The sequence below is a fragment of the Pseudomonas sp. UBA5568 genome, assembly GCF_002425525.1.
In the GTDB taxonomy this organism is placed as follows: domain Bacteria; phylum Pseudomonadota; class Gammaproteobacteria; order Pseudomonadales; family Pseudomonadaceae; genus Aquipseudomonas; species Aquipseudomonas fulva.
Genome location: NZ_DIMK01000025.1, coordinates 1 through 57,046, shown reverse-complemented (window position 1 = coordinate 57,046; position 57,046 = coordinate 1). Strand labels below are relative to the sequence as shown.

Genomic DNA, 57,046 nt, shown 5'->3' with positions numbered 1-57,046 from the left:
CTGGCTGGCCTTGTCGAAGTCTTTTTGCTTGATCAGGTCGAAGGCAGCATCGTAGTAGAGCTTTTCCTTGGCCGGATCACCGGGCTCGCTACTGGCGGCCGGTTGTTGGGCAGCAGCACCGGCTGCAGCCCCCGCGGCGGCGCCAGAGGCACCACCGGCGGAAGAATTGTCAGGGGTCGCGGCAGGCGCGGCGCCACTGTTGATGCGACGGTCCAGGTCCTGGTATCGCTCCAGGTTTTCCTGCTTCATGCGAGACACATCGTTTTGCAACTCTTCGATGATGCCTTGCTGGCGGGAAAGCTGATCCTGCATCTGTTGCAGCTGCATGAACAGCTGGCCCTGTGCAGAGGCAGGGGCCGAAGCCCCTGACCCGGCATAGGCGCCGCTCGTGCCATAACCCGCAGGCGGATAGCTGCCTGTGTTGTCATCTACTACAGGGACTGCAGCCCACGCCGAAAGGGGCAGGCTGAGTGCGAGGACGGTTACTGCACGGCGGCACTTACGCATAGGAACTTACTTACGCAGTTCTACGCGACGGTTTTGAGCCCAGGACTGCTCGTCGTTGCCGGTAGCAACTGGACGCTCTTCGCCGTAGGAAACCACTTCCAGCTGAGCAGGGGAAACGCCCTGCAGAACCAGGTAGCGCTGAACGGCCTTGGCACGACGCTCACCCAGAGCCATGTTGTACTCGCGGGTGCCGCGCTCGTCGGTGTTGCCTTCCAGGACAACGCGGTTGCCGTTGGCTTTCAGGTCCTTGGCGTGAACGTCCAGAGCGCGCATGGCTTCTGGCTTCAGGTCCGAGCTGTCGTATTCGAAGTAGAAGGTGGTGATTGCGCGCAGAGCGGCTTCTTCGCTCAGGGAACCGTCGACTGCGCCGGTGTTGGCACCGTAGCCAGCGTTCGGATCAACGGCGCCAGCGCCTTCACCTGCGTTGTCACCGCCCTTGGAGGAGCAACCTACAGCCACAGCCATGGCCAGAGCCAGCGCAGCGAATTTACCAAACTTCAGCATTTCCATCGTGAAACTCCTAATGAAACCCCAGTGTGTTAAGCAAAACGTATTACGCCGCAATCAGTTCAGGTAAGGGGACCAGGACGGTTCTCTGACTTCGCCTTGAGCGGTAGGAAGTGGGAGCCTCACGCGGCCATTAAGCGACACGAGCATCAAGACTCCCCGGCCCTGCTGGCGGGTGGCGTAGATTAGCATGGTGCCGTTGGGCGCAACAGTGGGAGACTCATCAAGACTTGTTTCCGAGAGAATCTTTACACTTCCGCGTTGCAAGTCCTGAGCGGCAACTTTGAAGTTGGTGAAACCCTGTTGGCGGTGAATCATCACCAGGGTCTTTTCGTCTGCCGAGAGTTTCGGGTTGGCGTTGTAGTTACCCACGAACGTTACGCGCTCGGCGCTGCCGCCACTGACCGACTGTTTGTAGATCTGCGGTTTGCCGCCACGGTCGGACGTGAAGTACAGGGTGTTGCCGTCCTTACCCCAGAATGGCTCGGTATTGATGCCAGGGCCGGCAGTCACGCGGCTGATCTGACGCGAGGCCACGTTCATCACATAGATGTCCGGGTTCCCATCCTTGGACAGCACGAAGGCCAGGCGCGAACCATCGGGCGACCAGGCAGGTGCGCCATTGAGGCCCTCGAAGTTGGTGACCTGTTCACGGCGACCGGTGTCGATGTGTTGAACGAAGATACGCGGGCGCTTCTGCTCGAACGATACATAGGCGATGCGTTTGCCATCGGGCGCGAAGCGCGGCGACAGGATCGGCTCGCGGGACTGCAGCAGGGTCACGGCGCGGGCACCGTCATAGTCCGAACGCTGCAGGGTGTAGCGCGTGTTGTTCGTAGAGAAGCGCTCGGCCGTCACGTACAGCATGCGCGTGGAGAAGGCACCCTTGATACCGGTGAGCTTCTCGAACGACTGGTCGGCGATGTAGTGCGACATGTCGCGCAGCTGGTCGGTGGTGCCGGCAACGCTGCCGGTCAGGACCTGCTGCTCGGTGGCGACGTTGAACAGGGCGTATTGCACCTGCAGGCGACCACCGGAGGGCACGATGCTGCCCACCATCACGTACTGGGCACCCAGCGCCTTCCAGTCGCGGAAGATGACTTCGCTGGCCTGGGAGGGCTGGCTGATCATGTTCTGGCGCGGGATGGGCGAGTAGTAGCCGGAGTTGCGCAGGTCGTTGCCGATGATGTCGGCCATGTCTTCAGGCAGCACACTGCCACCCTGAACAGCGAACGGCACCACTGCAATTGGCGTTGCCCGGTCACTGCCACTGGTGACCAGGATGTTCTTTTCCTCTGCTACGGCCATGCCTGCCACGCAGCACAGCATGACCAGCAGTCCTCTCAGACGTTTAATCACAACGCTAGATCCTCAGGTGTAAATGTCATCTTGAACGAGCGATATTGGTTGAAATCGCTCGGCTTCATGCCCTGCATTTCAGTCAGGCGACCGATGTTCTTCACCGCTGCCACCGCCGAGCTGTCATAGGGGCCGTCACCGCTTGACCGGGCCACGCTGACGCTGGTGATGGTGCCATCGGGCAACATGTTGATCTGCAGTACCACCGTCATGCCTTTACGCGCCGATGGCGGGCGAGCCCAGCCTTCTGCCGCGCGCATACGGATCAGGTCGTCGAAGTCGCCGGCCACCTGGTCACCCTGCTCGTCGGCCAGCGCCTGCTGCCGCTCGGTGGTGTCGGACAAGAGCTCGGCCAGGGCCTGTGCCTTCTTGTCTTCAGCCGCCTTGCGAGCTGCTTCCTGTGCCTTTTTCTTCTGGGCATCCGCTGCGGCCTTTTTCTTGGCGTCCTCGGCTGCCTTCTTCTTCGCTTCTTCGGCCGCTGCCGCCTTCTTCTTGGCGTCTTCGGCCGCTTTTTTCTTCGCATCCTCGGCGGCTTTCTTCTTGGCCTCCTCGGCAGCTTGCTTCTTCGCCTCTTCAGCGGCCTGCTTCTTGGCCTCTTCTTCGGCTTTTTTCTTCGCTTCTTCTTCAGCCTTTTTCTTGGCGATGTCAGCTTGCTGTTTCTCGGCAGCCTTCTTCGCCTCATCGGCCTTCTTGGCTTCGGCCGCTTTCTTGGCTTCAGCAGCTTTGGCCGTTTCGGCAGCCTTGGCCGCGTCCTCGGCCTTTTTGGCCTCGGCAGCCTCGCGTGCCTCCTGGGCCTTTTGAGCAGCGTCGGCTTTCTTTTGTTCCGCGGCTTTCACCGCTTCCTGCTCGACCTTCTTCTGCTCAAGCTGCTCGACCTCGGTCTGACGCGAAGCGGTTTTCTTCGCTTCCCCGGCAATCTTCTGGTTGGTCTGGGTAGTCGCCTGGCTCTTGGACTTGAGCTGATAGAGCGTAGCCTGAACGATCGGCTTGGACGGTGGCAGTTCAGGCGTCATGGCAAAGCTGACGAACAGCATGCCAAACACCAGCACATGCAGGCCGATGGCCCAGACACTGGGCCAGAAGTAGCTTTCCGAGGCAGAGGGCTCTCGCTGTTGCATCAGGGTGCCTCGGTAATCAGGCCGACGTTACCGACACCGGCTTTCTGCAGCCCGCCCATGGCACCCATGACCGCGCCGTAGTCCACCGCCTTGTCGCCACGGATGAATACCTGGGTCTGTTTGCCCTGGTCGCGACCGGCCGCGATGATCTTGGTAACGGCGTCGGTCATGGCCGGCAGGGTCATAGCCTTGTCCATTTGCTTGTCGGTATCGACTTCGCTGCCAAGGTTCCAGTAGTAGGTCTTGTCGGCCTTGATGGAAATGGTGAGGATCTGGACGTTGTTGTCCTGCGGCAAGGCTTCGCTGGAAACCTTGGGCAGATCGACCTTCACGCCCTGATTGAGCATGGGCGCCGTCACCATGAAGATGACCAGCAGCACCAGCATCACGTCGATGTAGGGCACCACGTTCATCTCGGCGACGGGCTTGCGTTTGTGGCGAACTCGGGCCATGGGCTTGTACCTGATTACTCTTCGCTGGTGTGCACTTTGCGGTGCAGGATCGCCTGGAACTCGTCGGCGAAGGTGTAGTAACGGCTGATCAGCGTTTCACTGCGGGCCGCAAAGCGGTTGTATGCGATGACCGCCGGAATGGCTGCGAACAGGCCGATGGCCGTGGCGATCAGCGCTTCGGCGATGCCGGGGGCAACGGTAGCCAGCGTGGCTTGTTGCGCACTTGCCAGGCCGCGGAAGGAGTTCATGATGCCCCACACGGTACCGAACAGGCCGATATAGGGGCTGGTCGAACCCACGGTCGCCAGGAACGGCAAACTCTGCTCGAGCTTTTCTTCTTCGCGGGAGATGGCGACGCGCATGGCACGGCCAACCCCTTCCATCACGGCGTCCGGATCAACGCCAGGTTGCTGGCGCAGACGGGAAAACTCCTTGAAGCCTGCACGGAAGACCTGCTCCACACCCGAGTCCGGGTCCGGATTGCTGCCTGCCTGACGGTACAGCTTGGACAGGTCGATACCCGACCAGAAGCGCTCCTCGAAAGCATCGAGCGCACGACGACCGGCGCGCAGCATGGTGCTGCGCTGGAAAATCATGATCCACGAGGTGACCGAGGCGGCCACCAGGGTCAGCATCACCAGCTGCACCACAACGCTGGCGTTACTGACCAGACTCCACATGGAGGTATGGTCGACGACGTTAGCTTCCACGCTTATTCTCCTGCATTCGATTGATTACCCGAGCCGTCTGCCGCAAAGGCGTCGCGCAGCTGGGGAGGTATGGCTCGGGGTTTGAAAGTGTCGGCGCGCACGGCGGCGATCAGAAACCGCCCTTCACAAAGCAGTGCGTCGTCCTTTTCCCGCCACACTTGCTGCACGAAGCGCAAGCTGGCGCGATTGAGTTCAAGTACTTGCGCGGTCACCCGCAATTCATCGTCCAGCCGCGCCGGCACGTGGTAACGCGCTTCGCTGGAATGGACCACGAACAGCAGGTTGTCTTCAGCCAGTTGCGACTGGGAAAAGCCCAGGTGCCGCAAGCGTTCGGTGCGCGCGCGCTCCATGAATTTCAGGTAATTGACGTAATACACCACACCACCGGCATCGGTATCTTCGTAATAGACGCGACAACGGTGTGCGAACGGTTCCAGGCCTTTTTGCGCGCGCATACTCTAGTGCTTACTCCTTGGCTTGCCAATCCGCTGTGACAACTGTTTTTTCACTATCGATATCCGGGTGCCATGGCCCCCTGGGCATGCCAGCGGTAGGACCACGAAAAGCGTGTTTCGATCTGTCATTCATCACCCGGCTCGGAAAAATCCGCGCCCTCCCCCAATCGCCCGGGAACATTCAGCCCGAAGTGCAGGTAGGCGTGTCGGGTCACCACACGGCCACGGGGCGTACGCATGATGTAGCCCTGCTGGATGAGGTAAGGCTCAAGCACGTCCTCGATGGTGTGACGCTCTTCGCTGATGGCGGCGGCAAGGTTGTCGACGCCGACCGGGCCACCGTCGAACTTCTCGATCATGGTCAGCAGCAGGCGCCTGTCGGAATGGTCGAAGCCGCGCTCATCGACGTCCAGCAGGTTGAGCGCCATGTCGGCCACGGCCTTGGTGATCTGGCCCTTGCCGCGTACCTCGGCGTAGTCGCGCACCCGCCGCAGCAAGCGGTTGGCAATGCGCGGTGTGCCGCGGGCACGGCGCGCGATCTCATAGGCACCGAGGTCCTCGATGACCAGGCCCAGGATGTTGGCCGAACGGCTGACGATGGTCGCCAGGTCCTTGTCGCTGTAGAACTCCAGCCGCTGCACGATGCCGAAACGGTCGCGCAGCGGGTTGGTGAGCATGCCGGCGCGCGTCGTGGCACCGACCAGCGTGAAAGGTGGCAGGTCGAGCTTGATCGAGCGGGCCGCCGGGCCTTCGCCGATCATGATGTCGAGCTGAAAGTCTTCCATGGCTGGATAGAGCACTTCTTCGACGACCGGCGACAGCCGGTGGATCTCGTCGATGAAGAGCACGTCATGAGGCTCAAGGTTGGTCAGCATGGCGGCCAGGTCGCCAGGGCGCTCGAGGATCGGCCCCGAGGTGCTTTTGACCGACACCCCCATTTCGTGGGCGATGATGTTGGCCAGGGTGGTCTTGCCCAGGCCTGGCGGGCCGAAGATCAGCGTGTGGTCGAGCGACTCGCTGCGCCCGCGCGCCGCCTGGATGAACAGTGCCATCTGCTCGCGCACCACAGGCTGGCCAATGTACTCCTCCAGCCGCAAGGGCCGGATGGCGCGATCCTGGACTTCTTCGCGGTCGCGGCCACTGGCAGCGATCAGGCGGTCGGCTTCGATCACTTGGTAATCATCCCCTTGAGGCTGCGGCGAATCAGCTCTTCACTGGAAAGCCCCGACTTGTCCTTGATCGCGCCGATGGCCTTGCTCGCTTCCTGGGGCTTGTAGCCCAGGGACACCAGGGCGCTGACCGCATCCGCCTCGGCGCTGGACTCGCTGGCGGCCGGCAATGGCCCATCGGACACCAGCGCGAACATGGCCGGGGACGTTTCCCAAGCCTTGAAGCGGTCCTTGAGCTCGACCAGCAGGCGCTCTGCCGTTTTTTTGCCTACACCGGGTACGCGTACCAATACCGAGGCGTCCTGGGCCTGCACGCAGCGCACCAGCTCATCGATCTCAAGCCCGGACATCAGTGCCAGGGCCAGCTTGGGGCCCACACCGTTGAGCCGAATGAGCTCGCGGAACAATTCGCGCTCGCGCTTTTCGGCAAAGCCATAGAGCAGGTGGGCGTCTTCACGCACCACAAGGTGCGTGTGCACCGTTACCGGCTCGCCGACCTTGGGCAGGCGATAGAGCGTCGTCATGGGGACTTCCAGTTCGTAGCCCACGCCATTGACGTCGATGATGAGGTGCGGCGGCTGCTTTTCCGCCAGGGTGCCGCGCAAACGTCCGATCACGTTTCGATCCTTTTCACGGGGAGCTGCCCGATGGCCGCTCAACCCTATCAGCAAATACGGCAGGCGGACGCTCCGCCTGCACAAAATGTGTATCAGCGCATGAAGCGCTTACAGACGCAAGCGCCCACCGCGCCGACGCGCCGTAGACAGCCCATGGGGCACCAGACTCGAACGGGTGTGGGCATGGCACAAGGCAATGGCCAGCGCGTCGGAAGCATCGATCTGGGGCTTTTGGGTCAGCTTGAGCAGGTGCATGACCATCATCATCACCTGGTCCTTGTTCGCCCCGCCCGTACCAGCCACCGCCTGCTTGACCTGGGTGGCGCTGTACTCGGCGATTTCCAGCCCTGCTTCAGCCGCTGCGACGATGGCCGCGCCTCGGGCCTGCCCCAGCTTGAGGGCCGAATCGGCGTTGCGGGCCATGAAAACTCGCTCGATGCCCATGGTCACCGGGCCATGCTGGCCGATGACTTCGCTGACCCCACGAAACACGATCTGCAAACGCTCGTGCAGTTCACCACTGCCTGTGCGGATGCAGCCTGAGGCCACGTACTCGCAACCACGTGCGGTCTGGCGAACAACGCCATAACCTGTGATGCGCGAGCCGGGGTCGATACCTAGAATCAGAGTCATAGCGCCTGTCGTTGAAGTGAAGCGGTGTGCAAACAGTACAGGCCCTTTCGCAGGTCAACCCCCTGGCCAGGTCGCCAGTGCTGCCACCTGTGCCACGGGCGCCCTGCGAAAGGGCCTGTACAAACGCCCGAAGGCGTCAGTATGGTGCGCCAGAAAGCCCTCAGCCGAGGTTTTCCATGATCTCGTCGGAAATCTGCGCATTGGAGTAGACGTTCTGTACGTCGTCCAGGTCTTCGAGCATGTCGATCAGCTTGAGTACCTTCTCGGCGCCCTCCTGATCGAGTTCGGCGCTGGTGGTCGGCTGCATCACGATTTCGGCGTCGGCCGCCTTGAAGCCGGCCTCTTCCAAGGCATTGCGCACGGCGTAGAAGCTGTTGAACGAGGTGAACACGTCAAACGAGCCATCCTCGTGGGCCACCACGTCGTCGGCGTCGGCCTCCATCGCCGCCTCCATCAAGGCATCCTCCTCCACGCCCGGAGCAAAACTGATCTGCCCCTTGCGCTCGAACAGGTAGGCGACCGAACCGTCGGTGCCCAGGTTGCCCCCGCACTTGGTGAAGGCATGGCGCACTGCCGCAGCTGTGCGGTTGCGGTTATCGGTCATGGCCTCGACCATGATCGCCACACCGCCCGGCCCGTAACCTTCATAGCTGAGCTCTTCGACGTTGTCGCTTTCGTTCGTGCCGGCGCCACGGGCCACCGCGCGATCGATGATATCGCGGCTCATGTTGGCACCCAGTGCCTTGTCCAGCGCCAGGCGCAGGCGCGGGTTGGAGGCAGGGTCCGGGCCGCCTTGCTTGGCGGCGACCGTCAGCTCGCGGATCCACTTGGTGAATACCTTGCCCCTCTTGGCATCCTGGCGCTCTTTGCGGTGCTTGATGTTCGCCCACTTGGAATGACCCGCCATAACGACTCCCGATCCTTGTAACAGAAACAGGTTCCGCCCCGAAGGGCGGAACGTGGAAAGACTGCGCCGAAGCGCGTGGGCGCAACCGCCGGCTGCGCCCGGGCCGATTACTCGACCTTGGTCTGCTCGCGCAGACGGATGTGCAGCTCGCGCAATGCCTTGGCGTCGACCATGCCCGGTGCCTGGGTCATGACACACGCAGCGCTCTGGGTTTTCGGGAAGGCAATCACTTCACGAATCGACTGGGCGCCGGTCATCAGCATGACCAGGCGATCCAGGCCGAAGGCCAGGCCACCGTGAGGCGGTGCACCGAACTTCAGGGCATCGAGCAGGAAGCCGAACTTCTCTTCCTGTTCCGCCGCTTCGATACCCAGCAGGCGGAACACGGCCTGCTGCATTTCCTTGCGGTGGATACGGATCGAACCGCCACCGAGTTCGGTGCCATTGAGCACCATGTCATAGGCACGGGACAGGGCCGTGGCCGGGTTGGCCTCCAGTTCCTCGGGCGTGCACTTGGGCGCGGTGAACGGGTGGTGCAGCGCGGTGAAGCTGCCGTCTTCGTTCTCTTCGAACATGGGGAAGTCAACGACCCACATCGGCGCCCACTCGCAGGTGAACAGTTCGAAGTCGTGACCCAGGCGAATACGCAGGGCGCCCAGCGCTTCGCTGACCACCTTGAACTTGTCGGCACCGAAGAACACGATGTCGCCGTCAACGGCGCCCACGCGGTCGAGGATGGTGTTGAGGTTGGCCTCGGGGATGTTCTTGACGATCGGCGACTGCAGGCCTTCAACGCCCTTGGCACGCTCGTTGACCTTGATGTAGGCAAGGCCGCGGGCACCGTAGATGCCAACGAACTTGGTGTACTCGTCGATCTTGCTGCGCGGCATGCTGGCGCCGCCTGGCAGTCGCAGCGCGGTGACGCGGCATTTAGGATCGTTGGCAGGGCCGGCGAACACCTTGAAGTCCACGTCCTTGAGCTGGTCGGCGACGTCGACCAGTTCCAGCGGGATGCGCAGGTCTGGCTTGTCGGAGCCATAGCGACGCATGGCTTCCTCGAAGGTCATGTGCGGGAATTCGCCGAACTCCAGGTCCAGCACTTCCTTGAACAGCTTGCGGATCATGCTCTCGGTCAGGCCCATGATCTCGGACTCGTCCAGGAAGCTGGTCTCGATGTCGATCTGGGTGAATTCTGGCTGGCGATCGGCACGCAGGTCTTCGTCACGGAAGCACTTGGCAATCTGGTAGTAGCGGTCGAAACCGGCGACCATCAGCAACTGCTTGAACAGCTGTGGCGACTGCGGCAGGGCGAAGAAGCTGCCGGCGTGGGTGCGGCTTGGCACCAGGTAATCGCGCGCGCCTTCAGGCGTGGCGCGGGTCAGAATCGGCGTTTCCACATCGAGGAAGCCGTTTTCGTCGAGAAAGCGTCGAATGCTGCTGGTGATGCGCGAGCGCAGGCGCAGCTTGTCGGCCATCTCAGGACGACGCAGGTCGATGAAACGGTAGCGCAGACGCGTTTCCTCACCAACGTCGGAGTATTCGTTGAGCGGGAACGGCGGGGTTTCGGCTTCGTTCAGCACGTTGAGCTGATAGCCGAGGATTTCGATGGCACCGGAGGCCATGTTGCTGTTCACAGCACCTTCCGGGCGACGGCGGACCTTGCCGGTGATCTGCACGACGTACTCGCTGCGCACACGGTCGGCTGCGGCGAAGGTGTCGGCGCGATCCGGATCGAAAACGACCTGGGCCATGCCCTCGCGGTCACGGATGTCGAGGAAGATCACCCCGCCGTGGTCCCGGCGACGATGGACCCAGCCGCAAAGGGTGACTTCCTGGCCGTCCAGGCTCTCGTTCAGTTGGCCGCAATAATGGCTGCGCATCATGATGGTGGTTTCGCTTCTCGTGATTCGTGTATTCGATGGAGGCCTTGGCCGCCCGGAGGGCTAATACTGCAAGACCCGGTCATAGCATTCAACTCAGTCGGCCTTGTCGCCGCCTGCCAGATTCTTTTTCGCACCGGTCTTGAAGTCGGTTTCGTACCAGCCGTTGCCGCTCAGGCGAAAGCCGGGCACCGACAGCAGTTTCTTCATCGCCGGCGCCTGGCAGGCCGGGCAGTCGGTGAGCGGCGCGGCGCTGATTTTCTGCAGCACTTCCATGCGATGCTCGCAGGATGCACATTGATAGTCGTAAAGGGGCATGGATGTCTCTCGTCAACCATAACGCTGGCTGCCTGGGCAGCAAAAGGCGGGATTATATATGGTTAACCAGCGCTGCGCAGCCCGCCGGGCGATCAGTGCGACGTCGGCGGCTGCTGCAACCAGGCCACGCAGATCACCCGTATGAGGCCGCTGAAGTTGCGCACGCCCCCTTGGCGCAGGTGCACCTCACGGTCTACATAGGACAACACCGCACTGACCGAGCATTGGTTGGCAGCGGCAATGCGCTCGAGGATACCCCAATACACGGCCTCGAGGCGCAGGCAGGTGGAAAAACCGTTGAGCCGCACCGAGCGAGACACAGGCTGGGTCTGCAGCATGTCGAAATCTGCCGTGAATGGGTCGACGCATTGCTTGCCGGGCCAGCGCCCCTGACCTGCCGTCCGTTTCCCAGACTGAGCCATCTGCACACCTCCTGATGATTGAACCAAGGGGTGTATCAAGCGCCGAACGGGCCATTGCAGAGCAGCGGCAAACCCTTCCCGCACAGAAAGCGGCAGGCCCGCCCAGTCACCCTGGAAAGGCCTGCCGGCACGGCCCGGTTATTTCTCGTCGAGCAGTACGCGCAGCATCCATGCGGTCTTTTCGTGCACTTGCATGCGCTGGGTGAGCAGGTCGGCGGTTGGCTCATCGCTGACCTTGTCCACCGCTGGGAAGATACTGCGGGCGGTGCGCACCACCGCTTCCTGCCCTTGCACCAGTTGCCGGATCATCTCGTCGGCTGGGGGGACGCCCTCCTCTTCCTTGATGGAAGAGTGCTTGGCGTAGAACGCGTAGGACCCAGGCGCCGGGAAACCCAGGGCGCGGATGCGCTCGGCAATGGCGTCCACCGCCAGCGCCAGCTCGTTGTACTGCTCCTCGAACATCAGGTGCAGGGTACGGAACGAGGGCCCGGTGACGTTCCAATGGAAATTGTGGGTTTTCAGATACAGCACGTAGGTATCTGAAAGCAGGCGGGAAAGCCCATCGACGATGGACTTGCGATCTTCTTCACTGATGCCGATATCGATTGCCATGATGCTCCCCTTCGGAAAACGTGAAACCCAAGCGGGTGCCGACCACTTTAGCAACACTCTGAGCGCCGTGCCTCTGCCAGGTGGCCGCAGGCAGGGCGCCGGGTGGCAGTTTGAGTACCCTGCAGGTTTACGGTTAAATAGGCAGCGTGCCATTCGTGCGGACTGTAATTGCCGAATGCATAGGCAGAAGGCCACGTGTTCGCGCCAACACTTCATGCGCACCGGGCCGTCAGCTCTTCCCGTGATCAGCTTCAATCAATGTGAGCCAATCCCATGTTCAAGATCGTCCACCTGGTGACAGGCGCGGCAGCCTTGCTGCTAGCGTTCATTCCCAGTCTTAAAACCGAGGCAACGCCTTTCCTGCAACAACCCGACGCGGTCTATCTGGCCCTGTTCGGCTTGCTCAACCTGATCCTGGCCCCTGTCGTACCGCTGTACTACCGAGGTGCCAGGCAGCAACTGCAATATCTCGCCTGTGCCCTGCTGGTGGTGGCTGTGGTACTTCAAACCCTTACCGTGCTCGCTCGACCAGAGCTTGGCAACCTGGCGGCGCTGGTGTGCGCCGCACTGGCTGTGGCCCTGCACCTGGGCGCAGGCTTTGCCCAGGGCGCGCGCAAGGTACGCAGCAGCCAACAGCCACTGACCGAGGCCGGCAACCGAGATACGGGCACGGTCAAGTGGTTCAACACGTCCAAGGGGTTCGGGTTCATTTCCCGGGACTCAGGCGATGACATCTTCGTGCACTTTCGCGCCATCCGCGGCGAAGGCCATCGCATCCTGGTAGAAGGTCAACGCGTCGAGTTCTCGGTGATGCACCGCGACAAGGGCCTGCAGGCCGAGGACGTGGTCGCCGTCACGCGCCGCTGACAGGCGAGCAGGCTTAAACACGTTCAAACCAGGCCTGTCGCTCAGCCCAAGGCTGCGACAGGCCTGACGACACGATGATCAATAGTGAGGCGGCGGCGCCTCTTCACCCTCGCTGCCATACTGACCCGCCATCTCCTCGTAACGCTTGATCAGCTCGGCCATCTGCAACTGCAGCCGCTCGATCACGCGCCCTTGCTCGACCACCACATCGTTGAGCGCCTGCAGGGTGTCGTCCTGGAATGCCTGGCGCGTTTCCAGCTCGACCATTCTTGGCTCAAGCGACATGGGCGGCCTCCTGGAAACCTTCAAGGTGCAGATTCCGCACGCGGGCACGTACCGCCTGTACTTGTGCGTCGGTATAGGCCACGGCCGGGCATTTGCCCCAGACCGGTGCAGGCCAGGCCACATCATCGTGCTGGCGAACGATCACATGCATGTGCATCTGGCTGACCACATTGCCCAGCGTCGCCACGTTCATCTTGTCGGCCCCGTAGCTGCGCTTGAGTGCCTCGGCAAGCTGTGTGGTTTCCTGCCAGAGCAGGTGCTGGTCAGCCAGGCTGAGGTCAAACAATTCGCTGACCTCGGCACGCCTGGGCACCAGGATGAACCAGGGGTAGTTGGCATCTCGGCTCAGCAGCAACTGGCACAGGACGAAATCGCCCAGCACCCAAGTGTCCTGCTGCAAGCGTGGATCAAGAACGAACACGGCGTACCTCCTTCAGGCAAAGCGACCCGCACGGTGGCGGTAGAGACGGCGGCAAGGATACCTTGCGCGATTGCGGTAACACAGCGCTACTTTTCGCACCAATAAGGTGCTTCGCCACGCTGACTGGCGCCTTGGCCCACCACAATTGACACCGCCTTAACATGTTGCGGTAACACATTGACTTTGATAGCAAGCTAGCCAACTGAATGGACGCGATGAGCGGGCTGGACGCCCAGTCCGACCAACCCCCGTATTTACGGCGGTTAAAACGGTTTCCTGAAAATTTCGTGAAAAATTCATCAATGCAAGCCCAGGTTGAGCACGCTTGTTGCATTGCCTTCACGCCAAGTCGGCATGCTCTCTGCAACACCTGCACACCGGGCGTTACCACCCTCGGATGCGACGCTGAAGTGCCCGACAGCGACACGGCCAAAAAGTTCCATTCAGAGTGCTTTGCGCCATATCGCCAACGACCTTCAGCGTGCTATACATTTTCGCCGACATAACAAGAAAGAGCTGCACCCTATAACTAGAACACCTGGATGCAGCGGTACTCTTCCTAAAAAAACCAAAGGAGCAAGTCACGATGCGCGTGATGAAGTGGAGCATGATCGCCCTGGCCGTTTCGGCGGGGTCCTCGCAGATGGCACTGGCCTCTTCGCAGGATGAGTCCAAAGGTTTCATTGAAGACAGCAAGCTGAGCGTCAAAACTCGCATGCTGTATTTCAGCCGTGATTTCCGCAACAACGAAGGCGGCCAGAGCCGCCGTGAAGAAACCGGCCTCGGCTTCGTGGGCACTTACGAGTCGGGCTACACCCAGGGCACCGTCGGCGTGGGTATCGACGCCATCGGCATGCTCGGACTGAAACTGGACAGCGGCAAGGGCCGTGCTGGCACCGGCCTGTTCCCGAACGGCTCGGACGGCCGTGCGCAGGATGACTACTCCAAGGGTGGCGGCGCGGTCAAATTCCGTATCTCCGACACCGTGCTGAAAGTCGGCGACCAGTTCACCGCCCTGCCGGTATTCGCCACCGACGATAGCCGCCTGCTGCCGGAAATCGCCCAGGGCGCATTGCTGACCAGCAACGACATCAAGGGCCTGACCCTGCACGCCGGTCGCTTCACCAGCCTGACCGGTCAGGAGCAGACCAACCGCGACAGCCTGCGCCTGAAGGAAGCCGACGTATTCGGCGGCACCTATGCCTTCACCGACAGCCTGTCCACCAGCCTGTACTACTCCAAGGTCGAAGACTACTGGCGCAAATACTACGCCAACGTCAACTGGGCGCTGCCGCTGTCGGACAAGCAAGGCCTGGTGTTCGACTTCAACTTCTATGACACCAAGAGCGACGGCCAAGGCCTGCAGCGCGCCGAAAAAGACGGCGTGACCAAGCTCGACAACCGTGCGTTCAGCCTGTCCGGTGCGTACAACATCGGCGCTCACACCTTCACCCTGGCCTACCAGAAAGTCACCGGCGACGGCGACTATGGCTACGGCGTCGACGGTGGCGGTACCGTGTTCCTGGCCAACTCCGTGGCCCGTTCCGACTTCAACGCCGAGGGCGAGAAGTCCTGGCAGGCTCGCTACGACCTGAACTTCGCCGAGTATGGCATTCCAGGCCTGAGCTTCATGACCCGCTACGTGCGTGGCAGCGGCGCCGACACCGGCACCACCAGCAACGGCAAGGAATGGGAACGCGACATCGACATCAAGTACGTGATGCAAGAAGGCCCGGCCAAGGACCTGAGCTTCCGCGTTCGTCAAGCCACCTACCGTTCCTCCGATGGCGTCTACTACGGCTCCCCATCCTTGGACGAGCTGCGCCTGATCGTGGAGTACCCGCTGAGCATCCTGTAAGCCTGGCTTGCAACGCTTCGCACCTGAAAAGCCCGGCGACCGCGCCGGGCTTTTTCTTGGCTGACAAGCAGGACGCCCTGGGGCATCCTGTACGCCTTGGCTTCACCCCCGTACAATGCGGGGCTATTTCAACGTCTTAGGCAATCGACACGGCTAACCATGCGCACCAGTCAATATTTGCTCGCCACCCAAAAAGAAACCCCTGCCGACGCAGTGGTCATCAGCCATCAGCTCATGCTGCGTGCCGGCATGATCCGCAAACTGGCTTCCGGCCTGTACACCTGGCTGCCAATGGGCCTGCGGGTAATGCGCAAGGTCGAGAACGTGGTGCGCGAGGAAATGAACGCCGCCGGCGCTCTTGAAGTGCTCATGCCCAGCATCCAGCCTGCCGAACTGTGGCAGGAGTCCGGCCGCTGGGAGCAGTACGGCCCCGAGCTGCTGCGGGTCAAGGACCGGCATCAGCGCGATTTCTGCGTGGGCCCGACCCACGAAGAGGTCATCACCGACCTGGCACGCAACGAGCTGTCGAGCTACAAGCAGCTGCCTTTGAACATGTACCAGATCCAGACCAAATTCCGCGATGAAATCCGTCCGCGCTTCGGCCTGATGCGTGGCCGCGAGTTCATCATGAAGGACGCCTACTCCTTCCATGCCGACCAGGCTTCCCTGCAGGAAACCTACGACCGCATGCACCAGGCGTACACCAATGTGTTCACCCGTCTGGGGCTGGATTTCCGCCCAGTGCAGGCCGACACCGGTTCCATTGGTGGTAGCTATTCCCATGAATTCCACGTCCTTGCCCAGTCCGGTGAAGACGATGTGATCTTCAGCGACAGCTCCGACTACGCCGCCAACATCGAAAAGGCCGAGGCCGTGCCGCGCGAAACCGTGCGCCCTGCCCCTACCGAAGAACTGCGCCTGGTCGACACGCCCGATGCCAAGACCATCGCCCAACTGGTCGAAAACTTCGGTCTGCCAATCGAAAAGACCGTCAAGACCCTGATCGTACGCGGCGCCGAGGAAGGCAAGCTGGTCGCCCTGATCGTGCGCGGCGATCACGAGCTCAACGAAATCAAGGCCGCGAAGCTGGAACAGGTGGCCGACCCCCTGGTCATGGCCACCGATGCCGAACTGCGCGAGGCCATTGGTGCTGGCGCAGGCTCTTTGGGCCCGCTGAACCTGCCGCTCGAATGCGTGATCGACCGTTCGGTCGCCTTGATGAGCGACTTCGGTATCGGTGCCAACATCGACGACAAGCACTATTTCGGCGTGAACTGGGAGCGTGACTTGCCAGTGCCACAGGTGGCCGACCTGCGCAATGTGGTCGAGGGCGACCCAAGCCCGGATGGCCAGGGCACCCTGGTGATCAAGCGTGGCATCGAAGTGGGTCACATCTTCCAGCTGGGCACCAAGTACAGCGAGGCGCTCAAGTGCCAGGTCCTGGGCGAAAACGGCAAGCCGGTCATGCTGTCCATGGGCTGCTATGGCATTGGCGTGTCCCGCGTGGTGGCCGCGGCCATCGAGCAGAACCACGATGAGAAAGGCATTATCTGGAACGATGCCCTGGCGCCCTTCCAGATCGCCCTGGTACCCCTGCGCTATGAAACCGAAGTGGTTCGCGAAGCCACCGACAAGCTGTATGCCGAGCTGACTGCGGCAGGTTACGAAGTGCTGCTCGACGACCGCGACAAGAAGACCAGCCCCGGCATCAAATTTGCCGACATGGAGCTGATCGGCATTCCGCACCGTATCGTCGTCAGCGATCGCAGCCTGGCCGATGGCAACCTGGAATACAAACACCGTACCGAGCAGGATGCCCAGGTGTTGCCACTCGAAGAAGTGCTGACCTTCCTGCAGGCCCGCGTTCGCCGCTGATAATCAATGCACGAGTGATCATGTCCAAGCGAAGTACCTATAAGCTCAAGGGCGCCGCACTGTGCGGCGTCCTGCTCGTCAGCGGCTGCGCCAACCAGATGCCCCAGCGCAGCGACCACGAGGAGCGCGTCGAGCGCAAACTGCTCGAACACACCCTGCAGATCGACGTTGGCGAGCCGAAGGTGATGGAGCTGCCGCAACGACGTGTGCGCGTGCATGAGCAGAAGCGTTTCGAGGTCACCGAGTTCGAGGTGACGCGCCATTACGACCGCTACACCCCTTACCAACCCTGGCGGGAAATCTACGAGATTCCGCTGGGCGCCGTGGCGGTGGTGGCGGGCGTGGGTGCCAACGTGGTCAACGTCTTCGCCCTGGGCAACCTGCCCCAGAGCATTACCCACGATTGGCTCAGTTATGGCGTGGACGGCCTTAATCCGTTCATGAACGTGCCCTCCAATGGCCGCGCCCAGCAGAACCTCGCAGGCATCAGCGAAGTGCAGAAAGCCAAGCGCGAAGAGGCCACGAGCATGCCGTGGAGCGAGCGCCTGGTGGAGGTCAAGGCCGGCAAGAACACCTATGAGCTGACCACTGACCGCGCGGGCATTCTGCGCCTGAACCTGCTCGACAGCCCCTTCTCGGAGCAGAACCTCAACCACGTCGGCACCTTGCACCTGCAAGTGGTCGATGAGGACAATGCCGTGCGCGGTGATGCCAGTTTGTTGATCAGCGCCACGCTGCGCAACAAGCTGCGTGAAGCTCACGAGCTGATTTTCGACGACCTCGAAGATGATGAGGTGAGCCAGTGGGTGCACCGGGTCGAGCGGCTGTCCGAGCTGGGCCTTGAAGAGGAAGCCAGTGAGTTGGAGCAGAGCCTGATCGAGCTGACGCGCAACGATCCTGAGTTGCAACAGGAGTTCTTGCAGTCCTTGACCAAAGCCACTGGCCGACTGGTTGCCGACCCCGGGCATTGATGGCCGCCTGTGGTTGACCTGCGTTGAACCCGTGGTGGGTTCAACGCCGGCAACTGCTTTTAAAAGGCCTTACGCGCTGCCTGGCCCCATAATGGAAGCCTACATGTCGGCGATAAACCTGAAGTACGCCATGACAGCGGCACTTTCGCGTCTCTCAACACCTTCCTTCAACTGCACGCTATGCCGGCGGGAAAAGCTCCAGCTGTTCATGCGCGCTGCGCAAGTCCCGTAATCTCACCCCTACACCGAGCAATCGAACAGGTTTACCACCGCGCGCGAACGCCTGCGTCACCAGCTGCCGGTAACTGTCCAAGTCCCTGCCGGCGCCTGCCTGCTCAAGGGTGGTCTGGGTGAAGTCATGGAACTTTACCTTGACGAAAGGCTTTTCCGGCCGGTAGGTGCTGTCCATTCGCTCGATGCGCTCGTTCAGGCTCTGCAGCAACTCCGGCAACCGTGCCAGGCAACTGGGCAGGTCCGGCAGGTCGGTGTCGTAGGTATTCTCCACGCTGACCGACTGCCGTCGACTGTCGTTTTGAACCACGCGCTCATCGATACCACGCGCCAGCCCCCACAACCGCTCGCCAAAGGTGCCGAACTCACGTACCAGCGCCAGGCGAGACCAGTCGCGCAACTGCGAGCAGGTCTCGATCCCCAGGCGGGTCAGCTTGTCTGCAGTGACCTTGCCCACACCGTGCAAACGGGTGACCGGCAGCGCCGCCACGAACGCTTCTATTTCATCAGGCTTGATCACGAACAGGCCATTGGGCTTGCGCCAGTCGCTGGCGATCTTGGCCAGAAACTTGTTGGGCGCCACCCCGGCCGAGACGGTGATGTGCAGGGTACGAGCCACGCGCCGACGGATGTCTTCGGCGATGCGTGTAGCGCTGCCGGCATACCATTGGCTTTCGCTGACATCCAGGTAGGCCTCGTCCAACGACAGCGGCTCGATCAGGTCGGTGTAGTCACGAAAGGTGGCATGTATCTCTCGAGAAGCCTCACGGTAAGCCTCGAAGCGAGGTTTGACGATCAGCAGGTCCGGGCACAACTTGAGGGCGTGACGGGACGACATTGCAGAACGCACCCCGTAGGCACGCGCTTCATAGTTGCACGTGGCGATGACCCCACGCCTTTCGGCCGACCCGCCCACTGCCATGGGACGACCTGCAAGACGAGGGTCGTCGCGCATTTCGATGGCGGCATAAAAGCAGTCGCAGTCGACGTGGATGATCTTGCGCAGGGACATGTATGACCATAAGCACTGTAAATTCATACAGATAATAGCGCATGGTTTCAGGTTCAAACAGCATGGGCATGGTTGGGCAGCGCCGGCATTCACTGCATGAGCGCTACCCAAGCCCGCGCTTTACACACCTAAAGGATTGAACAAAAAGGGCTTTTCACACTATTTGCTTGACACTGCATGATAAATCCGTAGAATTCGATTTCACAGGCGCGGGATGGAGCAGNNAGCTCGTCGGGCTCATAACCCGAAGGTCGTCGGTTCAAATCCGGCTCCCGCAACCAGATTCGAGAAAAGGCCACTGTTCACACAGTGGCCTTTTTCTTTGCGCGCGCGAAAAGCAATTCGTAAAAAACCTCGCTAAATCAATGAGTAGCACTTGACACCACCGGCTGAAGCTGTAGAATCCGCCCCACAGACGCGGGATGGAGCAGTCTGGTAGCTCGTCGGGCTCATAACCCGAAGGTCGTCGGTTCAAATCCGGCTCCCGCAACCAAGTTCAAGAAAAGGCCACTGTTAACGCAGTGGCCTTTTTCTTTGCCTGTCAAACGGCAACAGGGTAAGCATGGATGCGCCCTGCTCTGTTCAAGCGTTGGCCTCGCGCTTCATTAAACGCTTGACACCAATGCGCTTCGCTGTAGAATGCGCACCTCTGACGCGGGATGGAGCAGTCTGGTAGCTCGTCGGGCTCATAACCCGAAGGTCGTCGGTTCAAATCCGGCTCCCGCAACCATATTCGTCAGAACAAACCCCGTGCGTAGCGATACGCGCGGGGTTTTTCGTTTCTACCCCCTTACTTGCAAGCGACGCTTGCATGCCTTGGCGCATACCCGATTAGCGGCGGGCGCTACCCTTGCGTGGATGAACTATCTTTAACCCCTGCCGGGCTGTTAAGCGCCCATGGCCGGAGTAATATTGGATACGTTTTCCAAAGGGACTTTCACTTGGCCGCGCCTCTTCTTCACCTCGTGCCTGACGCCCGAGGTAATCCATGACCGCTCAGAACCCTGAACCTTCGGTGCCGCTGGCCACAGCGCTGCCCGGAGCCGTGCAGCGCCTGCCTTTGCTTGAACGGATAAGCCGCTATCGTCAGCCGATTGGGCTGGCGGTGACGCTGGTGCTGTTCACCATGGCCTTGATCGCCTGCCGCCACCTGCTGAGCGAGCTGGACATCTATGCCTTGCACGATGCCATGCTCGAAGTGCCAGTGCAGTCACTGCTTGGCGCGCTGCTGGCGACCGTGATCGGTTTCGTGATCCTGCTGGGCTACGAGTGGTCGGCCAGCCGCTACGCTGGGGTCAAGCTGCCTGCGCGAACGTTGGTACTGGGTGGTTTCAGCGCCTTTGCCATCGGCAATGCCATCGGCCTGTCCATGCTATCCGGCGGTTCGGTGCGCTACCGCCTGTATGCACGCCAAGGCGTGGGCGCGGGCGAAGTCGCACGCATGACGGTCTTCGCCAGCCTTTCACTCGGTTGTGCTTTGCCACCGCTTGCGGCATTGGCCACCCTGAGCAATCTGCCTGCCGCCTCGACTGCCCTGCGGTTGCCGCAGGGCTTGCTGGCTGGCGTTGCGGTTGCCGTCCTGGCCGCTTGCGCCTTGTTGGCAGTTGGCCTGTATCGCAAGCGGTTGGCCGAGCAGCCAGTGCCTGACAACCTGTTGGTGCAACTGGGCCGGCGCACGCTGCGACTGCCCGGCGCACGGCTGACTGGCCTGCAACTGCTGATCACGGCCCTGGACGTGGCCGCCGCGGCCACCGTGCTCTACCTGCTGCTGCCCGAAGCGCCCCCCTTTGGCGCCTTCGTACTGGTCTACCTACTGGCGCTGGCCGCGGGTGTGCTCAGCCATGTGCCCGGTGGTGTTGGGGTGTTCGAGGCCATCCTGCTGGCCGCGTTCGCCAACCAATTGGGCGCTGCGCCGCTGGCAGCCGCATTGCTGTTGTACCGCATCATCTATGTGGTGCTGCCGCTTCTGCTGGCCTGCGTCCTGCTATTGGCCAACGAAGCCCGGCGTCTGCTGTTCGCGCGGCAGGCCATGAAGGCTGCCTCTGGGCTGGCAGCGCCTATCCTGGCCATCATGGTCTTCCTCTCGGGGGTGGTATTGCTGTTTTCCGGCGCCACGCCCGAGATCGATACCCGCCTTGAGCACATGGGCTTTCTGATCCCCCATCGGCTGATCGATGCCTCCCACTTCGGCGCCAGCCTGATCGGCGTGCTGTGCCTGTTGCTGGCCCAAGGCCTGCGCCGGCGCCTGTCGGCCGCGTGGCTGCTGACCACGGTGCTGCTGCTGGTGGGGGCATTGCTCTCGCTGCTCAAGGGCTTCGACTGGGAAGAGGCCTGCCTGCTGACGTTCACGGCCGCGCTCCTGGCCTTGTTCCGCCGCTCGTTCTACCGGCCCAGCCGCTTGATGGAACTGCCGTTCTCGCCAGTGTATCTGGTGGCCAGTGCCTGCGCGGTGGGCGCCTCGGTGTGGCTGCTGTTGTTCGCCTACCAGGATGTGCCCTACAGCCATCAGCTGTGGTGGCAGTTCACCCTGGACGCCGATGCCCCCCGTGGCCTGCGTGCGGCGATGGGCAGTGCCTTGCTGCTGGCAGCGCTGGCGCTGACCTGGTTGCTGCGCACCGCACCGCCGGTGATCCACCTGCCCGATGAAGCCGAACTGCAACGGGCTCACCGTATTCTGCAGGCGTCCGACCAGCCTGATGGCGGCCTGGCCCTGACCGGCGACAAGGCGCTGCTGTTCCATCCCCGGGACAACGCGTTTCTGATGTATGCCCGCCGTGGTCGTAGTCTGGTTGCGCTGTACGATCCGATCGGGCCGGCCCAGGAGCGTGCCGAGATGATCTGGCAGTTCCGCGACCTGTGCGACCTGCACCATGCTCGACCAGTGTTTTACCAGGTGCGCGCGGAGAACCTGCCGTTCTACATGGACATCGGCCTGACTGCCCTGAAGCTGGGCGAGGAAGCCCGTGTCGACCTGCGCCGCTTCGACCTCGATGCCAAAGGCAAGGAAATGAAGGACCTGCGCTACACGTGGAACCGAGGCGGCCGTGACGGGCTGAGCCTGGAAATCCATGAGCCAGGCCATGCGCCGCTGGCTGAGCTCAAGGAAATTTCCGATGCATGGCTCAGTGGCAAGAACGTTCGCGAAAAGGGCTTTTCGCTGGGCCGTTTCAGCCCGGATTACCTGCAGCACTTCCGTATCGCCCTGATTCGCTTCCAAGGCCGCCCCGTGGCCTTTGCCAACCTGCTCGAGACCCACAGCAACGAGCTGGCCAGCCTCGACCTGATGCGTGCACACCCGGAGGCCCCCAAGCTGACCATGGAGTTCATGATGATTGGCTTGATCCTGCATTACAAAAGCCATGATTACGGCCGGTTCAGCCTGGGCATGGTACCGCTGTCGGGGCTGCAACCACGGCGCGGTGCGCCCTTGACCCAGCGTCTGGGCTCGATGGTGTTCCGCCGTGGCGAGCAACTCTACAACTTCCAGGGGCTGCGCCGGTTCAAGGACAAGTTCCAGCCTGACTGGGAACCTCGCTACATGGCCGTGCCTGCCGGGCTCGACCCGCTGGTGGCACTGGCCGACACTGCCGCCCTGATTGCCGGCGGCTTGACTGGATTGGTGAAACGCTGATGACCCGACGCTTTTGGCTTTACCCGTGGATCACCCTGCTGCTGGCCGCCCTGGCCGGCGCCACGGCGTTCTGGTTCTGGACGCGGCCGGCCCCTGAGGCACAGCTTGAGCAACTTCAAATCAACGATGCCAGCATCACCCGCGTTACCCCAGGGGTGCACCCCACCGCCTGGGTGGCGATCGGCGTGCCACAGGACCAGGCCCTGACCCACAAGCAGTTGCTGGACCTTGGCCAGGCGGCCGAAGCGCAATTGGTGCAAGTGGTGCTGCCTGCCGGTGATTGCGCCAAGCAGCAGCAAGCCATGGACACGGCCCTGGCGCAGTTGCCGAGCAAACCGACCCTGGTCGCCGGCATTGGCCCGGGTGCCACCCAAGCCTGGCGCTGGCTGGCCAGCCAGAACGACGACAAGGCCCGGGCAATTTCCGTGGGCTTTACGGTCGAGCAGCCAGGGTGTCAGGTACCGCTGCCAAAGACCGCGCCCCACGGCCACTGGAGCGTGGCGTGGAACGATAATCCGGACGATGCCAGTGCGGCCTTCGTGCGTGACCAGAACAATGCCGAAACCAGCATCAGCGACTATGACATCCACCTGCCGCAAGTGCTCAAGGCACAGCTGACCCAGGCCTTGGTGGGCCAGGATGGCAACGCACTGGCGATTCCCGTGGTTGAGGTCCCTGCCGGTCAAACCACCGATACCGTCACGCTGTTCTTGTCCGGCGACGGCGGCTGGCGCGACCTGGACCGCGACGTGGCCGGGGAGATGGCCAAGCTGGGCTATCCGGTGGTGGGCATCGATACCCTGCGCTACTACTGGCAACACAAGACACCGGAGCAAAGTGCTGCCGACCTGTCCGAACTGATGCACCACTATCGGCAGAAGTGGGGGACCAAGCGTTTCGTCCTGACGGGGTACTCGTTCGGTGCTGACGTACTGCCTGCCATCTACAACCGCCTGCCGGCTGAAGACCAGCAACGGGTGGACGCTGTCATGCTGCTGGCCTTTGCCCGCAGCGGCAGCTTCGAGATCGAAGTCGAAGGCTGGCTGGGCAAGGAAGGTCAAGAGGCGCCCACTGGACCTGAGATGGCCAAGCTGCCGGCTGCGAAAGTGGTGTGCGTATACGGGGTGGAAGAAAGCGACGAAAGCGGTTGCACCGACAAGACCGCCGTGGGCGAGCGTCTGAAACTGCCGGGCGGGCACCACTTCGATGAAAACTACCCTGCCCTGGCCAAGCGGCTGATCGATGAGATCGAGACCCGTCAGGGCAAGTCGAGTGTGGCCGAGCAGAATTGAGGGTTGGGGTAAGGACAGCAGTCACTGGGGTCAGGTCGAGCGGGTGGCTCTGATAGCGCGAATCAGGGGTTACCCTGCCCCCCTGCATGACCTCATGCCGCGTTAAGCTGCGCAGCAGCCCTTAGATTTCAGCTTCGCAGCGTATATTGCCGGGGCCGCGCTGCGGCCCATCGCGGCACAAGGGCCGCTCCTACCCGGAAATCTGCTAGCTGTCAGGGGCGGTGCCAGACAGTTGCTCCTACAAAGCCCTGTGAAGCTACTGACTCAGGCGTTACGCGGTCAGTGTCAGAACGGCCTCGCCGGGGCGCCGGACCGGCCGCGATGGGCTGCGCACCAGCCCCAGTATCTGCGCATCGCCGCAAACATCACTAGGCCCCAGGGGAATGCCCTCAGCGCCTCCCCTGCCCTTTTCAGATCTCGACCTGAGTACCCAACTCGATTACCCGATTGAGCGGCAGGTTGAAGAACCTCAAATTGCCGTTGGCATTCTTCAGCAAGAACGCGAACAGGTTGCCTCGCCAGCGCGACATGCCTTCGAGCCTGGACGCGATCACGGTTTCGCGGCTCAGGAAATAGGTGGTGCGCATGGGCGTGAAGTCCAGCTCGTCCAGGTGGCAGAGTTTCAGCGCCGCCGGCACGTCCGGCTCATCCATGAAGCCGAAATGCAGGACCACCCTGAAGAAGCCATCGCCATAGGCCTCCACCTCGAATCGCTCCTGCTCTGGCACGCGAGGTCGATCTTCGCTGAGCACCGTCAGCAACACGACCTGGCTGTGCAGCACCTGGTTGTGCAGCATGTTGTGCAGCAACGCATGGGGAACGGCGTCCGAGCGGGCGGTGAGAAACACGGCCGTGCCCTCCACCCGGTGCGGCGGCTGGATGCGGATACTGCTGATGAACAGCGGCAGTGGCAGCGCCCCTTCGTCTATACGTTCGACGAGAATTTGCTTGCCACGTTTCCAGGTGCTCATCAGCAGGAACAGCACACCGCCTGCCAGCACAGGGAAGGCCCCGCCCTGGACGATCTTCGGAACGTTGGCGGCGAAAAACAGCCCGTCAACGAACAGAAAGCCCAGCAAGAGGGGCACGGCCAGGATCGGCGGCCATTTCCACAGCAACAACATCACCGCCGCCACCAGAATGGTCGTCATCAACATTGTGCCGGTGACGGCCACGCCATAGGCTGCGGCCAAAGCGCCCGAGGACTCGAAGCCGATCACCAGCAGCACCACGCCCACCATCAACGTCCAGTTGACTGCCGCCACGTAGATTTGCCCTTGCTCGTCACTGGAGGTGTGCTGGATGTGCATACGCGGGATGTAGCCCAACTGGATGGCCTGTCGGGTGAGCGAGAAGGCGCCGGATATTACCGCTTGCGACGCAATCACGGTGGCCAGGGTGGCAAGGCCGACCAGCGGCAGCAAGGCCCAGCTGGGCGCCAGCAGGTAGAACGGGTTGCGCGCAGCCTCGGGGTTTTGCAGCAGCATGGCGCCCTGGCCAAAGTAGTTGAGCACCAGTGCCGGCAGCACCAGGGCGAACCAGGCCCGTGCGATCGGCTTGCGGCCAAAGTGCCCCATGTCGGCATAGAGCGCCTCGGCACCGGTCAGCGCCAGCACCACCGCGCCGAGGATGGCCACGCCCATGCCGGGATGGACGATGAAGAAGTTGACCGCCCAACCGGGGTTGAAGGCGCGGAGCACTTCGGGCGTCTGTGCGATGCCATGGACCCCCAGCGCGGCCAGCACCACGAACCATAGAACCATGACCGGGCCGAACAGCTTGCCGATTTTCTCGGTGCCGTGGCGCTGCACCAGAAACAGTGCCACCAACACCACCAGCGACACCGGCACCACCCAATGGTCGATACCATCGAAGGCCAGGCCCAGGCCCTCGACGGCCGAGAGCACCGAGACTGCCGGGGTGATCATGCTGTCGCCATAGAACAGCGAGGCGCCGATCAAACCGCAGATCACCATCAGGGTGCGCAGGCGCGGATACGCAGCCGTGGCACGCCGCGCCAGCGCGGTCAGGGCCATGGTGCCGCCCTCCCCCTGGTTGTCGGCACGCAGGATGAACACCACGTACTTGAATGACACCACCCACAGCAGCGACCAGAGGATCAACGACAGGATTCCCAGCACACCGTCGTGGTTGACCTGCACCCCATAACCGCCCGTGAACACTTCCTTCAGGGTATACAGCGGGCTGGTGCCGATATCGCCATAAACCACCCCGACCGCCGCCACCAGCAGGCCCAGCGACCGGGTCGCCCCCTGCTTCGCTGCGTGCCCGCCCTCGGCGTGACTGCTTGCCTGAACCATCGACCACTCCCGCAAAAGGCCCTCAGGGCCACTGTTGTCAGCGTGCATGCCAGTTCGCCCATCCGGGCCTGGCGTAACGGCGCGAAGCATAGCGCAGCGTTCGTCGTATTTCTGCTGGTCAATCGATCCATCGCTCGCTAGAATTGCGCACTTTTTGATCAGAGGCGCCAAAAGCGCCCGTCAAGGTCGCCCCCGATCAACGCTGGGCGACCTGTATTCAACGCCGAGGTTAGTCATGTCCACCACGCCCGCCACCCCCAAGGTCGGTTTCGTCAGCTTGGGTTGTCCCAAAGCCCTGGTCGATTCCGAGCGCATCCTCACCCAGTTGCGCATGGAAGGCTATGAAGTCGTGCCAACGTACGAGGATGCCGACGTGGTGGTGGTCAACACCTGCGGTTTCATTGACAGCGCCAAGGCCGAATCGCTTGAAGTGATCGGTGAAGCCATCAAGGAAAACGGCAAGGTGATCGTCACCGGCTGCATGGGTGTCGAGGAAGGCAGCATTCGCGATGTGCACCCAAGCGTGCTTTCGGTGACCGGCCCGCAGCAGTACGAGCAGGTGGTCAACGCCGTGCACGAAGTGGTGCCGCCGCGTCAGGACCACAACCCGCTGATCGACCTGGTGCCGCCGCAAGGGGTCAAGCTGACGCCGCGCCACTATGCCTACCTGAAGATTTCCGAAGGCTGTAACCACAGCTGCAGCTTCTGCATCATTCCGTCGATGCGTGGCAAGCTGGTCAGCCGCCCGGTGGGCGACGTGCTGAGCGAGGCCGAGCGCCTGGTCAAGGCCGGGGTCAAGGAAATCCTGGTGATTTCCCAGGACACCAGCGCCTACGGCGTAGACGTCAAGTACAAGACCGACTTCTGGAACGGCCGCCCGGTCAAGACCCGCATGCTCGAGTTGTGTGAGGCCCTGAGCAGCCTGGGTGCGTGGGTGCGCCTGCACTATGTGTATCCGTACCCCAATGTCGACGATGTGATCCCATTGATGGCTGCCGGCAAGATCCTGCCGTACCTGGACATTCCGTTCCAGCACGCCAGCCCCAAGGTGCTCAAGTCGATGAAGCGCCCGGCCTTCGAAGACCGGACCCTGGCCCGCATCAAGCAGTGGCGCGAGCAGTGCCCGGAGCTGGTCATTCGTTCGACCTTCATCGTCGGCTTCCCAGGCGAAACCGAGGAAGACTTCCAGTACCTGCTGGACTGGCTGACCGAGGCCCAACTCGACCGCGTGGGCTGCTTCCAGTACTCGCCTGTCGAAGGTGCCCCGGCCAACGACCTGGGCTTGGCCGACGTCCCGGACGACGTCAAACAGGATCGCTGGGACCGCTTCATGGCGCACCAGCAGGCCATCAGCGCCGCCCGCCTGCAGATGCGCATCGGCAAGGAAATCGACGTGCTCATCGACGAGGTCGAAGAGCAAGGCTCGGTGGGCCGCAGTTTCTTCGACGCGCCAGAAATCGACGGCAGTGTCTTCATCGATGGCAACCACGGCTTCAAGCCTGGCGACAAGGTACGTTGCCGCGTGGTGGACGCCGACGAATACGACATGTGGGCAGAGCCCATCTGACAGGGCGCCCTGCCTGCCTCCTGTCGCAGTGGCGCGGCCCGCCCCGGGTCGCGCCCTCCTCCAGCATCTATCCTTGTTTTGACGGCCACTGGAGCAAGGACCCGATGCGCACCTTCTCGACCCTGGAAACGCCTCACCTGAGCGACTACCCCAGGCTGGTCAGCGTATGGGAAGACGCGGTACGTGCGACGCACGCCTTTATGCCCGAACCCTACATCGTGCTGCTGCGCGACAAGGTGCTGCGGCGGTATCTGGACGCGGTGATGCTGGTCTGTGCCCGTGGGCCTGATCGCAGCATCCAGGGTTTCATCGGCGTGGCAGGCGGGCGCATCGACATGTTGTTCGTGGACCCGCAGTGGCATGGCCGAGGTATCGGCAAACAATTGCTGCAGCATGCGGTGCAGGCGTTGGACGCCCTGACCCTCGACGTCAACGAGCAGAACACCCAGGCGCTGGGCTTTTATCTGCACCAGGGCTTTGAGATCGTGGGCCGTTCGCCCAAGGACGGTCTGGGCCAACCGTATCCCTTGCTGCACATGCGCAGGCACAGCGCGGCCTGATTGACACAGATTCCCGCCCCTCGCCCGGCGGGAAGGGTACAATGCAGCCTTTCTTTGCCTTTGCGAATCGTCGTCATGTCCGAACCCGTCCGTCTGTCCAAACGCCTTGTCGAGCAGCTTGGCTGTTCCCGCCGCGAGGCTGAGTTGTATATCGAAGGAGGCTGGGTGACGGTCGACGGCGTGGTGGTCGAGCAACCGCAGTTCAAGGTCGAGCAGCAGCACGTCGAGCTGCTGCCCGGCGCGCGCGCCGAGAGCCTGGAGCCGGTCACGCTGCTGCTCCACCAAGGCGCGGGCATGGACAACGAAACTGCCCGGCTTGGCCTGAACATGACCAGCCTCAGCGAGGCCCATCGCGAAGGCGTGCGCCCCTTGCACGGGCATTTCACCCGCCAGGCCTGTGTAGCACCGTTGGAACCGGGTGCCAGCGGCTTGCAGGTGTTTACCCAGGACTGGCGGGTAACCCGCAAGATCAACGCCGACCTGCGCAAGCTTGAACAGGAGTTCGTGGTCCAGGTGCGCGGTGAAGCCAGTGCCCAGATGCTCGAGCGCCTGGCACGCGGTGTGACCCGCAATGACCGCGAATTGCCCAAGGCCAAGGCCAGCTGGCAGAACGAAACCCATTTGCGCCTGGTGCTGAAAAACCCGCAACCCGGCCAGATTTCCGAACTGTGCGCCTACCTGCGCCTGGAGTTGCTGGGCATGCGCCGCATACGCCTGGGCGGTGTTTCGATGGGCAAGCTGGCGCTGGGCCAATGGCGCTACCTGATGGGCACTGAACGTTTCTAAGTGAGAGGCCGTGCGATTACGTGCGGCACGAGAACAGGATTTTGCAGCAATGAACCACAATGACGTCCTGCGCAGCCTGCGCTACATGTTGAAAGTCAATGACGCCAAGATGGCCGAGATCATCGGTTTGACCGGCCTGGACGTGAACCCTGTCGTCCTGGCGACCTATGTGAAGAAAGAAGAAGAGGAAGGCTTTGTGCGCTGCCCGGACCGGGTCATGGCGCACTTTCTCGACGGCCTGGTCATCTACCGTCGCGGCAAGGATGAAAGCCGTCCGGCACAACCTGTCGAACTGCCGGTTACCAACAACCAGATCCTGAAGAAGCTGCGAGTGGCTTTCGAACTGAAAGAGGACGACCTGCACGCCATCTTGAAATCGGTCGATTTCCCCGTCAGCAAACCTGAGCTCAGCGCACTGTTTCGCAAGGCCGGCCATGACAACTACCGCCCGTGCGGCGACCAGTTGCTGCGCAACTTCCTGAAGGGCCTGACCCAGCGCGTGCACGGCTGAATGGTCATGCAGCATACGGTGGCGCCGGTGGGGATCGTGCGCTCCTGTTTCAAGGAGAAGTTCGCCATTCCGCGCCAGCCGCAACTGGCGCCGGCCGCACGCGGTGTGCTGGAGCTACTGCCCCCGTTCGACCAAGCCGAGGCAGTCGAAGGGCTGGAACAGGTCAGCCACGTCTGGCTGCTGTTTCTGTTCCACCAGGCCCTGGAAGAAAAACCCAGGCTCAAAGTGCGCCCACCGCGCCTGGGGGGCAACAAGAGCATGGGTGTGTTCGCCACTCGCGCCACCCACCGGCCCAACGGCATCGGCCAGTCGGTGGTGCGGCTGGAGGGCGTTGAACCTGGCCGCTTGCTGTTGTCAGGCATCGACCTGCTCGACGGCACGCCGGTGCTGGACATCAAGCCCTACGTACCCTATGCCGACAGTGTCGAGGGTGCCCATAACCACATGGCCAGCGGTGCGCCAGTGGCCATTACCGTGCAGTGGGCCGACAGCGCCCTGCCCCAGGCCCGCGAGCATGCGTTGCGCCTGGGCGAGCCCCTGGTGGCATTGATCGAGCAATGCTTGGCGCAAGACCCACGGCCAGCCTATCAGGTGCCTGTGGCCGAACGGGTGTATGGGGTCAAATTCTGGGATGTGCAGGTCAGGTGGCATTATCCGCAGACGGATGTGATCCGCGTGCTGGAGGTGGTGCTGGCTTGAAGGTGCAATAGCGCTGCATCTGGGGGGTTGTGCTGTCGCCATCTGGCTCAAGTACCAACAGCCGCCCATGAAAAAGGCGACCCGCCGGGTCGCCTTTTTTCGTACCGTTACGCTGTAATCAACGTGCTGGACCTTCGGCAACGCCCAGGTCGTCGGTCGGACGGGTGTCGATCAGCGGACCGCCACCCGAAGCCAACTCCGACGCCAGCTTGTCGTTGTCCATCTCGTTGACCCACTTGGCTACGACCACGGTGGCAACGGCGTTGCCCACCAGGTTGGTCAAGGCACGCGCTTCGGACATGAAGCGGTCGATGCCCAGGATCAGCGCCAGGCCGGCAACCGGCAAGTGGCCCACGGCAGACAGCGTGGCCGCCAGCACGATGAAGCCCGAACCGGTAACGCCAGCGGCACCTTTGGAGGCGACCAGCAGCACCAGCAGCAGGGTGATCTGGTGGGTGATGTCCATCGGGGTGTCGGTAGCCTGGGCGATGAACACCGCAGCCATGGTCAGGTAGATCGAGGTGCCGTCCAGGTTGAACGAGTAACCGGTCGGAATGACCAGGCCTACCACGGACTTCTTGGCACCCAGGCGTTCCATCTTGGCCAGCATGCGTGGCAGCGCGGACTCGGACGAGGACGTGCCCAGCACGATCAGCAGCTCTTCACGGATGTAGCGGATCAGCTTGAGTACGCTGAAACCGTGGGCGCGGCAGATGCCACCAAGCACCACCAGCACGAACAGCAGGCAGGTGATGTAGAAGCACGCCATCAGGTAACCCAGCTGCACCAGCGAGCCCACGCCGTACTGGCCGATGGTGAAGGCCATGGCGCCGAAGGCACCGATCGGGGCCAGCTTCATGATCATGTTGATGATGTTGAACATGACATGGGCGAAGCGATCGATCATGTCCAGGAACGGCTTGCCGTAGCTGCCCAGGCGGTGCAGGGCGAAGCCGAACAGCACCGAGAACATCAGTACTTGCAGGATGTCGCCGTTGGCGAAGGCACCGACCACGGTGTTGGGGATGACGTTGAGCAGGAAGCCTACGGTGGTCTGCTGCGCGCCAGCGGCGGCATAGGCAGCCACGCTGCTGGCATTGAGGGTGCTGACGTCGATGTGCATGCCCGCGCCGGGCTTGACCACGTTGACGACCACCAGGCCGATGATCAGCGCGATGGTGGAGACGATTTCAAAATACAGCAACGCATAGCCGCCCGTCTTGCCGACGGATTTCATGCTCTGCATGCCGGCGATACCGCTGACCACGGTGCAGAAGATGATCGGTGCGATGACCATCTTGATCAGTTTGACGAAGCCATCACCCAAGGGTTTGAGGGCAACGCCCGTTTCCGGGTAGTAATGGCCGAGCAGAATACCGATGGTGATGGCAACCAACACCTGGACATACAGGGATTTGTAAAGCGGCTGACGTGTCGTCATGGCTGTTTTTCCTCAAGTGTGCCGCGCCACCCTGTTCCAGGGGTGCAGCACCTGAATCGCTAACCCTCCTGCACTTGGAGGGATTTGTCGTTGTGGTAGAGCTGCCTTCGCAGGCCTCTGCCAATAGCGATAGCAAGGGTGATGCCAAAATGCCCAAACCGGGTGCAGGCAGGGCTATTGCTGGCTTTCCATGCCCAACGTCGGGGCGAAACGTGAGGAAGGGTGGCGGGTTTCCGCCCGCTGGCGGAATTGGAGCGGCCCAGATGGCGGAAAACCGCCTGGGCTCATTCCAGATTGAAGGTGATACGGAAGGCGGCGCCGCCAAGCGCCGAGTCATCCAGGCTAAGTTCGGCATCGTAGCTGTCGATGATGTCCTTCACCACAGCCAGGCCGATGCCTTGCCCCGGGTGCTGACTGTCCAACCGCTCACCACGCTCCAGAATGCGCTGGCGCTGGTTGGCGGGCACGCCTGGACCGTCATCTTCGATACAGAGCGTGAGCCGTCCAGCTTCTCTGAACAGGCTGACCCTTATCTGGCCCAGGCTCAGGCGGTAGGCGTTTTCCAGGAGGTTACCCAGCAGTTCGAGCAATGCGCCCTGCTCCATGGGTACCCGCGCCTGGTCCGGCACCTGCAAGGTCACGTCCACGTGTTTATCGCGGTAGACCTTGGCCAGCGTGCTACACAGGCTGTCGAGCAAGGGGCGTAGCACCACGCTATGACGCACCAGGCCACTCTTGCGCAGGCTGGCCCGTTGCAGTTGATAGTCGATCTGCTGGCTCATGCGTTCGATCTGGCTCTGCAAGACCCTGGCCTGCTCCCGTTCACCGTTGTGCTGCTGCAGGCTTTCGCCCACCCCCTGCAACACGGCCAAGGGCGTCTTCAGGCTGTGCGCCAGGTCGTCCAGCGAATCCCGGTAGCGCTGGCGTTGCTCGCGCTCGCTTTGCAGCAGGCGGTTCAGCGAACCGGTCAGGCGCAGCAGTTCGCGGGGGTGGTGTGTGCTCAGGCCGTCCCGCGCGCCGGATTCCAGATCGTCGAGCTCGCGGCTAAGGCGGCGTAGCGAGCGCAACCCCCAGGTCAACCCGGCCCAGAGCAGCGCCAGCAGTGCCAGCAAGGCAGCCCCGAAGCCCAGGTAGAGTTTTTCACGCAGGCCATCGAGGGTGCGCTGATAGTCGCGCACCGGCTGCAGGGCCACGATGCTGAAGGCGGCACTCTTGCCGCCCAGCAGCTTAATCTCGACGTCATAAACGAAGAACTCCTCGCCATTGGCCTGGTGGATGCGTGCGAACTCGTTTCCGCGGCCATCGTAGCGAGGCTGATAGTTGATGTTCTGCGCCGCCGTGGCCCGGGACTGCCAGACCAGTTGGCCAGCGCGGTCGAAGATGTACCCCAGCAGACCGGTATAGGGCAGGTTGAAACGTTCGTCCGGCAACAACGCCGGCATCTGCAACTGCCCGTTTTCGATACGCGCCGCCGAAATCAGCGTGGTCACGTCCGAAGCCAGGCGTTGTTCGATCGACTCCTGCAAGGCAAGGCTGAAGGCTTTCTGCAAAGCTGGCAGCAGCGCCAGCATGAACAGCACCGCCAACACGGCAGCGGCCAGCATCAGGCGCACACGCAGGGATCGAATCATCGGCAGCGCTCGGTGAACAGGTAGCCAAGCCCGCGCACGGTATCGATGGGCTTGAAGCCGCACTCGCCTTCGAGCTTGCGCCGCAAGCGCCCGATGAGCACTTCGATGACGTTTGGATCACGCTCTTCATCGCCAGGGTAGAGTTGCTCCATCAGGCGATCCTTGGCCACCACCTGCTGGTGATGACGCATCAGGTACTCGAGGATGCGGTATTCGTAGGCAGTCAGGCCCAGTGGCTGCTCGTCGAGCGTCGCCTGCTTGCGATTGAGGTCAAGGACCAACGGGCCGGCGGCGATGGTTGACTGGGTGAAGCCGCTGGAGCGGCGCAGCAGCGCATTGAGGCGCGCCTCGAGTTCTTCGAACTGGAACGGCTTGACCAGGTAGTCGTCGGCGCCAGCGGCCAGCCCTTCGACCTTGTCCTGCCAGTTGCCGCGGGCCGTGAGGATGAGGATGGGGAAGGTCTTGGCCTGGTTGCGCAGGCGCGTGATCAGCTCCAGGCCACTGATGCCCGGCAGCCCCAGGTCGACCACCGCCAGGTCGAAGTGGTACTGCTCGGCCTGGTACAACGCCTCCTCGGCATTGGCGACCGCCTCGACCACGTGGCCACTTTCCCCCAGGCGGGTATAGAGGTGATGGCGAAGCAAGGCTTCGTCCTCGACCACCAGCAGTTTCATGTGCAGCTCCTTGATGGATGTGCCTGTACGGTGCCCAATGCTGAAAAGCCAGCCCCACCGCGTGCGCCCACCGGCCTGATGGCCCAGCATGGCACTGGTTGGAGCTGGCTTGCCAGACCCGGGTCGCTACAGGATAACGCGACGGGCAGGTCAGAACTTGTAGGAAGCCGCCAGATAGGTCTGCGCGCTGCTGCTCAGGCGCAATGTGCCGGCCTTCGGCGCGCCGTGGGGGCTGACCTCGGTGGCGGCATTGGTGCGCAGGTAGCGGTAGCCCAGTTCGACCGAGGCCTTGTCGGTGATGTCCTGGATGACGCCTGCCTGCAGGCCGTAGGCATAACCGTAGTCGGTGTCGCGGCTCAGGCCTGGCGATTCCTGGGACAGCTTGGTCATGCCGAGGGTGCCGCCGCCGAACAGCTTGGTGGTATCGCCTACGGGCAGGAACAGGTCATAGCTGCCCAGCAGGTTTTCCTGGCGAAGTTTCAAGCCGCTGTGGTCACCGGAAACGTTGTCGTAGGTCATGTAGTAGCGACCCTGGTCATTGATGCGCCCCAGGCGCACGCCCCAGGTACCGTCCTTGGCGATGACGCCGTCGGTGTTGAGGTGGTCGGTGTTGCGTTGCAGCAGGCCTGACTTGCGAACCTTGTCGCTGGTCTGGCCGTAGGTGAGGCTGGCGAAGTTTTCGTCGGCCGCCTGGGCGCTGGTCATGCCAGCGGCGCAGACGGCTACGGCGGCAAGCAGGGTATTGAATGTTTTCATGGTGAGGTTACTCCAGTCGAGTGCGCTGTTGAGGTCTGGAAGCTAGAGTAAGCAGGGCACACTGAACCTCGACTGAACCCTTGCTGAACATTGACTGAACGAACCGATTGCAATCCAGGAGTAGTCACCATGCGCGCCTTGCTGGCCTTGACCTTGATGTGTACTGCCGCCTTTGCCCAGGCGGCGGTACAGACCCGCGAGATCCCCTACCAGGATGCCGACGGCAACCGGCTGGTCGGCTATTACGCTTATGACGACGCCGTTACCGGCAAGCGGCCAGGCATCGTCGTGGTGCATGAGTGGTGGGGGCTCAATGACTACGCCAAACGACGCGCCCGGGACTTGGCAGCGCTGGGTTACAACGCCCTGGCCATCGACATGTACGGTGACGGCAAGCACACCGAGCACCCTCAGGACGCCCAGGCGTTCATGGCGGCAGCACTCAAGGACCCCAAGGCTGCTGCCAGGCGCTTCGACGCCGGGCTGGAATTGCTCAAGTTGCAGCCCAACACCAACAAGCATGACCTGGGCGCTGTGGGGTACTGCTTTGGCGGCAAGGTGGTACTCGATGCCGCCAGGCGCGGCGAGAAGCTCGACGGTGTGGTGAGTTTCCATGGCGCCCTGGCTACCACTACACCCGCAAAGCCTGGGGTGGTGAGGGCGGCAATTCTGGTGGAGCACGGCGCAGCGGACAGCATGGTGACCGCCGAACAGGTGCAGGCCTTCAAGGCGGAGATGGACGCGGCGAAGGTGAATTACCGTTTCGTCAGCCTCGACGGGGCCAAGCACGGGTTCACCAACCCTGATGCCGACCGCCTGAGCCATGGCGCTCACGGCGGGCCGGACATTGGTTATGACAAGGCGGCCGACGAACGCTCCTGGGCAGACATGCAGGCGTTTTTCAAGCAGGTGTTCAATGAGTGATCACGCGGGGCAGCCATGCTGGGACGCCAGCGATCACCGTAATAGGTAGGCAACAGTGGGCGCGTTTTCATGCTTGCGTTGAAAACTGCGCCCATGTGCCGGGCTGTATCGCCCTGCCCCTCCCGCAACCCCTGCTCAGCTGGCACAATAGCGCGCATGACGACCCTTCCTGCCTGCTGTACCTCGCTTCGGCAACACTGGCCCTTGCCCCGTCCCTTGCCTGGTGCGGTACTGGTCAGTTGCGCCTTCGACCCCACAAGCGTGGCCCCGGACGACTTCGCGCGTGCTGGCATCGTGCCCAGTGCGGGCCTGCAACGTTCAGTTGCCAAGCGCCAGGCTGAATACATCGCCGGGCGGGTATGCGCGCGCGCGGCGTTGCAGCAGTTGGACGGCCGGCACTACGTGCCCACCACCCACGAAGACCGCTCCCCCATCTGGCCTGCTGGCATTCGGGGCTCGATTACCCACGGTAAAGGCTGGGCGGCGGCGGTGGTTGCCGCCCAAGGCAGCTGCCGCGGGCTAGGGTTGGACCAGGAAGCGCTGCTCGATGACGAGCGCGCCGAGCGTTTGATGGGCGAGATCCTGACACCGATGGAGCTGGAGCGTCTGGACCACCGGCAGTTGGGCCTGGCCGTGACCCTGACCTTCTCGCTGAAGGAAAGCCTGTTCAAGACGCTCTACCCCCTGACTGGCCAGCGCTTTTACTTCGAACATGCCGAGCTGCTCGAATGGTCCGCTGACGGGCTGGCCACGCTGCGCCTGCTCACCGACCTGTCCGCCCAATGGCGCAAGGGCGTCCAATTGCAGGCGCAATTCTGCCTGCAGGATGGCCACTTGCTGAGCCTGGTTAGCGCCTGAAGCCTACAACGGCGCCTGTTGTCGTGGCCAGGCAAGGCTGAAACAGGCGCCACCCAGGGCCGTGCCGTGGCCTACCGTGGCGCGGCCTGCGTGCCAATAGATGATACGGCGCACGATCGACAAACCCAGGCCATGGCCACCGGAGGCTCGGGTGCGGCTGTCATCCAGGCGCATGAAAGGCGTGAAGATGCGGTCCCAGACCCCTTCCGGGATGCCCGGCCCGTCATCTTCCACATTGATACGGCACACGTGCGGGCCTAGCTGATAACTCACGCGCACTTCGTGCTCGGCGTGGCGCAGGGCATTGCTCACCAGGTTCTGCACGGCGCGGTGCAGGTAGCGGGGCTCTGCCTCGACCCAGGCGGTCTCGCCTTCGACGCCCTGGCAATCGCCCCGCAACAAGCGTATGTCGCGACGCAACGGGGCCAGTTCGGCAATGACCTGATCGAGCAAGGCATCCAGGTCGATACGCTGGAACGTCAGGGCCGGGGCGCCTTGCTCGAGGCGCGCGTAGGTGAGCATTTCGTCCACCAGCTTGTCCAGGTCCTGGATGTCGCCGTCCATGCCGGCAAGGTGCTTGGCGCGTGCCTGCTCGGTGGCGGCGCTTTCGACCATTTCCAGGCCAAAACGCAAGCGGGCCACGGGGGTGCGCAGCTCGTGCGACACGGCACGTACCAGCTCGCGCTGCATGGACAGCGAGCGCTGCAAGTGCTCGGCCATGCCATTGAATGCCGCTGCCAGGCGCCCGATCGAATCGGCATCGCCTGCCGGTACACGCGTGTCCAGGCTGCCTTGGGCGATGCCCGCCGCGGCCCGCGCCAGGCCGGAAACGCGCCGCTCCAATTGGCGCACCAGCAGGTAGACCACCAGGCCAATGAGGCTCAAACCAACCAGGGTGATCAACACCAGCAACTGGGGTGGGTAGGGGTTGAGCTGGTGCAAGGGGCCGATCTCCAGCACCCACGGCGAGCCGGAGAGCCCAGCGAACACGCGTATGGAATCGCCATCCATGCCCAGCGCCATCACCGTGTCACCCTCCTCCACCCGGCGCCGCTGATCATCATCCAGGCTGGCCCGCTCGATACGCTGCAAGGCAACCCCAAACCCGAAGCCCTTGTCGTGCTTGATCTGCTCCAGGCGCTGCTGCTGTTCGGTCACCGGGTAACGCACCAGCTCGTCGGCCAGTAGATACAGGGTAGCGCGCGCCAGTTGCTCGCTGATCTGCCTGACCTGGGCGACCAGCAGCAGGTCCTGCTGCCCTACCCTGCGCAACACCCGAGCTGCATGCGGGCCGGTCTTCTCGACCACGACGAGGCTGCGGTACAGACGTGCGCGTTGTGCGCCATCGAGGGCGAAGGCCGACATGGGCTGCAACTGCAGCGGCACCCCCAGCAGCCGCCCCCACAGCAGCAGGGAACGCTTGCGCTCGGTGTCGCTCTGCACGGCCAGGTTATCGGCCATGAGGCTGAACGTGCCTTGCGCCAGGCCCTCGCGGTGCTGGGCGGCGCGTACTTCGTTGACCAGGTGCAGGCTGAGCACCCCCAGCAGCGCCACCAGTACCAGGACCGCCAGCATGCCGCCATAGATGCGCAGGAAAATGGAATTCACGGGCATTGGCCCACGAACAGATAGCCTTTGCTGCGCAGGGTCTTGATCAGCCGGGGCTGGATAGGGTCGTCGCCGATGCGAGGGCGGATACGGGAAATGCGTATGTCGATGGAGCGGTCCTGGCCGTCATAGCCCACACCGCGCAGCGCCGTGGAGATCTGCTCGCGGGTCAGCACCTTGCCAGCGTTGCTGGCCAGCAGCCAAAGCAGGTCGAATTCGGCGCCGGTAAGCTCGATCTGCCGATCGCCAAGCCACGCCTCACGCACCCGGCTGTCGATGCGCAGCGCGCCGAAGGTCAGGTCCTGGCGTTTGCCCGCAGGCGCCTCGCTGCGACGCAACAAGGCCTGGATGCGCGCCAGCAACAGCCGGGGGCGTACGGGCTTGCACACGTAGTCGTCTGCGCCAATGTCCAGTCCTTGCACCTGATCCAGCTCGTCGGTGCGCGCCGTGAGCATCAGGATGGGCCCAGGGTACTGGCTGCGCACGCGCCGACAGATGCTCATGCCATCTTCGCCCGGCAACATCACATCCAGCATGACCAGGTCCGGCTGGGTGTCGATGATGCGTCGCGCTGCGCGAGCGCCATCGCCCTCGACACTGACCGCGTACCCTTGGGCGCTCAGGTACTCGGCAGTCAGTTCGGCCAGACGCTGGTCGTCTTCGACGATGAGGATGCGCGGCAGCGTTGGATCCATGGCGTAGGGCCTGTTGGTGTTGTTTTTCCCTGGATAGTACGACCAGGACCCTGCCGAGCCAACCCACTTGGGTGGTTCTGTGGACAATGATCCGGGTGCGTCGGCGGCCCCTGAAAAAAACTGCCCAGCGGCAAGCAGACGCAGAAAAACACTTCAAACCAGTGGGCACAAGGCCTACAGCGAATACTCACGTTTCACTCACAAAGTACCCACAAGATATCCACAGCCGCTCGCCTTGCAAACACCCCCATACCGCATTATCTTGTATCGCGATCGCGACGAACCACTAGATATAGGGGTTCGCGCAAAATCACTTACAAAAGTCAACCCGCAAAATCATCGGATTTTTCGGCTGAACTTACGGTGGTTTCAGCAGCCAAACCGCTCCTGCGGAGGCGACCGAGGCAAGCCCTGTCAGGGCCTTGTTCGGGCATGGGTGAACCAGGCGAGCCTGGCACTCATCAGCAACGGATTCCGGCAACCCGGAACTTTTGACTTCGGCCAGGGAGCGGCAAGCCATTGCCCTTATTCCTGAGTCTGTCCCGAAGTCGGTACGCCCGCGCGGACGGATGCGCTTGCGTTGCGCATCCCCGCCAGGCAATCGAGCAAGTGGACGGAACGGTGGGCGCCCAATTGGGCGCCTGATCAATATAGAAACTGTGGAGACACCCACCCATGCAAACCGACACGACTCGCGAGAACCCGCAGGCCAAGGCCCCGCAGGTTGCCGAATCCAATCAGGATCTGGCCGCCACTGCTCCTGGCCAACTGCGCGTGATCAAGCGTAACGGTACTGTCGTCCCCTACACCGACGACAAGATCACCGTGGCCATCACCAAGGCGTTCCTCGCAGTTGAAGGCGGTACCGCCGCCGCTTCGTCGCGCATTCACGACACCGTCGCGCGCCTGACCGAGCAGGTCTCGGCCACGTTCAAGCGTCGCATGCCATCGGGTGGCACCATCCACATCGAAGAAATCCAGGACCAGGTCGAACTGGCCCTGATGCGCGCCGGCGAGCAGAAAGTCGCCCGTGACTACGTCATCTACCGTGAGCAGCGCGCCAAGGAGCGCGCCACCCGCGTCAGCACCGACGCCGTGGTCGAGCCGCACCCAAGCATTCGCATCACCCTGGCCGACGGTAGCCTGGCGCCGCTGGACATGGCGCGCCTGAACACCATCATCAGCGAAGCCTGCGAAGGCCTGGCCGAAGTCGATGGCGACCTGATCCAGCGCGAAACCCTGAAGAACCTGTACGACGGCGTGGCCATCAAGGACGTCAACACCGCCCTGGTGATGACCGCCCGTACCCTGGTCGAGCGTGAACCGAACTATTCGTTCGTCACCGCTCGCCTGCTGATGGACACCCTGCGCGCCGAAGGCCTGGCCTTCCTGAACGTCGCTGACAGCGCCACGCACCACGAAATGGCCGACCTGTATGCCAAGGCCCTGCCGGCCTACGTCGCCAAGGGCGTGGAGTTCGAGCTGCTCAACCCGGCCCTGGCAGCCTATGACCTGGAGCGCCTGGGCAAGGCCATCGATCACGAGCGTGACCAGCAGTTCACCTACCTGGGCCTGCAAACCCTGTACGACCGCTACTTCATCCACAAGGATGGCGTGCGCTTCGAGCTGCCGCAGGTCTTCTTCATGCGTGTGGCCATGGGCCTGGCACTGGAAGAAAAGGACAAGGAAGCGCGCGCGATCGAGTTCTACAACCTGTTGTCGTCCTTCGACTACATGGCCTCGACCCCGACCCTGTTCAACGCCGGCACCCTGCGCCCGCAGCTGTCGAGCTGCTACCTGACCACCGTCCCGGACGACCTGTCGGGCATCTACCACGCGATCCACGACAACGCCATGCTGTCCAAATTCGCAGGTGGCCTGGGCAACGACTGGACGCCGGTGCGTGCACTGGGCTCCTACATCAAGGGCACCAATGGCAAGTCCCAGGGCGTCGTGCCGTTCCTCAAAGTCGTGAACGACACCGCTGTTGCGGTCAACCAGGGTGGCAAGCGCAAGGGCGCTGTGTGTGCCTACCTGGAAACCTGGCACCTGGACATCGAAGAATTCATCGAGCTGCGCAAGAACACCGGTGATGATCGCCGTCGTACCCACGACATGAACACCGCCAACTGGATCCCTGACCTGTTCATGAAGCGCGTCTTCGACGACGGCAAGTGGACCCTGTTCTCGCCCTCGGAAGTGCCGGACCTGCACGACCTGACCGGCAAGGCCTTCGAAGAGCGCTACGAGTACTACGAAGCCCTGACCGAGTACAACAAGATCAAGGTGTTCAAGACCATCCAGGCCAAGGACCTGTGGCGCAAGATGCTCTCGATGCTGTTCGAGACCGGCCACCCATGGCTGACCTTCAAGGACCCGTGCAACCTGCGCTCGCCTCAGCAGCACGTGGGCGTGGTGCACAGCTCGAACCTGTGCACCGAGATCACCTTGAACACCAACAAGGACGAGATCGCGGTCTGCAACCTGGGCTCGATCAACCTGCCGAACCACATCGTCGATGGCAAGCTGGACACCGCCAAGCTGCAACGCACCGTCAACACGGCCGTGCGCATGCTCGACAACGTGATCGACATCAACTACTACTCGGTGCCGCAGGCGCGTAACTCGAACCTCAAGCACCGTCCGGTAGGCCTGGGCATCATGGGCTTCCAGGATGCGCTGTACCTGCAGCACATCGCCTACGGTTCCGACGCTGCCGTCGAATTCGCCGACAAGTCGATGGAAGCGGTCAGCTACTTCGCCATCCAGGCCTCCTGCGACCTGGCCGACGAGCGCGGCGCCTACGAGACGTTCCAAGGCTCGCTGTGGTCCAAAGGTATCCTGCCGCTGGACTCGCAACAGATCCTGATCGAGGCCCGTGGCCAGAAGTACATCGACGTCGACCTGAACGAAACCCTGGATTGGGCGCCGGTCCGTGCCCGGGTACAGAAAGGTATTCGTAACTCGAACATCATGGCCATTGCGCCAACTGCGACCATCGCCAACATCACCGGCGTGTCGCAGTCGATCGAGCCGACCTACCAGAACCTGTACGTGAAATCGAACCTGTCGGGCGAGTTCACCGTGATCAACCCGTACCTGGTTCGCGACCTCAAGGCCCGTGGCCTGTGGGACTCGGTCATGATCAACGACCTGAAGTACTACGACGGTTCGGTGCAGCAGATCGAGCGTATTCCGCAAGAACTCAAGGACCTGTACGCCACGGCCTTCGAAGTGGAAACCAAGTGGATCGTCGACGCCGCTTCCCGTCGCCAGAAGTGGATCGACCAGGCGCAGTCGCTGAACCTGTACATCGCCGGTGCCTCGGGCAAGAAGCTGGACGTGACCTACCGCATGGCCTGGTACCGTGGTCTGAAAACCACCTACTACCTCCGTGCCCTGGCCGCCACCAGCACCGAGAAGTCGACCATCAACACCGGCAAGCTCAACGCCGTGTCCAGCGGTGGCGACAGCGCCCCGGTCCAGGCAGCCGGCCCTGCGCCAGTGCCCAAGGCCTGCGCGATCGACGAGCCGGACTGCGAAGCCTGCCAGTAAGGCCAGGCCGAGGCTTCCTGCGGGAAGCCTCTTTTTTGTAGAGCCGTATGCAAGCCTGCGGGTGTGGCGCTGCCGCCCCGCTACCCGATACAAAAGCCGCAGCCACGCCGCTGGGGCCAGCCCGCCACGGGCACCGCTGATTTGCGTGCACCGCACCGCAACCAAGATCTACCGGCCATACTTCACAGATGGCCCTCGAGCAGGAGACTCTCACCATGCTGAGCTGGGACGAATTCGATAAAGAAGATGACGGCGAAGTCGCCGCCAAAGGCAACACCCCTGCGCAGGCTCACGCCGCCGCCACCCTCGACAAACTCGACAGCGCCGGCGGTGCCGCAGCCCTGGAAGCCCGCGCTGCCACGGCGTCGGACTCCGAGGCCGTCAAGCGCGCCAAGGCGGCCCTGGACGCCCTGGACGTTGCCGAAGGCCTGGCTGAGCTGGAAGGTTCCTCGGCCCGTGTGGCGGTGGATGAAAAGCGCATGATCAACTGCCGCGCCGACCTTAACCAGCTGGTGCCGTTCAAGTACGACTGGGCCTGGCAGAAGTACCTCGACGGCTGCGCCAACCACTGGATGCCGCAGGAGGTCAACATGACCGCCGACATCGCCCTGTGGAAGAGCCAGGACGGCTTGACCGAGGACGAACGCCGCATCGTCATGCGCAACCTGGGCTTCTTCTCCACGGCCGACTCGCTGGTTGCCAACAACCTGGCCCTGGCTGTGTACCGCCTGATCACCAACCCCGAGTGCCGCCAGTACATCCTGCGCCAGGCCTTCGAAGAGGCGATCCACACCCACGCCTATCAGTACTGCATCGAGTCGCTGGGCATGGATGAAGGCGAGATCTTCAACATGTACCACGAGATCCCGTCGGTCGCTAAGAAAGCGGCTTGGGGCCTTAAGTACACCCGCGCCATCTCCGACCCCGAGTTCAACACCGGCACCGTCGAGACCGACAAGGAACTGCTGCGCAACCTGATCGCCTACTACTGCGTTCTGGAAGGCATCTTCTTCTACTGCGGCTTCACCCAGATCCTGTCCATGGGCCGTCGCAACAAGATGACTGGCGTTGCCGAGCAGTTCCAGTACATCCTGCGTGACGAGTCGATGCACCTGAACTTCGGTATCGACGTGATCAACCAGATCAAGATCGAAAACCCGCACCTGTGGGATGCGGCGATGAAGGAAGAAGCCACCCAGATGATCCTGCAGGGGACTCAGCTGGAGATCGAATACGCCCGTGACACCATGCCACGCGGCGTACTGGGCATGAACGCGGCAATGATGGAGGACTACCTCAAGTTCATCGCCAACCGTCGCCTGACGCAGATCGGTCTGAAGGAAGAGTACCCAGGCACGACCAACCCGTTCCCGTGGATGAGCGAGATCATGGACTTGAAGAAGGAGAAGAACTTCTTTGAGACGCGAGTGATCGAGTACCAGACCGGTGGGGCGTTGAGCTGGGATTGATCTTCAAGGCGTAGGTGTTCACCTCCGGCTGAATTTTTTCACCAATACTAAATGTAGTCCTGATACTACAAGCGATGCTGATTAAGTGCACAATGCCCGGATGAGCTCATTGTGCACTTAATCCCTCTGAAATTTTTCTGATTCATCATCCACGCACCCAGTTCGACCAGGAACAAGGAACGTAAGCGCGGTCCCGACATGCACCAGGCGAAGAAAGGTAACTCATATTTCTTCGGCATGAAGGCGCCTGTTAGTGCCGATGCCGAATCGGGCCTGGTGCACCCTGTACACGGTATAGCGGCGAATGTAGCCGCTGTAGCGTCATCTGTGGCGACCAGGGTTGTACCGGCTTGGGAAGCAGCCGAAGCCTGGAAGAAAGCCGGTGATCTGGCAGATCTGCGGCTGAAATCGATTCTTTCGTCAAACGATGAGCTTTGCGAGTGGGTACTAGAGCTTGTCACTTCTCCTGTCGCGTGAGGCCCCTGTGCGCCCTGCGCCGCAGTGATCAGAATGTTTCATTAAGCATTTCAGGATGTGTCCAGCATAATCGAGGCGATTGATCGTTCAACAACGAACAGATTCATGCTGGAGAACCGTCTATGCCTGCTTCACCTCCCGCCCGGTCCAAGGCCGCGGCGGTTCTACGTGTCACATCTGGTAACTTCCTCGAACAATTCGACTTCTTCCTGTTCGGTTTCTACGCCACCCAAATCGCCTCAGCTTTCTTCCCAGCCTCCAGCGAATTCGCCTCGCTGATGATGACCTTCGCTGTGTTCGGCGCCGGTTTCCTCATGCGGCCATTGGGAGCGGTAATTCTAGGCGCTTACATCGACGATGTTGGCCGCCGCAAAGGCCTCATCGTCACGCTGTCGATAATGGCCAGCGGCACGTTGCTCATCGTCCTAGTCCCCGGCTTTGCCACGATCGGCTATTGGGCACCCGCGCTCGTCCTGCTTGGCCGCTTGCTGCAAGGCTTTTCCGCCGGTGCTGAATTGGGCGGGGTGTCGGTCTATCTAGCCGAAATGGCTACACCGGGTCGCAAAGGGTTCTATACCAGCTGGCAATCCGGCAGCCAACAGGTCGCCATCGTGGTCGCCGCTGCGTTGGGTTACGGACTGAATCAAAGCCTAGCGCCGGCCGAGATCAGCGAGTGGGGCTGGCGAATTCCGTTCGCCGCTGCCTGCATGATCATCCCGTTCATCTTCTTCCTGCGCCGTAACCTGCAAGAAACCGAAGCGTTCGAGAAGCGTCAGCATCGCCCGACCATGAAGCAAGTGATCGCCACCCTAGGCCGCAACTCATCGGTAGTCATCGCGGGCATGCTGATGGTCGCCATGACCACCAGTGCCTTCTACCTGATCACTGTGTACGCTCCTACCTTTGGTAAGACTGTACTCAACCTGAGCACAAATGACGCGTTGCTGGTGACGCTTCTGGTAGGCGTGTCCAACTTTATCTGGCTACCCATCGGCGGCACGCTCAGCGACCGTTTCGGTCGTAAACCAATCCTGATCGCCATGACCGTACTCACCCTGTTCACCGCTTACCCAGCACTGTCTTACCTAGCCCATGCGGCAAGCTTCGCGCACATGCTTGAGGTACTGCTGTGGTTCTCGTTCCTCTATGCGATGTACAACGGTGCGATGATCCCGGCGCTCACGGAAATCATGCCAGTCGAAGTGAAGGTAGCGGGCTTTTCCCTAGCCTACAGCTTGGCTACGGCCCTGTTCGGCGGTTTCACACCGGTCATGTCGACCTGGTTGATCCATGAAACCGGTGACAAAGCAGCGCCTGCTTACTGGGTCGCATTCGCTGCACTGTGTGCGCTGTGCGCGACGCTTGTGTTGTATCGTCGAATAGCAAGGAAGGACCGGGTTCCAGTTTGAACCCTCCTGAGTCCGCTGTTCACCTTATAGTTGCAGCGCAAGTCATTATCCACTTTTAGTGATCACCACCCGGCTCCACCCGCTGCACGGCAACCTGTTGGCGGGTGGTCATGTCGGCCAGTATCACTTCCCCTTCCTGGTGCGTCGGGGTGATCATCAGCGAGCGGACAAAGTGCTCGTTGCCGCCCTTGCGCGCCTGCACATTCTCGAACGCCACGATGATCGTATCGTTGCGCCAGTTGTTGGTATCGAAGCCGCCTGCGGCGACGAACTCGCAGATGTCGCGCACGTCGTTGAAGGTGTTGGCCGGCAGTATCAGTAAGCGGCCTTTGAGGAACACCTCGTAGTACTGGTGCGGGCCGGCCGGCCAGTTGTGGGCCACCACGTGTTCGATGCGCCAGTCGTAGACCGTGTTCTGATAAACCAGCACGCGCTCGACTTTTTGGCCGTTGCATGCGGCAAGCCATGGCAACAGCAGCGCGGCGAGCCAGGTGCGTGTGAAGCGTTTGTTCATCCAGCGGCTTCCTTGCGTAATCTTTTGTGAGCATTGCGCGCTGGCGGGCTGCCAGCGAACAGTTCGGTACTTTACCAGACAGACCCACCCCGCCCATGGGCTGGGTAGCAGGTCAATCCAACTGTTGGGCCCTCAGGCTTTGTGCCAGCAGGTCGATGAAGGTCCGGACCTTGGTTGAACCGTATTTGCTCTCCCGATGCAGCACATGAATCGGCCACGGGGCTTCTTCGTATTCAGCCAGGATCACTCGCAGTTGCCCGCTGGCCAGCTCGTCAGCCACCTGGTAGGACAGCAGGCGGGCGATCCCCAGCCCGCCACTGGCGGCGGCAATCGCCCCGTCGTTGCTGGTGACGGTCAACCGTGGCTTGACCCGCACCAACGTCGATTCGTCGGTCACCCCGAAGCGCCAACCAGCGCGCGGTGACAGGTCGGTGGTGCCAATCACCGCATGGCTTGCCAAGTCGGAAGGATGTTCGGGTGTGCCATAGCGGGCCAGGTATTCAGGCGAGGCGCACAACATGCGGCGTACCTTGCCCACGCGCAATGCCTTGAGGCCCGAATCGGGCAAGGGGCCGATGCGCACGGCCACGTCCATGCCCTCCTCGACCATATTCACGATGCGGTCCAGGAAGTAGGCGCTAATGTCGACCTCCGGAAACCGTTGCAAGTACTGCACGATGCACGGCATGACGAACTTCTTGCCGAACAGGCTCGGGGCGGTGATGGCCAGATCGCCCTTGGGGGTGGCGTTGATGCCGGCAGCGGCTTCGTTGGCCTCGTGAATGCTGGCGAGGATGTGCCGGGTGTCCTCCAGGTAGCGGCCGCCGGCTTCAGTCAGGCGCACACTGCGGGTGGTGCGCAGCGCCAGCTTGACACCGAGTTGTTCCTCCAGGGCGACGACAGCACGGGTGACGGCCGCTGGGGAGATATCCAGGCGACGCGCAGCCGCGGCGAAGCTTTCCAGTTCGCCTACGGCGACAAACACCTTCATCAGGTGGATCTGGTCCATGCGGGCTCCTGGGGGTGGGAATACAGGCATTATGTTTGATTCAAGGCGCTTGTGCTGCCTGTTCTGGCCGATCAGATATCAAGCACCAGCGCCTGCCCTGGCTCATCCACCTTCGCGGGCACCGCACAACAGATCAGCGCGCTCCCGCTCTGCGGCATTTCGCCTGGGAGGTTAGGGTAATGCACCTGGCCACTGAGCAACCGCGTTTTGCAGGTGCCGCAGGTTCCACCCCGGCAACTGAACTCCGGCGACAGGCCATGTGCCTCGGCCAACTCCAGCAGTGTGCCGCTGGAGGGTGACCACTGCGCCTGTTTGGCTGATGCCGCAAAATGGACCGCGACTGACTCGCTGGCAGCAGGCGGTTGCTGCAGGGTCGGCTGGCCGGCGTCGAAGTGGCGGCGAAGGCTAGACGGGCCGAACGCCTCGGCATGAATCCGCGTGTCCGGCACATGCAGGCCGCGTAGCCCCTGGTAGAGGTCCTGGGTGAAGCTGCCTGGGCCGCACAGGTAGAAATCGTAGTCATCCAATGTCAGTGTGGCTTTGACGTGCTCGATACTCAGCCGGCCGGCAAACTGATAATCACGACCTGGCCGGGCGTGATCTTCGGGTTGGCTCAGGGTGCGGTGCACGTGCAGCAGCCCTGCGGCGTGATGTTGCAAGTGTGCCAATTCCTTGTGGAATGCCAGATCAGCCAAGCTACGGGCGCCCTGGAAAAGATGAATGACCCGCGCCGGCCCTTGCTTCAACTGCTCGCGCAACATGGCCAGCAAAGGGGTGATGCCTACGCCAGCGCCAATCAGCACCAGCGGCCGAGTGCTGTTCAGATCCAGCGTGAAGCCGCCTACCGGCGGGCGCACCTGCAGCACATCGCCTGCCACGACGCGCTCATGCAGGTAGCGCGAAGCGGGCCCCTGTGCCTTGACGCTGATGCGCACATGACCGTCGGAAGGCGCGCTGGACAGGCTGTAGGTGCGGATCAGCGGCTTATGCGGGTCCAGCGGGATTTGCACCGGCACATGTTGCCCTGGCGCGAACGTCACTGCGCTAGCGCCAGGCGGCTCGAGGTAGAACGAGCGGATATCACGGCTTTCCTGCTCCACCCGCAACACGCGCCAGGGTTGCCATGGCGCCTGTTGCGAGCGTTGCGACAGATGGCCCCAGGTGCCAGTCGCCAACGTGGTAGGCGCGTAGTCCTTGAATGCCCAACGCAGGCCAACTGCGCCCGGACGCCATACCACATGCTCGACCTCCAGCGTCCAGAGGCGCTCGGCGCCCTCGAACAATGGGATGTCGGGGCTGTCCAGCAGCAGCTTGGCACGCCCATACAGTTGCAGCACGTTGCCATTGCTGAAGTCGATGAACAGCAGCCCAGCACGGGGGTTTGCCAGCAGGTTGCCCAAAGTATTGAAGTGCAGGTTCCCGGCGTAGTCGGGGATGGTCAGGAGACTGCCTTCAACCCTGACGAACCCAGGTCGTCCGCCGCGGTGGGAGACGTCCACCGCTCGCTGGCCGTCGGCGTGCTCGACATAACTGGCGACGAAGAAGGTATCGGCTGCCTGAATCAGACTGACGGCATCGGCATCCAGCGCTGTGGAATCGATACGCCCTTGTGGCATTTGCGCGACCCGGATGTAGTCGCGCCGTTGGATATATTGCGGGCAGTTGCCGAATGACTGAGCCACAGTCACCTGCAACTGCTCATGGGTGGTCTGGTGGATGCGGCCGTTGAGACGGTTGCGTCGACGGGTGTGCAGTTCGATGCCCAACAGGCCGACTGCCTGCCCGGCGGCCAGCCCTGGCGTCGCCGGATCGTCGGCTGGCGGTTGGATATCGATTGTCAGCTCACGAGGATGGGGCGAGCGGATGAAACCTTCCGGCCCCTCCAGCAAGGTCGCCCACGGACGGCCCTGCGCGTCCACGCTGGCGGCAACAATGAACGGCAGCTGGTGGTAGAAGGCGCGGTGCTGATCGGGCATGTAGTCGCGAATGACCTTATGCCCCACCGCCTCCATGCGCGCTGCTACACCCACCTTTTCCTGCAGGGTTTTCTCGCCTGGGTGCCAGGGCGATGGGCGATGGTCGTGTATGTGCTGCATGGCGACGTCCTCGGGGGCGGTACGGTGTCAGGCGTTGGTCTGCAGCCCGATCTGGGTACGTGGCATGGCCACGAAGCCGGGCAACGCTTCGATTCGCATCAGCCAGTCGCGCACATTGGCATAGGGCTCCAGCGACACATTGCCTTCAGGTGCGTGGGCGATGTACGAGTAGTTGGCGATATCGGCGATGGTTGGCGTATGGCCTACCAGGAACGGTCTTTTGGCCAGTTCGGTATCGATCACCTTGAGCAGCCCATGGGCGCGTGCAATGACCTCGTCGGTATCGAATGCCGCACCAAACACGGTCACCAGGCGCGCGGCGGCCGGACCGAAGGCCAGCGGGCCGGCAGCCACCGACAACCAGCGTTGCACGGCAGCGGCTGCCACCGGATCTTCGGGCAGCCATGCGCCGCTGTCATATTTCTTGGCCAGGTACACCAGGATGGCGTTGGAATCAGCGATCACCGTGCCGTTGTCATCGATCACCGGCACCTGGCCGAAAGGGTTGAGGGCCAGGAACTCGGGTTGCTTGTGTGCGCCTGCTGCCAGGTCAACGAAAACCAGTTGGGTTGGCAACCCAAGCAGGGAAAGCATGAGCTCGATGCGGTGCGCGTGACCGGACTTGGGGAAGTTGTAGAGCTTTATTGGAGTGGACATCGGCCTGGCTCCTGATCAGCGCCGGCATAGCGCTGGTAGAGCCATACTGCATGTATCGGTGCAGGAGCAGAATCAGCGCCTGGAGCAAGCCTCAATTTCGCTGGTCGAAACAATTGGCCTGTGTAGCGCTGGCTATAAAGGGTGATGCAGTGACCGGACACACGTATGTACCAAGCTCTGTGCGGCAGTGACTGCAAGGGCTTGTGTTTCAGGAATGACGGTTGTGGAGATAGAGCCGGTGCACAGCCTCTACGACGCGGGGAACTGTGGCTTGATGTTCCTCAGAGCTCATCTTATCGAGCAATGGAAAACTCTTCTCCTCGCCATGGAGCGCGATTGCATCGAAGTGATGTCGAAGCCCAGCAGGCAAAGGCGGCCACTGACCTACTTCTACCCCTTTCATGTAGCCAAAGCACCAGTCCTCGAGAACCACGACATCGCCGTCTGGAAGTTCTCGTACTCCGAATAGCAGTTCAAGTTCATCGGTTGCCTGCGCAAGCATCTGCAACACACGGTTGTGGAACTTGATGAGTAGATCAAAATAACGCTGGCTCTGCGCCTTGCTTTTGAAATGAGGCAGCTTTCCCCACCTACCACGGGTAGCCATTCGCTTGGGGGTACAACGCGCGGTGTGCTGCACAGCGCGTTCATGAAGCCGTCCAGCTCGGACAGGGTAAGTATGGCGTTGTTGTTACCGTGCTTGAACAACAACTCTCATTGCCTTACCGCTGCTGTGAATGAAATCGGTAAAGCTGGCGAACGGCATCGATGACGTGGGGCACGCACTGCTGGATATCCTGTTCGGACATCTGGTCCAATAGCTCGACGTTATCTTCCAGCCCATGCAGCGAGATGGTCTTGAGCAGCGCATCCTGTTCTGGAGGCAGAGCAGCCCAACCCGCGACTTGGGTGCCACGCATGTAGCCAAAGCACCACTCCTCCATGACGACTTCGGTCCCCTGGTCGCCCTCGCCTTGCTCGAAAAGCGGCTGGAAACCATCGACATTGTCTTCCAGGTCTTCGGCCACCTGACTGGCGTAGCGCAGCATCAATGCCGTATAGGCCTCTTCGTCAGCCGGCTTCTTGAACTTGGGAACATGACCGCCGGCTACTGCTGGCAGCCATTCCATAGGCTGGACGGTATTGGGTGAGCTGGCCAGGGCGGTGAAGAACCCGTTGAGCTCTGCCAGATTGATGACCGAGTAATCATTGCCGTAGACGATCAACATGTCTTCGAGGCGATTGAGCTCTTTTTCGGTAAGCGTGGGGAGCATCTACAGATATCCTGGCAAGTGAGACGTAGGGGTACACTAACATAGCCCTTCGTTAGAGAGGCCCACGCAATCCTCGTGTGGGCGACTCAGGATTCACGTTAACCAGCTTTCAATACGATGCTGGTTGTTACTTGCGCACAATAGCCATAAAAGAATCCGACATTTGCGCGGGCAAAGCCGGCCTGCCATGTGGATGCCTTTTGCTTGCAGGTCGATCTCACCCCCGACAAATCCATAAGACGCCCGCGCCGTTGAACCACTTCCGGTACGGGTGGCGACAATTACCGGCAGCATGGGTGCAATGCGTCCCAAGGCTGTTGACCAGCTCTCGGATACATGACCTGCGCCAAAGCCGGCGATGACCAATCCCTCGTATCCAAGCTCCTTAACGGCCAGCAGAAGGTCTACATCGGCACTCAGGCATGATTCAAGCAACGCAACCCTGTGATCAGTACGAAAAGGTAACGGCAATGCTTCGGTTCGCTTGATTGCATGATGGTAAAGGACTGAACCCTCAATCAACATCCCCAGCGGGCCGTATCCAGGGGATTCGAAGGCCGACGCGGATAAGCTGGCTGTCTTACGGACTTGAGACGCGGCATGGACCTGATCCCCCATTACCACCAACACACCGCGGCCGCGACTGTCTCCAGCCAGGGCAACCTGTACTGCAGCAAGAAGATTGGCAGGCCCATCATGACCGGGCTGGCTGGCAGAGCGCATAGCCCCTGTCATGACCACTGGCGCATCGAATGGCCAAATCAGGTCAAGAAAATATGCCGTCTCTTCCAGGCTATCGGTGCCTTGGGTCATTACAATCGCTACAGCGTCGGCTTCTATCTGAGCTTTAGCCCACGCAAAAACATCGAGCAAGGATAAAAAACTCAGCGATGCACTCGGCAAGAGCGCCAATGTCTCTAACACAAGCAAAGCCATGTTTCGCAACTCAGGCACTTGCGCCACCTGCATACCGCAACCAAGCGCAGGTTTGACACCACCTGCCAGTGCGTCATTTTTCATGCTGACAGTGCCGCCCAGACTGGCAATCGCGAGCGTGGGTAATTTTTTCTGCGCAGTCATATTCTACCCCCAGTAATCAACCCGACGAGTGGCACAATTGTTAGAACACCAATTGCCATGGACGCAACGTTGCCGACGTAGCCATGCACGTAGGCTGGCAGTCGCTGTGTAATTGCGACAGCCAAAGGCGGTGCAGTGAGGGCCCCCAAGACTGAACTGGCGACTACGACCTGCCAACTGCCACCGTATACGAGCACGGCCGCCGGAACGATTGAGACGATGGGAATGTAGGTGGGATACCAGCCTCGCATCCGCCACTGTCCTCGCCAGAATAAAACTCCAGTGAGCGAGGCCAGCGCTTGACCGGCAATGATAGGAATCAGAAGCATCGACCCGTATACAGGCGCACCAGGCGCGAGCACGTAAGCTGCACCGACGCCCAGCAGTAGCCCAAGGCTGGCCAGTTCGTTACCGAAAAATGGGGCTTCTGTAAAATCTGCAAGTACACGGCGCATCACCCATAGTATTCCGTAGTCGGGTTGGCGGGCTTGTGCACGGGGAGCTGAGAAGTGCACAGACCGTACGAGTGAAGGAAACCGCTTGCACAGTATGAATGCCAGGATACTCGCCACGGCCATACCACTCACATTGCCCACTACGGCCGGCAATCCCAGTGGATAGCAGATGTAATTGACCATCAACAGGCTCGCCGGCGTTACAAGCACGGCACCAAGAACGGCTCCACTGATTGCGACCTGCCAGCCGCCCCCATACAGAAGCACCATTGCTGCCGGCAGGGATACAAAAGCAACGAAGGTTGGTTGCCAGATACCGGCGGTGAGCGTCCATCCCCACAGTAGATGGCTTAACAACAATCCAAACAACGAGCTGACGAACACCCAAGGCCACAGTCCACTTCCATAGCAAATGGCAAAGCCCTGCCAGCGATAACCACGCAGACCTGCCCAGTGCGCGAGGCATGCGCCAATCAGCAAGCCAAGCGCCGGGAGCTCGTGCTTGTAAAATACGACTTCGCTGATATCACCCGCTATCCATCGCAGTCGACTCAGTGGTTGTTCGAGGGTTGCAGTCAGCTGGCCGTAATCAAGCCAGTGGTTGGCTACGAGTGCTGTAGCCAACAGTATGAAAAGGCCGGCAAGTAAGCAGAGCGCCGTGCGCTGAGAATCCATGAGTTGAACAGGGTTCATGACTCCTCCTCACCGGGGCATAGCTGCATGTAAACGATAACCAAGCGTTGCGTCATACATGTCGGTCCGGCGGTCACGCGGAAGATCGTTCAAACTGTTCCAAATTGGCGCGGAGCGTGCGCTGCTCAGGTCAATGTCAGCGTACAGAATCGTCTGCTCTTCCGGGCTTGCTACCTCACCAATCGGCCAGCCATGGGTTCCGACAATCATCGAGCAACCGAGGAATCGTCCGCCGCGTTCGCTTCCTACACGATTGGCCGCCGCGATATAGACATTATTCACGTGCGCAGCTGTCATGGTCAGATAATTGGCCATACAGCGGTCTGATGCATCGAAGAGAGGTGGCGGTGTCCAGACCCAATTATTGAGGCTGCAGATAAGGTCTACCCCCTGCGCAGCCATGATGCGCGGCACTTCCGGAAACCAGATATCCCAGCAAATCAGCAAACCTATCCGTCCAAGCGGCGTCTCGAATACTGGAAACCCGAGGTCACCGGGGGTGAACCACAATTTCTCCTGATTCCACAAATGCGTTTTTCGATAATGTCCAAGTAACCCGTCAGGTCCCAATAGAACCGCGCTGTTATAGAGTTTCATTCCCTCCTGTTCGACGAAACCGGCTACCACGTACACGTTGTAGTCCCTGGCCACCTCTGCCCATGCAGCAACACTTGACCCGTCTCGCAGCGTCTCCGCATGGGCGTAGGCCTCAGCGCGGGAGTTGAAGGTGTATCCGGTATTTGCCAGCTCCGGCAGCACGATTATGTTTGCTCCGGCTCTGATCGCTTTACGAGCAAACGCTAGCGTCTTAGTCAGGTTAGCGCTGCGCTGTTCAAGACCCACCTGAGGGTCGGACTGAACCACTGCAATGCGTACAGGGCTGATGGACGTGGGGATATCTGGCATGACAGCCTCCTTCTTGTGATTATTTTTGAAGGAGGCCAGTAGAGCGGGGTTTGATCTCGAGTTTAAAGCCAGGCAGTTCCTACACGCCCGTAGGATCAAGAGGACGATCGTGTGGGATTTTTCGCGGCAATATTTGCCTCCAGCGTCAGCCCTCTGCTTGATAGTGAGGGTAGTGATCGAGGGTAAATCCACCATTGAACACGGCTGATGTGCGGTCGCAAATATTGATCACTGTGTCTAGGGCTGTACGCAGACAGGGCTCTGTCCAGCCAGCATCTACAGAAAATGATTCACCCGCCAAATATAATCCAGAATGAACACTAATATCGCGATTGTATTTCATCAACCCCATCGCCTCATAGTACGTGCCGGCCCGATAGAGTTTGGCACAACCCAACGCATTGCTGTCTGTTATCCAACGCTGAACTCGAACGTTTTGATGATCAACGTAGGGCGAAATAGGCTGGGCCACATTAGAGCAGCGGAGAAGGATACGATCTAATTCGGATAAACATTTACCAACCAATTCACCGTCGGAAAACGATGCCAACTTCGTGGCATCGTCCTCCCATGTGTAGCTAAGCAGAATACAATCATCAGGATAGGATTCATTATAGCGATAGGCGTACACATCATGCACAAAACTGTCGGTGATTAGAATCTGAGGAATAGATGATTGGCTACTTAGAAAGCTTTTTTTCAAAGGGGCATAAACCTTGCAGCTCGTTTCCCAATGAGCATGTTTCCAGGCGTCTATAATCCTTTGAGGTAACATCTCCTGGGTGAAGCCGCTTAGGTTCATATTGGTTTCGATGAGCCAGGAAGGCGTAGTCAAGATGACAATATCGAAGTCCTCGTACGCCAATGTGCTCGTTTCAGGGTCGCTGTGTAGCCACTTGTATCCAACTTGAATACGACCATTTTCTAGCTTCCGTAATGAGAAAACGGAGCTGTCGGTCAGTAATCCATCCGGCCGCTGAACGAGGTGTTCATATAGAGATATGCCCCGTTCAGCGATGCTCATGAACATCAGACTCTCATCTAATGCAGCCAAACCGATGTAGCAGGGAGCTTGAAAACCTACCCCCTTGCTGTCCAACACCTTCTCAACCCCAAGATACGGTGCGGCATAGGGTTCACCTTCCCCATCGACGCGGCCGTGTACTAACTGTAGATGGCTGCTGAACCCAAATAGTGCTGTACGCAGCGGGTACAAACAGCATACATCATAGAAGGCGCCCCAGCTGCCATCGCCTATACCAATGGAATAGAAAATGGCGGACTCATCTGGACCCATGCCCAACCCGCCGAAGTCACCTGGAGTCGCGGGATCCCATGTGTCTCGCTCAGGCAGCCTAACAAGATCCCTGAAAGACATCTGATGGTAGTGCTCAACGATTGCAGACCATGCCTTAGGCCACTCGTGTGTTCCGTAGATCGAAGCGATATGAGCGGCAAAGCGCTGAGCAAATCGTTGCCATTTATCGAAGACCTGCTGAAGCATGGCGCCCGGTGGAGGCGATGCGCCTTCGGAATTTTTCCAAATTAAAAGCTTAGGATCATCTTCTGCATCGAGCTGGCCATTTCGTAAGTAAATTCCGGTTGCTTTAACCCAGGGTGTCCCAGGGTTTGGAAAAGGAGAGAGACGTAACTCAAACAGACTGGCGTAGTAGGCCATAAGAGAGCGTCCTTGCTGAGGTGTCTCGCCCGTTCTATTGAAAAATGGCATGCGCATAGCGCCCATTTCAAATGGCGTATTCTGTGCCTTATGATCGTTGGCGCGATTGGCAATTGTCAGATGGCGTCCACCTATACGATTGGACTGCTCAATCAAAGTCACGCGTTCAAAACCACATCGAAGTAACTCGCGTGCTGCAGTGAGCCCGGTAACACCGCCACCAACGATACAAATACGATGGGAGGGTTGAGTGGCTTGAGCCACACCACCCTGCTGCTCAACTACGCGACGGTAGTCAAAGCAGAGGTCAGGCGGATTAGGAAAACGGACCGCCCATGGTTCAAGACTGAGCGACGGGTCTATATCCAGATCTGCAGGGTGATTATGTGTTGAGCCGATGGTCATTATTGACGCTCTCCTTGTTGGAGAGCGAAGGATGATTGTTCTGCTCAACCGGGCGGTGTTAACTAAATACAGCATCCTGCTCATAGCGTTGCCAAGGGCGGCGTGATGCATCTATATAGTTCACAACGGCGTCTATATTCAACTGCGGTAGTCGGGTCGTCCAGATTGAGAGAGCGTTAGTCAGAGCATCGAAAATATATTAATGCAAAAAGACAAAACCCCTACCTGC

51 protein-coding genes, 3 tRNA genes and 2 pseudogenes (1 of these 56 cut by a window edge) are annotated in these 57,046 nt (G+C 61.1%); 20 read left to right on the top strand and 36 right to left on the bottom strand.

Annotation, left to right across the window (positions count from 1 at the left end; all coding sequences use genetic code 11):
* The 15 genes from ybgF to B2S33_RS08105 all read right to left on the bottom strand — a co-directional run.
* Window positions 1–507 carry the 5' portion of a tol-pal system protein YbgF gene (gene ybgF / locus B2S33_RS08175; protein WP_028687384.1) on the bottom strand. It extends 300 nt beyond the left edge of the window, so only the first 507 of its 807 coding nucleotides appear in the window; it begins with the start codon at window positions 505–507; its stop codon lies beyond the left edge, outside the window.
* A 6-nt stretch (window positions 508–513) separates the two neighbouring features.
* Window positions 514–1,017 (bottom strand): peptidoglycan-associated lipoprotein Pal, encoded by a 504-nt coding sequence (pal, locus tag B2S33_RS08170; RefSeq protein ID WP_023536326.1) that lies wholly within the window; start codon window positions 1,015–1,017, stop codon window positions 514–516.
* A 54-nt stretch (window positions 1,018–1,071) separates the two neighbouring features.
* Window positions 1,072–2,343, bottom strand: coding sequence for a Tol-Pal system beta propeller repeat protein TolB (tolB, locus tag B2S33_RS08165; RefSeq protein WP_023536327.1), 1,272 nt, complete (start codon window positions 2,341–2,343; stop codon window positions 1,072–1,074).
* 26 nt (window positions 2,344–2,369) lie between these two features.
* Window positions 2,370–3,491: a cell envelope integrity protein TolA gene (gene tolA, locus B2S33_RS08160; RefSeq protein ID WP_197874256.1), complete on the bottom strand. Its 1,122-nt coding sequence runs from the start codon at window positions 3,489–3,491 to the stop codon at window positions 2,370–2,372.
* Window positions 3,491–3,943 (bottom strand): protein TolR, encoded by a 453-nt coding sequence (tolR, locus tag B2S33_RS08155; RefSeq protein ID WP_003254760.1) that lies wholly within the window; start codon window positions 3,941–3,943, stop codon window positions 3,491–3,493. Before tolR ends, tolA begins: the two co-directional genes overlap by 1 nt.
* A 14-nt stretch (window positions 3,944–3,957) precedes the next feature.
* A complete protein-coding gene (tolQ, locus tag B2S33_RS08150) occupies window positions 3,958–4,653 on the bottom strand; it encodes a protein TolQ (protein WP_027914217.1) in 696 nt (231 codons plus the stop codon).
* A gap of 2 nt (window positions 4,654–4,655) precedes the next feature.
* A complete protein-coding gene (gene ybgC, locus B2S33_RS08145) occupies window positions 4,656–5,108 on the bottom strand; it encodes a tol-pal system-associated acyl-CoA thioesterase (protein ID WP_027914216.1) in 453 nt (150 codons plus the stop codon).
* Window positions 5,109–5,233: 125 nt separating this feature from the next.
* On the bottom strand, window positions 5,234–6,280 hold the full coding sequence (ruvB, locus tag B2S33_RS08140) for a Holliday junction branch migration DNA helicase RuvB (RefSeq protein WP_023536242.1): 1,047 nt from the start codon (window positions 6,278–6,280) through the stop codon (window positions 5,234–5,236).
* Window positions 6,277–6,894, bottom strand: coding sequence for a Holliday junction branch migration protein RuvA (gene ruvA / locus B2S33_RS08135; protein ID WP_027914215.1), 618 nt, complete (start codon window positions 6,892–6,894; stop codon window positions 6,277–6,279). Before ruvA ends, ruvB begins: the two co-directional genes overlap by 4 nt.
* A 108-nt stretch (window positions 6,895–7,002) precedes the next feature.
* Window positions 7,003–7,527: a crossover junction endodeoxyribonuclease RuvC gene (gene ruvC / locus B2S33_RS08130; protein ID WP_023536229.1), complete on the bottom strand. Its 525-nt coding sequence runs from the start codon at window positions 7,525–7,527 to the stop codon at window positions 7,003–7,005.
* Between the two features lie 160 nt (window positions 7,528–7,687).
* A complete protein-coding gene (locus tag B2S33_RS08125) occupies window positions 7,688–8,434 on the bottom strand; it encodes a YebC/PmpR family DNA-binding transcriptional regulator (RefSeq protein ID WP_023536325.1) in 747 nt (248 codons plus the stop codon).
* A gap of 107 nt (window positions 8,435–8,541) precedes the next feature.
* Entirely contained in the window at window positions 8,542–10,317 is a 1,776-nt protein-coding gene (gene aspS, locus B2S33_RS08120; protein WP_027914214.1) for an aspartate--tRNA ligase, read from the bottom strand.
* 93 nt (window positions 10,318–10,410) lie between these two features.
* Window positions 10,411–10,632, bottom strand: coding sequence for an FmdB family zinc ribbon protein (locus B2S33_RS08115; RefSeq protein ID WP_023536249.1), 222 nt, complete (start codon window positions 10,630–10,632; stop codon window positions 10,411–10,413).
* 92 nt (window positions 10,633–10,724) lie between these two features.
* Window positions 10,725–11,054: a ribbon-helix-helix domain-containing protein gene (locus B2S33_RS08110; protein ID WP_027914213.1), complete on the bottom strand. Its 330-nt coding sequence runs from the start codon at window positions 11,052–11,054 to the stop codon at window positions 10,725–10,727.
* Between the two features lie 138 nt (window positions 11,055–11,192).
* Window positions 11,193–11,666: a Dps family protein gene (locus B2S33_RS08105; protein WP_023536324.1), complete on the bottom strand. Its 474-nt coding sequence runs from the start codon at window positions 11,664–11,666 to the stop codon at window positions 11,193–11,195.
* A 273-nt stretch (window positions 11,667–11,939) separates the two neighbouring features.
* Here B2S33_RS08105 and B2S33_RS08100 point away from each other — a divergent pair, with 273 nt between their 5' ends.
* Window positions 11,940–12,533 carry a cold-shock protein gene (locus B2S33_RS08100; RefSeq protein WP_027914212.1) on the top strand — a complete coding sequence of 198 codons (594 nt, stop codon included), beginning with the start codon at window positions 11,940–11,942 and terminating at the stop codon, window positions 12,531–12,533.
* A gap of 78 nt (window positions 12,534–12,611) precedes the next feature.
* Here B2S33_RS08100 and B2S33_RS08095 read toward each other — a convergent pair whose 3' ends face one another.
* Window positions 12,612–12,818 carry a SlyX family protein gene (locus B2S33_RS08095; RefSeq protein ID WP_027914211.1) on the bottom strand — a complete coding sequence of 69 codons (207 nt, stop codon included), beginning with the start codon at window positions 12,816–12,818 and terminating at the stop codon, window positions 12,612–12,614.
* Window positions 12,808–13,239 carry an HIT domain-containing protein gene (locus tag B2S33_RS08090; RefSeq protein ID WP_288650133.1) on the bottom strand — a complete coding sequence of 144 codons (432 nt, stop codon included), beginning with the start codon at window positions 13,237–13,239 and terminating at the stop codon, window positions 12,808–12,810. Before B2S33_RS08090 ends, B2S33_RS08095 begins: the two co-directional genes overlap by 11 nt.
* 586 nt (window positions 13,240–13,825) lie before the next feature.
* Between B2S33_RS08090 and B2S33_RS08085 the strand changes: the two genes are divergently transcribed.
* The 3 genes from B2S33_RS08085 to B2S33_RS08075 all read left to right on the top strand — a co-directional run bounded on the left by B2S33_RS08085 (window position 13,826) and on the right by B2S33_RS08075 (window position 17,943).
* Complete coding sequence (locus tag B2S33_RS08085; RefSeq protein WP_027914209.1) at window positions 13,826–15,097, top strand: OprD family porin; 1,272 nt, start codon at window positions 13,826–13,828, stop codon at window positions 15,095–15,097.
* 159 nt (window positions 15,098–15,256) lie between these two features.
* Window positions 15,257–16,972: a proline--tRNA ligase gene (locus tag B2S33_RS08080; protein WP_027914208.1), complete on the top strand. Its 1,716-nt coding sequence runs from the start codon at window positions 15,257–15,259 to the stop codon at window positions 16,970–16,972.
* A 20-nt stretch (window positions 16,973–16,992) separates the two neighbouring features.
* Window positions 16,993–17,943 carry a hypothetical protein gene (locus B2S33_RS08075; RefSeq protein ID WP_288650132.1) on the top strand — a complete coding sequence of 317 codons (951 nt, stop codon included), beginning with the start codon at window positions 16,993–16,995 and terminating at the stop codon, window positions 17,941–17,943.
* 178 nt (window positions 17,944–18,121) lie between these two features.
* Here B2S33_RS08075 and dinB read toward each other — a convergent pair whose 3' ends face one another.
* Window positions 18,122–19,186 (bottom strand): DNA polymerase IV, encoded by a 1,065-nt coding sequence (dinB, locus tag B2S33_RS08070; protein ID WP_288650131.1) that lies wholly within the window; start codon window positions 19,184–19,186, stop codon window positions 18,122–18,124.
* A 208-nt stretch (window positions 19,187–19,394) separates the two neighbouring features.
* Between dinB and B2S33_RS08065 the strand changes: the two genes are divergently transcribed.
* The 5 genes from B2S33_RS08065 (at window position 19,395) to B2S33_RS08045 (ending at window position 24,109) form a co-directional block, all read left to right on the top strand.
* Window positions 19,395–19,467: transfer RNA gene (locus B2S33_RS08065), tRNA-Met, on the top strand.
* Between the two features lie 135 nt (window positions 19,468–19,602).
* Window positions 19,603–19,679 (top strand) — tRNA-Met (locus B2S33_RS08060).
* Window positions 19,680–19,839: 160 nt separating this feature from the next.
* Window positions 19,840–19,916, top strand: a tRNA-Met gene (locus tag B2S33_RS08055).
* Between the two features lie 258 nt (window positions 19,917–20,174).
* Window positions 20,175–22,817 (top strand): bifunctional lysylphosphatidylglycerol flippase/synthetase MprF, encoded by a 2,643-nt coding sequence (mprF, locus tag B2S33_RS08050; RefSeq protein WP_027914205.1) that lies wholly within the window; start codon window positions 20,175–20,177, stop codon window positions 22,815–22,817.
* Window positions 22,817–24,109, top strand: coding sequence for a virulence factor family protein (locus tag B2S33_RS08045; RefSeq protein WP_288650130.1), 1,293 nt, complete (start codon window positions 22,817–22,819; stop codon window positions 24,107–24,109). The genes mprF and B2S33_RS08045 overlap by 1 nt, the downstream gene beginning before the upstream one ends.
* Before the next feature lie 410 nt (window positions 24,110–24,519).
* Here the strand turns inward: B2S33_RS08045 and B2S33_RS08040 are convergent, their stop codons facing one another.
* Window positions 24,520–26,430: a potassium transporter Kup gene (locus B2S33_RS08040; RefSeq protein WP_027914203.1), complete on the bottom strand. Its 1,911-nt coding sequence runs from the start codon at window positions 26,428–26,430 to the stop codon at window positions 24,520–24,522.
* A 235-nt stretch (window positions 26,431–26,665) separates the two neighbouring features.
* On the opposite strand from B2S33_RS08040, the gene rimO reads away from it, so the two are divergent.
* From rimO to tsaA, 5 genes are all read left to right on the top strand, one after another.
* Window positions 26,666–27,997, top strand: a complete 1,332-nt coding sequence (rimO, locus tag B2S33_RS08035) for a 30S ribosomal protein S12 methylthiotransferase RimO (RefSeq protein WP_023536322.1) — start codon at window positions 26,666–26,668, stop codon at window positions 27,995–27,997.
* A 104-nt stretch (window positions 27,998–28,101) separates the two neighbouring features.
* Window positions 28,102–28,557 carry a GNAT family N-acetyltransferase gene (locus tag B2S33_RS08030; RefSeq protein WP_111475395.1) on the top strand — a complete coding sequence of 152 codons (456 nt, stop codon included), beginning with the start codon at window positions 28,102–28,104 and terminating at the stop codon, window positions 28,555–28,557.
* A gap of 75 nt (window positions 28,558–28,632) precedes the next feature.
* Window positions 28,633–29,343: an rRNA pseudouridine synthase gene (locus B2S33_RS08025; protein WP_023536258.1), complete on the top strand. Its 711-nt coding sequence runs from the start codon at window positions 28,633–28,635 to the stop codon at window positions 29,341–29,343.
* A gap of 49 nt (window positions 29,344–29,392) precedes the next feature.
* The gene (locus tag B2S33_RS08020; RefSeq protein ID WP_027914201.1) at window positions 29,393–29,854 is read left to right on the top strand and encodes a DUF1456 family protein; all 462 of its coding nucleotides are present in this window, start codon (window positions 29,393–29,395) and stop codon (window positions 29,852–29,854) included.
* 6 nt (window positions 29,855–29,860) lie between these two features.
* A complete protein-coding gene (gene tsaA, locus B2S33_RS08015) occupies window positions 29,861–30,553 on the top strand; it encodes a tRNA (N6-threonylcarbamoyladenosine(37)-N6)-methyltransferase TrmO (protein ID WP_027914200.1) in 693 nt (230 codons plus the stop codon).
* Between the two features lie 118 nt (window positions 30,554–30,671).
* Here the strand turns inward: tsaA and B2S33_RS08010 are convergent, their stop codons facing one another.
* The 4 genes from B2S33_RS08010 to B2S33_RS07995 form a co-directional block, all read right to left on the bottom strand.
* Entirely contained in the window at window positions 30,672–31,994 is a 1,323-nt protein-coding gene (locus tag B2S33_RS08010) for a dicarboxylate/amino acid:cation symporter (protein WP_027914199.1), read from the bottom strand.
* A 284-nt stretch (window positions 31,995–32,278) separates the two neighbouring features.
* Window positions 32,279–33,625 (bottom strand): ATP-binding protein, encoded by a 1,347-nt coding sequence (locus B2S33_RS08005; protein ID WP_028687377.1) that lies wholly within the window; start codon window positions 33,623–33,625, stop codon window positions 32,279–32,281.
* On the bottom strand, window positions 33,622–34,299 hold the full coding sequence (locus tag B2S33_RS08000) for a response regulator (RefSeq protein ID WP_023536231.1): 678 nt from the start codon (window positions 34,297–34,299) through the stop codon (window positions 33,622–33,624). The genes B2S33_RS08005 and B2S33_RS08000 overlap by 4 nt, the downstream gene beginning before the upstream one ends.
* Before the next feature lie 150 nt (window positions 34,300–34,449).
* Window positions 34,450–35,055 carry an outer membrane beta-barrel protein gene (locus B2S33_RS07995; protein ID WP_023536250.1) on the bottom strand — a complete coding sequence of 202 codons (606 nt, stop codon included), beginning with the start codon at window positions 35,053–35,055 and terminating at the stop codon, window positions 34,450–34,452.
* 129 nt (window positions 35,056–35,184) lie between these two features.
* Between B2S33_RS07995 and B2S33_RS07990 the strand changes: the two genes are divergently transcribed.
* Both B2S33_RS07990 and B2S33_RS07985 read left to right on the top strand, forming a co-directional pair.
* Complete coding sequence (locus tag B2S33_RS07990) at window positions 35,185–35,979, top strand: dienelactone hydrolase family protein (protein ID WP_027914197.1); 795 nt, start codon at window positions 35,185–35,187, stop codon at window positions 35,977–35,979.
* A gap of 156 nt (window positions 35,980–36,135) precedes the next feature.
* Window positions 36,136–36,837, top strand: coding sequence for a 4'-phosphopantetheinyl transferase family protein (locus B2S33_RS07985; RefSeq protein WP_088523111.1), 702 nt, complete (start codon window positions 36,136–36,138; stop codon window positions 36,835–36,837).
* A gap of 3 nt (window positions 36,838–36,840) precedes the next feature.
* Here the strand turns inward: B2S33_RS07985 and B2S33_RS07980 are convergent, their stop codons facing one another.
* Window positions 36,841–38,451, bottom strand: coding sequence for an ATP-binding protein (locus tag B2S33_RS07980; RefSeq protein WP_033694988.1), 1,611 nt, complete (start codon window positions 38,449–38,451; stop codon window positions 36,841–36,843).
* Window positions 38,442–39,140 (bottom strand): response regulator transcription factor, encoded by a 699-nt coding sequence (locus tag B2S33_RS07975; protein ID WP_049696439.1) that lies wholly within the window; start codon window positions 39,138–39,140, stop codon window positions 38,442–38,444. Before B2S33_RS07975 ends, B2S33_RS07980 begins: the two co-directional genes overlap by 10 nt.
* 675 nt (window positions 39,141–39,815) lie before the next feature.
* Between B2S33_RS07975 and B2S33_RS07970 the strand changes: the two genes are divergently transcribed.
* The 4 genes and pseudogenes from B2S33_RS07970 to B2S33_RS07955 all read left to right on the top strand — a co-directional run bounded on the left by B2S33_RS07970 (window position 39,816) and on the right by B2S33_RS07955 (window position 46,050).
* A complete protein-coding gene (locus B2S33_RS07970; protein ID WP_023536265.1) occupies window positions 39,816–42,695 on the top strand; it encodes a ribonucleoside-diphosphate reductase subunit alpha in 2,880 nt (959 codons plus the stop codon).
* A gap of 215 nt (window positions 42,696–42,910) precedes the next feature.
* Window positions 42,911–44,164, top strand: coding sequence for a ribonucleotide-diphosphate reductase subunit beta (locus B2S33_RS07965; RefSeq protein ID WP_023536270.1), 1,254 nt, complete (start codon window positions 42,911–42,913; stop codon window positions 44,162–44,164).
* A gap of 144 nt (window positions 44,165–44,308) precedes the next feature.
* Window positions 44,309–44,482 (top strand): annotated as a pseudogene (locus B2S33_RS07960) (IS5/IS1182 family transposase); the annotation flags it as partial.
* A 281-nt stretch (window positions 44,483–44,763) separates the two neighbouring features.
* Window positions 44,764–46,050 carry an MFS transporter gene (locus tag B2S33_RS07955; RefSeq protein ID WP_027914192.1) on the top strand — a complete coding sequence of 429 codons (1,287 nt, stop codon included), beginning with the start codon at window positions 44,764–44,766 and terminating at the stop codon, window positions 46,048–46,050.
* 55 nt (window positions 46,051–46,105) lie between these two features.
* Here B2S33_RS07955 and B2S33_RS07950 read toward each other — a convergent pair whose 3' ends face one another.
* The 11 genes and pseudogenes from B2S33_RS07950 to B2S33_RS07900 all read right to left on the bottom strand — a co-directional run bounded on the left by B2S33_RS07950 (window position 46,106) and on the right by B2S33_RS07900 (window position 56,817).
* A complete protein-coding gene (locus B2S33_RS07950) occupies window positions 46,106–46,564 on the bottom strand; it encodes a hypothetical protein (protein WP_049696440.1) in 459 nt (152 codons plus the stop codon).
* A 112-nt stretch (window positions 46,565–46,676) separates the two neighbouring features.
* A complete protein-coding gene (locus B2S33_RS07945; protein WP_027914190.1) occupies window positions 46,677–47,573 on the bottom strand; it encodes a LysR family transcriptional regulator in 897 nt (298 codons plus the stop codon).
* A 71-nt stretch (window positions 47,574–47,644) separates the two neighbouring features.
* On the bottom strand, window positions 47,645–49,669 hold the full coding sequence (locus B2S33_RS07940; RefSeq protein ID WP_288650129.1) for a pyridoxamine 5'-phosphate oxidase family protein: 2,025 nt from the start codon (window positions 49,667–49,669) through the stop codon (window positions 47,645–47,647).
* A 27-nt stretch (window positions 49,670–49,696) separates the two neighbouring features.
* The gene (locus B2S33_RS07935; protein ID WP_027914188.1) at window positions 49,697–50,326 is read right to left on the bottom strand and encodes a glutathione S-transferase family protein; all 630 of its coding nucleotides are present in this window, start codon (window positions 50,324–50,326) and stop codon (window positions 49,697–49,699) included.
* A gap of 208 nt (window positions 50,327–50,534) precedes the next feature.
* Entirely contained in the window at window positions 50,535–50,966 is a 432-nt protein-coding gene (locus B2S33_RS07930; protein ID WP_286884795.1) for a UPF0149 family protein, read from the bottom strand.
* Window positions 50,966–51,034: pseudogene (locus tag B2S33_RS07925) on the bottom strand (metal-binding protein); the annotation flags it as partial. The pseudogene B2S33_RS07925 and the gene B2S33_RS07930, both read right to left, overlap by 1 nt.
* A gap of 14 nt (window positions 51,035–51,048) precedes the next feature.
* The gene (locus B2S33_RS07920; protein WP_110607148.1) at window positions 51,049–51,600 is read right to left on the bottom strand and encodes a UPF0149 family protein; all 552 of its coding nucleotides are present in this window, start codon (window positions 51,598–51,600) and stop codon (window positions 51,049–51,051) included.
* A gap of 93 nt (window positions 51,601–51,693) precedes the next feature.
* Entirely contained in the window at window positions 51,694–52,680 is a 987-nt protein-coding gene (locus B2S33_RS07915; protein ID WP_288650128.1) for an asparaginase, read from the bottom strand.
* Entirely contained in the window at window positions 52,677–53,828 is a 1,152-nt protein-coding gene (locus B2S33_RS07910; RefSeq protein WP_236167060.1) for a hypothetical protein, read from the bottom strand. Before B2S33_RS07910 ends, B2S33_RS07915 begins: the two co-directional genes overlap by 4 nt.
* Before the next feature lie 9 nt (window positions 53,829–53,837).
* Window positions 53,838–54,734, bottom strand: a complete 897-nt coding sequence (locus B2S33_RS07905) for a nitrilase family protein (protein WP_110607146.1) — start codon at window positions 54,732–54,734, stop codon at window positions 53,838–53,840.
* A 145-nt stretch (window positions 54,735–54,879) separates the two neighbouring features.
* Window positions 54,880–56,817 (bottom strand): flavin monoamine oxidase family protein, encoded by a 1,938-nt coding sequence (locus B2S33_RS07900; protein ID WP_288650127.1) that lies wholly within the window; start codon window positions 56,815–56,817, stop codon window positions 54,880–54,882.
* Window positions 56,818–57,046 lie beyond the last annotated feature (229 nt).

Bases quoted from the DNA above. Each gene is read 5' to 3' on its own strand.
- pal (WP_023536326.1), bottom strand. From the start codon at position 1,017: ATGGAAATGCTGAAGTTTGGTAAATTCGCTGCGCTGGCTCTGGCCATG.
- tolB (WP_023536327.1), bottom strand. From the start codon at position 2,343: ATGCTGTGCTGCGTGGCAGGCATGGCCGTAGCAGAGGAAAAGAACATC.
- tolA (WP_197874256.1), bottom strand. From the start codon at position 3,491: ATGCAACAGCGAGAGCCCTCTGCCTCGGAAAGCTACTTCTGGCCCAGT.
- tolR (WP_003254760.1), bottom strand. From the start codon at position 3,943: ATGGCCCGAGTTCGCCACAAACGCAAGCCCGTCGCCGAGATGAACGTG.
- ybgC (WP_027914216.1), bottom strand. From the start codon at position 5,108: ATGCGCGCGCAAAAAGGCCTGGAACCGTTCGCACACCGTTGTCGCGTC.
- ruvC (WP_023536229.1), bottom strand. From the start codon at position 7,527: ATGACTCTGATTCTAGGTATCGACCCCGGCTCGCGCATCACAGGTTAT.
- B2S33_RS08125 (WP_023536325.1), bottom strand. From the start codon at position 8,434: ATGGCGGGTCATTCCAAGTGGGCGAACATCAAGCACCGCAAAGAGCGC.
- aspS (WP_027914214.1), bottom strand. From the start codon at position 10,317: ATGATGCGCAGCCATTATTGCGGCCAACTGAACGAGAGCCTGGACGGC.
- B2S33_RS08115 (WP_023536249.1), bottom strand. From the start codon at position 10,632: ATGCCCCTTTACGACTATCAATGTGCATCCTGCGAGCATCGCATGGAA.
- B2S33_RS08110 (WP_027914213.1), bottom strand. From the start codon at position 11,054: ATGGCTCAGTCTGGGAAACGGACGGCAGGTCAGGGGCGCTGGCCCGGC.
- B2S33_RS08105 (WP_023536324.1), bottom strand. From the start codon at position 11,666: ATGGCAATCGATATCGGCATCAGTGAAGAAGATCGCAAGTCCATCGTC.
- B2S33_RS08100 (WP_027914212.1), top strand. From the start codon at position 11,940: ATGTTCAAGATCGTCCACCTGGTGACAGGCGCGGCAGCCTTGCTGCTA.
- B2S33_RS08095 (WP_027914211.1), bottom strand. From the start codon at position 12,818: ATGTCGCTTGAGCCAAGAATGGTCGAGCTGGAAACGCGCCAGGCATTC.
- B2S33_RS08085 (WP_027914209.1), top strand. From the start codon at position 13,826: ATGCGCGTGATGAAGTGGAGCATGATCGCCCTGGCCGTTTCGGCGGGG.
- B2S33_RS08080 (WP_027914208.1), top strand. From the start codon at position 15,257: ATGCGCACCAGTCAATATTTGCTCGCCACCCAAAAAGAAACCCCTGCC.
- B2S33_RS08075 (WP_288650132.1), top strand. From the start codon at position 16,993: ATGTCCAAGCGAAGTACCTATAAGCTCAAGGGCGCCGCACTGTGCGGC.
- dinB (WP_288650131.1), bottom strand. From the start codon at position 19,186: ATGTCCCTGCGCAAGATCATCCACGTCGACTGCGACTGCTTTTATGCC.
- mprF (WP_027914205.1), top strand. From the start codon at position 20,175: ATGACCGCTCAGAACCCTGAACCTTCGGTGCCGCTGGCCACAGCGCTG.
- B2S33_RS08045 (WP_288650130.1), top strand. From the start codon at position 22,817: ATGACCCGACGCTTTTGGCTTTACCCGTGGATCACCCTGCTGCTGGCC.
- B2S33_RS08040 (WP_027914203.1), bottom strand. From the start codon at position 26,430: ATGGTTCAGGCAAGCAGTCACGCCGAGGGCGGGCACGCAGCGAAGCAG.
- rimO (WP_023536322.1), top strand. From the start codon at position 26,666: ATGTCCACCACGCCCGCCACCCCCAAGGTCGGTTTCGTCAGCTTGGGT.
- B2S33_RS08030 (WP_111475395.1), top strand. From the start codon at position 28,102: ATGCGCACCTTCTCGACCCTGGAAACGCCTCACCTGAGCGACTACCCC.
- B2S33_RS08025 (WP_023536258.1), top strand. From the start codon at position 28,633: ATGTCCGAACCCGTCCGTCTGTCCAAACGCCTTGTCGAGCAGCTTGGC.
- B2S33_RS08020 (WP_027914201.1), top strand. From the start codon at position 29,393: ATGAACCACAATGACGTCCTGCGCAGCCTGCGCTACATGTTGAAAGTC.
- tsaA (WP_027914200.1), top strand. From the start codon at position 29,861: ATGCAGCATACGGTGGCGCCGGTGGGGATCGTGCGCTCCTGTTTCAAG.
- B2S33_RS08010 (WP_027914199.1), bottom strand. From the start codon at position 31,994: ATGACGACACGTCAGCCGCTTTACAAATCCCTGTATGTCCAGGTGTTG.
- B2S33_RS08005 (WP_028687377.1), bottom strand. From the start codon at position 33,625: ATGATTCGATCCCTGCGTGTGCGCCTGATGCTGGCCGCTGCCGTGTTG.
- B2S33_RS08000 (WP_023536231.1), bottom strand. From the start codon at position 34,299: ATGAAACTGCTGGTGGTCGAGGACGAAGCCTTGCTTCGCCATCACCTC.
- B2S33_RS07995 (WP_023536250.1), bottom strand. From the start codon at position 35,055: ATGAAAACATTCAATACCCTGCTTGCCGCCGTAGCCGTCTGCGCCGCT.
- B2S33_RS07990 (WP_027914197.1), top strand. From the start codon at position 35,185: ATGCGCGCCTTGCTGGCCTTGACCTTGATGTGTACTGCCGCCTTTGCC.
- B2S33_RS07985 (WP_088523111.1), top strand. From the start codon at position 36,136: ATGACGACCCTTCCTGCCTGCTGTACCTCGCTTCGGCAACACTGGCCC.
- B2S33_RS07980 (WP_033694988.1), bottom strand. From the start codon at position 38,451: ATGCCCGTGAATTCCATTTTCCTGCGCATCTATGGCGGCATGCTGGCG.
- B2S33_RS07975 (WP_049696439.1), bottom strand. From the start codon at position 39,140: ATGGATCCAACGCTGCCGCGCATCCTCATCGTCGAAGACGACCAGCGT.
- B2S33_RS07970 (WP_023536265.1), top strand. From the start codon at position 39,816: ATGCAAACCGACACGACTCGCGAGAACCCGCAGGCCAAGGCCCCGCAG.
- B2S33_RS07965 (WP_023536270.1), top strand. From the start codon at position 42,911: ATGCTGAGCTGGGACGAATTCGATAAAGAAGATGACGGCGAAGTCGCC.
- B2S33_RS07955 (WP_027914192.1), top strand. From the start codon at position 44,764: ATGCCTGCTTCACCTCCCGCCCGGTCCAAGGCCGCGGCGGTTCTACGT.
- B2S33_RS07950 (WP_049696440.1), bottom strand. From the start codon at position 46,564: ATGAACAAACGCTTCACACGCACCTGGCTCGCCGCGCTGCTGTTGCCA.
- B2S33_RS07945 (WP_027914190.1), bottom strand. From the start codon at position 47,573: ATGGACCAGATCCACCTGATGAAGGTGTTTGTCGCCGTAGGCGAACTG.
- B2S33_RS07940 (WP_288650129.1), bottom strand. From the start codon at position 49,669: ATGCAGCACATACACGACCATCGCCCATCGCCCTGGCACCCAGGCGAG.
- B2S33_RS07935 (WP_027914188.1), bottom strand. From the start codon at position 50,326: ATGTCCACTCCAATAAAGCTCTACAACTTCCCCAAGTCCGGTCACGCG.
- B2S33_RS07920 (WP_110607148.1), bottom strand. From the start codon at position 51,600: ATGCTCCCCACGCTTACCGAAAAAGAGCTCAATCGCCTCGAAGACATG.
- B2S33_RS07915 (WP_288650128.1), bottom strand. From the start codon at position 52,680: ATGACTGCGCAGAAAAAATTACCCACGCTCGCGATTGCCAGTCTGGGC.
- B2S33_RS07910 (WP_236167060.1), bottom strand. From the start codon at position 53,828: ATGAACCCTGTTCAACTCATGGATTCTCAGCGCACGGCGCTCTGCTTA.
- B2S33_RS07905 (WP_110607146.1), bottom strand. From the start codon at position 54,734: ATGCCAGATATCCCCACGTCCATCAGCCCTGTACGCATTGCAGTGGTT.
- B2S33_RS07900 (WP_288650127.1), bottom strand. From the start codon at position 56,817: ATGACCATCGGCTCAACACATAATCACCCTGCAGATCTGGATATAGAC.